Genomic DNA, 56,320 nt, shown 5'->3' with positions numbered 1-56,320 from the left:
TCAACGCCTTCCGGAAGGCGGAGCGCCGTCGTGATCTTTGTAAGCTCGCGCCCGTCGACATGCACCTGCAAGGAAAGTCGCGCGCCCGGATACGCCGGCCCGGTGAAAACGGCCCGGGCCGTGTTGACGCTGGCTTCGAAGAGAGCCGCATCGATTTCCCGTAGCTTCCGGTAGAGGCGATGGCCTACTTGGCGCTGCGCCTCCACGTCCAATCCCTTCCGAGCCTCTTCGATCCAACGCGCCGCACCGTTCAACGCTTCGACAATCCGGGAACGGTCCGGGAAAGCCGCTATGGCGGCATCGACTTGCGTCTGGGCCTCTCGCAAGGCTGTGGCCGCCGAACCGTTCATGCCCGGCATGGCCGCGATGTCGGCCAGCGTTGCGGGCACGTGATCGCGAATGTCATTCTCAGATCCGGTTTCGCCACCGGCTCGCACTTTCAGGTGCAGGCTCCACCGATCGACCGGCTTGTCCCGCCACACGCCCATGCCCTGGGAAGCGTGCGCGGCGCGCGACCACTCGCCGAGTTGCTTGTAGGCGAGGCCCGTGACTTCGTCACCACCGGCTACCTCAAGACTGAGCGTCGCGGGCGGCGGGGGCACCTCGTCATCGTAGGCGTAGCCCGCGCCCGACCAAGCCGGGAGGTAATACTTGGAGACCCGCCAGGGCTGAAGGCTGAACGCGGCATGCTCCGGAAAAGCCGACGGATCGGCCGCGAGGGCAAGCGCGGTCTCGGCCGCGCGAGTCATAGCGCGGTGATGGCCGTGCTGACCCGGCACGTCCAGGAAAGTCGGAATGACAACGTCCGGACGGTAGCGGCGATAGGCGCGCACGAGGCGCTCGACGATCCGCTCCTCGCCCCAGCGATGGAGTGTATCATCGCCGTTCTTCGAGAATCCGAAATCGTGGACCGGATCATCGGGGCCATGGCCGAGCCAAGCCACATCCGCATCCATGCGGCGCGCTGCCTCCTCCATCTCAGCCGTTCGCAGCACGCCGAGAACGCCGCCCCGCTCGGGCCCGAGTGCATTCTGCCCTCCTTCACCCCGGGTGGAGCAGGCCACCACGACCCGCATACCGTAAGCGAAGCGCAGGGCCGCCAACATTCCATTGATCTCGTCATCCGGATGCGCACCGGTGTTCATGACCGTCAGAACGGACTTCAACCGGCTGAGGGCTCGATGCAGGCGGACAAGGGCAGGCTGATGGACGGCGTGAGCCAGACGGCTGTGATCATCCAACAAGTGCAATCTCCTCGTTCATCGGTTCGCGGACGGCTGCCTGGGCAGTGTCGAGCCGAGGTGTCATGGCTTCGAGGATCGGCAGCGCTGCGGCGCCGAGTGCCGCTGTGAACCGCCCTGTGCGGCCATGGATCAGGCGCGCCTCGCTCCGGTTCCTGCGGCGTGCAACGGACAGAGGCAGCGGCTGCATGGCGCTCGTGAGATCCTCCAGTAGACCTGGCGGCAAAGCGCCGCCGAGGACGACAGCCTCCGGATCGAAGAGGTTTTCGAGCATCGCAACCTGAGGCGCGAGGTAGCTGGCCGCCTCCTTGATCCATTCTGCGATCATCGGGTGCCGCTCGCGGTGCAACTGCTCCAGGCGAGTGTAGTCGATCCCCAGAATTCCTGCCGCGGAAAGCTTTTCAGCAAGAGCCTGCACGGAGGCATAAGCTTCAAGACAGCCGTGCTGGCCACACGAGCAAAGGCGTCCGTCCCTTTCGATCAGCACATGCCCGATCTCGCCCGCATTGCCGTTTGCGCCACGGTAAGGGCGCCCGTCGATCAGGATGCCGAGGCCGAGCCCTTGCCCGAAATAGATCAGGCAGAAGTTCTTCAGATCCTTGGCTGCGCCGTGCAGGCGTTCCCCAACAGCTGCGGCAGTGGCGTCGTTCTCGAGCGTGACGGGCGCTCCGAGCATTTGTCCGATGGTTGCCACCGCGTCGAAGTCTGCCCACCCCGACAGCGTTGTGGGTCCGACGGAGGTCATGCCTTCCACGTTGAATGGGCCCGGCATCACCACCCCGACCCCGAGAAGCTGCGACACGGAGGATTTCAGCTGAGCCTGTGCAGCGACGATCTCGGCTTTGATGACAGGCAGCACGCTATCAGGGTCGTTGCGCGGGATTGCAATCGTGCGCTGTGCCCGGACGCGCCCCCCGATGTCGACCAGAAGGGTGGATATGTGATCGGCCGCAATCTCGACTCCGGCCGTCATACCGCCGTCCGGATTGACCGCGAACTGGATCGGCGGCAGTCCGCGCCCTGCCCTGAGCCGCCCGGTCTTAATGAGAAGGCCGTCGGCGACGAGGTCATCGACGATGTTCGAGACGGCCTGCGTGCTCAGATGTGCGTGGCGCGAGATCTCGGTGCGCCCCACAGGACCGAGCTGGCGCACGACGTCGAGCACCACGCGTCGGTTGTGGGAACGGTTGCGCTCCGGATTGCTGCCGATCGTTGAGCGTACCCCGGCCTTGGATTTTCTCGGCATATCCAAACTCCAGGCCGCCACGATGCCCCGGCCCATAAAATAACTCAAGTGGATTATCTTATTGACAGCTCGTTAACTCTAGGTGAGCCTTGAGGATGGATCGGTCGTTAAGGCCGGCATCAGAGATGGAACGGCGCGCAGCGCCAGCAAGAAGGGAGAGGGACATGCGTTTCGGTCATATGCTCGCGAGCGTTGCCTTGGGCTTCGCCACCCTGGCCTCCACCGGCGCCAAGGCTGTCGAGATCGAGTACTGGCAATATGTGTTCGACACACGCGTCAAGGCGATGAACCAGCTCATCACCAAGTTCCAGGAAGCGAACCCGGACATCAAGGTCAAGCAAACCACATTCCCCTACGCGGACTACCAGACCAAGGTTGCCGCCGCGATCTTGGCAGGCCAGGGACCTGACGTCGTGCAGCTGTTCTATGGCTGGACCGACAATTTCATTGCCGGCAAGATGATCCGCCCTCTGCGCGCAGAAGCCTTCCCGGCCGCTGAAATCGAGCGCGATTTCTTCCCGATCGTAAGCGCCATGAAGCGCGGCAATGATTATTATGGTCTACCAACCGCGGTGCGCTCGCTGGCCCTCTTCTACAACAAGAAGGCCTTCAAGGACGCGGGTCTTGACCCTAACAGCCCACCGAGGACGATCGACGAGCTCGTGGCTGCCGCTGAAAAGACGGTGAAGCGCGATGGCAGCGGGAACATCGTCTCCGCCGGTATGACGCTCGACATGGGCGGGCAGGACCATCAGTGGTGGCGCGAGGTGCTGATCCGTCAGTTCGGTGGCGTTCCTTACACGGAGAATGACACAAAGGTCGCCTACAACGATGAGGCCGGCCTGAAAGCGCTCACCTTCTACACAGACCTGCAGAAGAAGCATAAGGTCGGTCAAGCCGGCTTCATGGATGAGGGACAGGCAGCCTTCCGTGCAGGCCTTGCCGCCATGACTATCGACGGCACCTTCCGCCTCGGCTCCTTCGGTACGATCAAGGCCTTCGAATGGGGCGTGACCGAGCTTCCCGCCAACGCTCAAGGCGTGCGCAGCAACTATGCGAGCTACTTCGCCAACGCCGTCACCACGAAAGCGGAAGGCGAGAAGCTGGCAGCGGCCGAGAAGTTCCTGAAATACGTCACTTCACCCGAGGCCATGAAGGTCTGGATGGAAGTCGTGGGCGAATTGCCGGCCCGCCGTGAAGTGGCCCTGACGCCCGAAAATGTTGCGCATCCGGTCTACGGCCCATTCCTCAAAGGCCTCGAATATGCGCATACCACCCTGTTCAAGGACGAGGCGGCCCAGCGTCAGGTGGCCATCGACATGGCCAACCGCGTCCTGATCGGCGGCGAGGATCCTAAGGCCTCCCTGGAAAAGGCCGCGGAGGCCGAACAGGCAATCATCGACCGCGCCAAGCGCTAATCTACGCCCGCGAGGAAGCAGCGCATGTCCACCGTCTCACATCGGGAGGTCGCCTCCGGCGGCCTCTGGTCGAGGATGAGCCTCGGTCAGAAGCAGGTGATCTGGGCGTGGAGCTTTCTCGCGGTTCCGCTCGTCTTCTACGTAGTCATCCGCTTCTGGCCGACCTTCCAAGCCTTCTACCTGTCGGTGACCGATTGGACGATCACCAAGCCTGCCGCTTTCGTCGGGCTAGAGAACTACGGGAGGCTGCTCGGGGATCCGCTGTTCTGGCAGGTGTTCCGCAACACCTTCCTGTACCTGATCCTCGGCACGCCGATCAGTCTGCTGATCTCCTTCGTGGTGGCCTACTACCTCGACCGCGTGCGGTTCATGCACTCATTCATCCGCGCGCTGTACTTCCTTCCCTTCCTTACGACCGCAGCGGCGATGGCCTGGGTCTGGCGCTGGTTCTACCAGCCTGTTCCCATCGGGGTGATCAACGACGTTCTTTCCAGCTTTGGCATCCCGCAGCAGCCGTTCCTGCGCTCCACCTCGCAGGCGCTGCCGGCCGTGCTTGCGCCCGCGGTCTGGGCAGGCCTAGGCTTCCAGATCATCATCTTCCTGGCGGGGCTCAGGGCTATTCCCGTCACCTATTACGAAGCCGCGCGCATTGATGGCCTTCCTGAAGGCGCTATCCTGCGCAAGATCACCCTGCCGCTGCTGAAGCCGACCCTGGTGTTTCTCGTCGTTTTCTCGTCCATCGGCTTCCTTCGCATCTTCGACCAGGTCTACAACATCAACACGAACGATCCCGGCGGGCCGCTGAACTCCACCAAGCCCCTGGTGCTGATGATCTACCAGACTGCCTTCAGCTCCTATGAGATGGGATATGCGGCTGCTCAGACCGTGGTGCTGTTCGTGATCCTTCTCGTGATATCCCTTGTTCAGTTGCGCCTCATGAGAGACCGCTGATGAAAGCCGCCGCATTCCCACCGGGCCTTATGATGCCACATATCCGGCCAGGCCGGATCCTTTGCTGGACGCTGCTGTTTATTGGCGGCGTCATCATGGTGACACCCCTGCTCTTCATGCTCTCGACGTCCCTGAAGGACGCTTCGCAGGTCTATGACCTGCGCGTGATCCCCGAGACGCCGACCCTCGACAACTACATCGAGATCCTCGGTGACGGGCGCTTCACCCGCTGGCTCATGAACTCGACCATCGTGGCGGTGATCGTCACCCTGTCGAACGTGTTCTTCGATAGCCTCGTCGGCTATACGCTGGCGAAGTTTCGCTTCCGAGGCCGCTACATCGTCTTCATAGCGATCCTGTCCACCCTGATGATCCCGACCGAGATGCTGGTCCTGCCCTGGTATCTGATGGCGAGCCAGTTCGGCTGGATCGATAGCTATTGGGGCATCATGTTCCCAGGGATGATGACGGCGTTTGGCACCTTCCTGATGAAGCAGTTTTTCGAAGGTGTGCCGGACGACTTTCTGGAGGCGGCGAGGATCGACGGACTCAACGAGTTCACAATCTGGTGGAAAATCGCCATGCCGCTCGTCACCCCTGCCCTCTCGGCACTCGCCATCTTCACCTTTCTCGGCAATTGGACGGCGTTCTTTTGGCCTCTCATCGTGACCACGAGCGCTGAACTCTACACCCTGCCTGTCGGGCTCTCCAGCTTCGCGGTCGAGCAATCGATCCAATGGGAGAAGATCATGACGGGCGCGAGTATCGCGACCCTACCGACCCTCATCATCTTCCTGTTTCTCCAGCGTTACATCGTCCGAGGCGTGATGCTCACCGGGCTGAAAGGCTGAGCCGATGACTGCAGGCTCCTACAACGACAGCTCCATATTCCCTAATCCGGTCTACAAGGAAGCCGTTCTGCGCCCGCTCTTCGACGGCGCGAAGGATCACCATGTCGAGGCCTTCCGCCGGATCGACAGGGCTCATCTCGTGATGCTACATGAGACTGGTATTCTGACAATCGAGCAGGCCCGTCCGATTGCTCAATCGCTTGAAGCGATCGACCGCGAATTGGACGTTAGCGCCCTCACTTATACTGGAGAGGTCGAGGATTTCTTCTTCCTGATTGAGAAGGAGCTGCGCACACGGCTCGGTCCGGATCTGGCAGGTCGACTTCACACCGCACGCTCGCGTAATGACATCGATCATACCCTGTTCAAGCTCGGTCTTAAATACCGGATCGATTCGCTGCTGGAGCGTCTCGTCCGCCTTGCCGAAACCCTAGCGTCGGTTGCCGAGCGGGAGAACAGTACACTCATCGTCGCCTATACCCACGGTCAGCCGGCCCAACCGACCGTCTTTGGGCATTATCTTGCGGCGGTGCTGGAGACCCTGCTGCGTGACATCACAAGGCTGGAGGCGGCCCGTGATATCGTGGACCGCAGCCCGATGGGAGCCGCGGCCATTACCACAAGCGGCTTTCCCATAAACAGAGACCTGATGGCGCGGCTTCTCGGCTTCAGCCGTCCCCTGCAGAACTCCTATGGCTGCATCGCGGCAATCGACTACGTCACCTCGACCTATTCAGCCATCGAGCTGATCTTCCTGCATCTCGGGCGCTTCATCCAGGACCTGCAGTTCTGGACAAGCTTCGAGGTCAGCCAAGTCTATGTGCCCAACGCCTTCGTGCAGATCAGCTCGATCATGCCGCAGAAGCGCAATCCGGTGCCCATCGAGCACATGCGCCACCTTGCCTCCCAGACGGTCGGTCGGGCGCAGGCCATGCTGACGATCATGCACAACACTCCGTTCACCGACATGAACGACAGCGAGGGCGAAAGTCAGGGCTTCGGATATGGCGCTTTTGAGAGCGGCGGGCGCGTGCTCGACTTGCTCACGGCGCTGGTTCCGGCGCTACGCATCAATGCTGACCGGGTGCGTCAGAACATCCGCCGCAGCTGCATCACAGTGACCGAGCTCGCCGACAGCCTCGTCCGTCGTGAGGGGCTTTCATTCCGGGAGGCCCACGAGATTGCAGCAGCCGTCGCTCGCGCGGTCGTGGCCATAGAAGGTGACATCGGGATCGACGGCTACAAGGTCTTCCGGGAGTCTTTCGAGCACTGCACTGGACGTCCAGCGAACATCAACGAGGATGACTTTGCTAAGATTGTTTCGCCCGAGAACTTCGTCGCTGTACGCGACCGGTTCGGTGGACCGGCGCCTAGGGCGCTCTCCCAGGCCATCGCCGCCTACAATGATGAAACATCTGGCATTCGCAAACGCATGCAGAACGCGGCGCAGCGCGAGCAGACCTCTGCACATGACCTTCAATCCCGTTTCACAGCACTTATGGGAGCCCAGTAGTGGCCACCATTGACCTTAATCGCCTCATCAAACGCTACGGGCATACGACTGTGGTCCACGGCATCGATCTATCAGTCCGCGACGGCGAATTCGTCGTCCTCGTGGGCCCTTCGGGCTGCGGCAAGTCGACGACCCTCAGGATGATTGCCGGGCTTGAGGAAATCAGCGGCGGCGAGATCCGGATCGACGGACGTGTCGTCAACGATCTTCAGCCCAAGGATCGGAACATCGCCATGGTGTTCCAGAACTATGCCATTTATCCGCATATGACAGTCGCGGACAACATTGCCTTCGGCCTCTATCGCTCCAACCTCTCAAAGAGCGAGAAACGTCAGCGCGTCGAGCAGGCTGCCGAAACCCTCGGCCTTTCCCAGCTCCTCGATCGCCGCCCCTCGGCGCTGTCGGGCGGCCAGCGCCAGCGGGTCGCCATAGGCCGGGCGATGGTGCGCGATCCGGCCGCGTTCCTGTTCGACGAGCCCCTTTCCAATCTCGACGCCCAATTGCGCACCCAGATGCGGATCGAGATCAAACGACTCCACCACAGGCTCGGCACCACCTCGGTGTTCGTCACGCATGATCAGGTCGAGGCCATGACGATGGCCGACAGAATCGTGGTAATGCGCGATGGCAGGATCCTGCAGGTGGGTACGCCTCTCGAGCTGTACGAGAACCCGGTCGATATATTCACCGCCCGCTTCATCGGCAGCCCGACGATGAACTTGCTGCCGGCATCCCTACGGGATGGAGGAGCGGATCTGGCGCTTGGTGGATCCGTTCAGGTTCCGTCAGCCGCAGCGACCAGCGCGGACATCCTGGTTGGCGCACGACCGCAGGATCTTGTCCCGAGCAGCCCCGGCGTGCCAGGACTGACCGTGTCGGGCACGGTAGTGGTTGTGGAAACCCTCGGCTCGGAGACCCTCGTGCACATCGAGAGCGCTGGCCAGACCGTCATCGGCTCCGCGCCGGGTCGGCAGATCCCGCAGATTGGCGAGCATCTGACACTCCATGCCCCGGCAGAGCGCCTCTATTATTTCGACGAGGCCACCGAGAAAGCGCTGGCAGCCCGATGACCGGAACGCCTATGGAGCGCAGCAAGGTCCTATGTCTTGGGCGGACCTATTGCGACATCATCTTCACGGGCCTGCACGAGATGCCAGTGCTGGGACGCGAAAGGTTTGCAGATAACGTCACTATCGCGGCCGGCGGTGGGGCCTATATCACGGCGGCGCACCTCGCCTCCCTAGGGCGACCGGCTGCCCTCGTCACCCGCCTTGGTTCGGACCCACTGTCGCAGAGCCTCAACCCGGAACTCGAAGCCAGCGGGATCGATCTGTCGTTCGTCGAGCGGTCACATGACGCCGGCCCTCAGCCGACGGTGGCTCTGGTCAAAAATGGGGAAAGAGCGTTCGTGTCCCGGCGTGCAGGTGGGTCACGCCCGGCGACCCTCGAACAGGCTCTCTCGGCCGATGGTGTCACCCATCTGCACATCGCGGAATTTGCCACCTTGAAGGACACTCCGGAGGTGATCGCCTTGGCTCGCAGTTTTGGCCTGACGATCTCCCTTGACCCGAGTTGGGACGATGAACTGATCCGCCGCGACTCGGACTTCTTCGAGATCTGCGCGGGTATCGACCTGCTGCTTCCGAACGCCGAGGAGGGAGAGGCGCTGACTGGAGAAAGCGCGGACGATGCGATTCTGGAGAGCCTGCGGGAGAGATTTCCATTGGTGGTGCTCAAGCGCGGCGAGGGCGGTGCCATGGCCTCCTGCGGATCGACCTGCGTCTCTGCTGAAGCGCTTCGGGTGAAGGTGGTCGATACAACAGGAGCGGGTGATGCCTTCAATGCTGGCTTTCTGCACTCCTGGCTCAGCACTTCAGACCTAGAGAGAAGTTTGGTGGCTGGAATAGAAGCGGGGGGATTGTCTGTTCAGTCTGCAGGCGGTGTCCCACCACGCATGTCCTGATCGGCCTCACTTAATATCGTCAGGTGGAACGCAGCCAGTTTGGTTACTGGCTGCAAGCCAAATATTGACGTGTAGGTCGGCATCGCCGGAGCTTTAGTGCTGCGCAGGACAGTTCCAGCGAGACGGACCATTGTCTGAGGAATTGCCGCAAGAGCACTGTGGTCCGGTTTGGGTCATTCTACGCCGATCCCTTACGCTCCTGGAACGTCTGCTGTTTCTTGCTGGAGCAGACACTCGTTCTTCTGCCTTGTGCCAATTCCTGACCTTTATTCAGACTGGCGGTCGCGCCGATGGCCAAAGCTCTGAAAGATCCACTTGAGCGTGAAGTCAGGGGCGGTGTAGCCCTCCAGAGCAAGACACGGACAAGATGCAGCAGGAGAGGTGCACCCGGGCCAGGCACATGCCTCGGCGATCAATACTCCGGCACCAATCGCTCCTCGACCAGAGGAATATCCATGTGGCAGGAGAGGCCATCTGGGTCATAGGCGATGCTGATCGTTGCGTGGCATTGATGGGTCAGCACCCGATGCAGCAGCGTCGAGCCAAAACCCTTGCGCCGCGGCGGCTCCACACGAGGACCACCACGCTCGACCCAGTCAATCGCAAGCCGACGCCCTGCTTCAACATCCTGGACCGTCCAAGCCACTGCGATCTGCCCGCCCGGAACTGAAAGTGCCCCGTGCTTGGCTGCGTTCGTGGTCAGCTCATGCACAGCCATCCCAATCGGCACAGCTAGATCCGCTGAGAGTTCAACCGACGGTCCGTCAAGGGAGATCCGTCGCTGCGCGCCATCGTCATAATGAGCCAGCTCATTCCTGAGCATCTCGACCAGCGGTGCCGTCTGCCAGTAGTCCTCGGTCAGGAGATTATGCGTGTTGGCTAGCGAGACGATGCGATCCGCAAAGGACTGGTAGAATTCGTCGACTGAATGTGTCGAGCGGGCGGTGGCTCCGAGCAGCCCTTGGACCGTCGCAAGGGTATTCTTGACCCGGTGATGCAGTTCGCGGATCAACAGCGCTTGGCGCTCGTGCGCCTGCTGCCGCTCCTTGAGATGCGCCTCCACCTCCCGCTGCCGCTGCCGCGCCCGCATGGCGGATCGTACGGCATTCACCAACACAGCCGGATGGAACGGTCGCTCCAGCACGGTAACATTCCCGAGTAGGTCAGTCAGGTGCTCGACGGGTGAGCCGCCGCGCTGGGTCAGCAGGATAAACGGAAAGTCGGACCAGGGCGGCTGCACCTTGATCCACTCGGCAAGCTCCCGCCGGTCGGCGCTGAGAAGCGCCTCCTCTGTGATCACCGCGCAGGCCGACCCATCCAACTCGGCGACAAGTGCCTCAAGGCCGGGACATATCGTGGCTTTGATCCCGAGCTCGCCAAGAATGGCCGCTGCCACCGTGCCATCCCTCCCGTGAGGGGCGAGGATCAGTACGGACACCTCATCGGCCTGCATCATTGTCGCTCTCACGCTCCTCGAGAAGCGAGGCGCGTTGGCCCTCGAACGTCGGTACGCCTGTCAACACACCCCGGAACTGCTCCAGCGGCGGACCAACGCGCAAACCCTGACTGTCGATCCGGAACTCCCGGATCGTGTCCTCGTGCGAGCCCGTGCGCCGCTTCACCACCGACAGCGCCCGCCGGATGCGGCCGTTCGCTTCGAAGAAACGCAGAAGGACGACGGTGTCGCTGAGGTAGGTCAAGTCGATCGGCGAGACCATCTGGCCGATCATGCCGTGCTGAGCCAGGATCAGGATCGTGACCACGCCTTGCTGGTTCAGGTAGGTCAGGAGCTCGTGCATCTGGAGCACGATGAAGGGCTGCTCCGGCATGGCGTTCAGGTACCCGGTCAGGCTGTCGATGACGACGACCTTCGCGCCGCCTTGCTCGACGGCTTCCCGCACACGGCCAGAAAATTCGCCGGGCGAGACGTTGGCCGGGTCGATCTGCTCGATGCGAAGCCGTCCGGCCTCAACGTGAGGCGCCAAGTCGAAGCCGACGCCCTTGGCTCGTTGCAGAAGAATACCGATGGTCTCGTCGAAGCTGATCATGAGGGCAGGCTCGCTGCGCTCCAGGGCGGCCCAGAGATAGCCCAGCGCCAACGTGGACTTGCCCGCCCCCGACGGGCCAACCACAAGGGTGCTCGTGCCGCGGCTCAGGCCACCACCCAGGATGGTGTCGAGTTCCACGATGCCGCTGGGGATCGCGTCAAAGGCAAACTCCCTGTGATGATCAGCCGCCGTAAGGCGCGGAAAGATCCGCAAGCCACCCCGCTCGATGATGAGGTCGTGGTAACCACCCCGAAAGGCCGTGCCCCGCATCTTCGTCACCGTGATCCGGCGCCGTTCTGAGCCGTATGCCGGGACGATCTGCTCAAGACGGATGACCGCATGGCTGATGGAGTGCAGGTTGAGGTCGTCCTGCTCGGACGTGAGGTCGTCGAGCATGAGGACGGTTGCATCATTGAGCAGGAAGTAGCTCTTCAACGCCAGCACCTGTCGACGGTAGCGCAGGGACCCCTGGGACAGAAGCCGGATCTCGGAGAGCGAGTCGAACACCACCCGGCTGGGTTTCACCCGTTCGATCTCGGCCAGCGCCATGCGGACCGTCTCGCCGAGTTCCAGATCGGAGGAATAGACAAGGCTTTGCTGCTGCTTGGGATCGAGGCTCAGCTCCGGCGGGACAAGCTCGAAGATCTCGATGCCCTCAAGCGACCAGCCATGGCGGGAGGCGACGGACAGTAGCTCGCGCTTGCTCTCGGATAGGGTGATGTAGAGGCAGGATTCGCCCAGCTTGGCACCGGCCATGAGGAATTGCATCCCCAGCGTGGTCTTGCCGGAGCCCGGCCGGCCCTCGATCAGGTGGGCGCGATTGGCGGCATACCCACCCGCCAGGAGGTCGTCGAGGCCTGGAATCCCTGTCGGGATCGGAGCGGCATCGGAAGGCGACGAAAGCGTCATGGACAGTCTCAACAGGTAAGCGGGTTCGGTTGGGTTGGCGATCGAACCCGTATGCTGCGCATCAGGTCTGAGCCCGTCGCACAGGCCGGTAGATCGTCGTTTGAAGGGCACTTGGGTGTCCTTGTAGACGGGAGCTTTCGATCTGTCTGTCTACATGTGCACACATGGTCCAGCTTATGTTCACAATTGAACGTAAGTTGCTCTTCGACGTTGGACGTACCGAAGCGGTGGAGAAAAGACGCCTAATGCACCTTCCCATGATCCCGTCACGCCTCAGGGAGAGGATTGCCAGCAACAACCTGCTGAGCGCTCTCAAGCCGGAAGACCTCGCCATCGTGGCCCCGTCGCTTCAGGAATGGGAGGGCGAGGCTGGAGCCAGGCTGTACCAACCGGGGGACGAGGTCAGGTTCGTGTACTTCCCTTGCGGTCCTAGTTTGGTCTCGTTCGTGGTTGAGCTTGAGGATGGCCTCACGGTCGAGACGGCCCTGATCGGACGTGAGGGGGCGGTCGGCGGCATCGTGAGCCAAGGGCGCCTGCCGGCCTTTGCCCGCTCCGAGATCCAGTTCCCGGGTCCCTTCCTGCGCCTGTCCACCGCCGACCTGGAGGAGTTCGAAACCCGGTCGCCGAGCCTAAGGCATCTCTTCGCCCGCTATGCGGACTGCATGCTGGCGCAGGTGTTCCAGTCGGTGGCGTGCAACGCGATCCATACGATTGAGCAGCGAACGGTGAAATGGCTGCTGGCCGCGATCGATCGGACGGGCGATCACGACATCCCTCTAACCCAGGAGCAGTTGGCCAGCATGATGGGTGTTGGCAGAAGCTATGTCAGCCGGGTCATCCAGTCCCTGAAGCGCCGACACCTGCTGGAGACGCGCAGGGGTGGCGTTCGGGTTCGCGATCTGGACGCTCTGGATGCCTTGTCATGCGGCTGCAACACCGCGTTGCGCCGGCATTTCGACCAAGTGCTGACAGGCGTGTATCCAACGGTCGAAGAGAGTTCGGCTCAGAAGGTCGAGGCGGGCGGCAAGCGACCTGGATCCAGGATGAAAGCCTAACAACTGTATCTGGTGCCCCTGCCCGTAATATATAACAGGATATCGTTATTGGATATGAGTTGGATCCAACCCGATGCTGACGATCCTGGAAGGCTACTTAGGGCCGAACTAAGCTTTCAACCGAGGTCGCGTGAAAGCCGCCTTTCAGCTCAACTGCGGAAATAGGGCTAAGGTCAGCCCTGCGCCATGAGGCTAGCTTCCAATTTCCTCTGCCTTGAGGTGCCAAATTCGGGCGCCCGGAGGCGAACGCTGTATCATCGGGCGTTGGCCGGAACCTTAGCGCTTGCTTCACGTTGTAAGCGCGGCCCTAAGGATCCGCCATGCCGCGCTATTTCTTTCACATCTCGGACGGACGGCGCACCTACCCTGACCCCTTGGGTGTTGCCCTCCCCTCGCTGAGGCCGCAAAGGCTCATGCCCGTCAGGATGCTCAAGCCCTGTCGGAGAGTTGGATGGCCCTCAGCCGGGCCGACTGGCGGCTGATGGTCGTTGACGAGAGTGGAGCCCACCTCCTGAGCATGGCCCTTTCTCAGGTTACAAGACCTGAAGATCAGCCAAGGTTCGGCCATTCAGAGATGCTTACAGCAGCCTGAATGGCGGGTATCAGGAACTATGGGCCATCAACTGGCCGAAGGGACTCCGGATGGACATGCTATTGCTACGAAACGGCCAGTCGTGAGTGGCACTACCCCTCCGGCACAGGCACGAGCACAGGGCCCGCAACCGGACGGGCTGTCTCTTCCAGCACTGCGGGCGCTTGCGGCCGCGGCAGTGATCATCCCTCTTCTCTTCTTCGGCTTCGGCGCATGGCAGAGCTATCGGCAGCATCTGCGGGAAGCCGAAGCGACGGTTGGGCGAGCCACAGATGTTTTGGCCGAGCATGCGCTTCGCGTGTTCGAGTTGCAGGAACTGCTCATCAGCCGGGTGGATGATCGTGTCCATGGGATGTCCTGGGACGATATCGCCGCCTCCGAGGAGCTGCATCGCTGGCTGCTGCAACTCGACCAGAACCTCCCAATCGTCGATGTGATCTGGCTGATCGACTCACGGGGTCAAGGCCGCAACAGCAGCCGGTACTTTCCAGCCCCTGACACCTCCCGCGTCGGAGATCGCGACTACTTCCAGGCGCTCAAGGACCGACCATCAGGAACCTACATTGGTGAACCGCGTCCCGGACGCTCCACCCCCGGCTTGTTCTTTAATGTCGCGCGGCGCCGAACGGCTGAGGCGGGTTTCGATGGGCTGATCGTGACCTCCCTGGATCCGGCTTACTTTGCCGGGGCCTTGAAGAGCCTGTCTTTCAGCCCCGAGGACTCGTTCTCGATCATCAGGGACGACGGGACGGCATTGGCCCGAGGACCCCAACCTCTGAGCAAGCCCACGCGGCTGACAGCAGAGAGCGGCCTGATGCAGGCCATCCGGAGGGGAGCGAACACGCCCTACCGGCAGGTAGCCCAGCTCGATGGGGTCGAGCGCCTGTATGCCAACAAGAAGCTGCCAGGCTACCCTGTCTATGTCTCGTATGGGCGCTCCCTCCAGGCCGTGCTCGCCGGCTGGTACAAGGATCTTTTGCTCTACGCGGGTCTCGCGCTCGCTGTTGCCGGTTCACTCTCAGGCATCACGTTCCTGGCCATTCGGCAGACCCGTCAGCAGCTTGCAACACAAGCGCGGTTACGGGAGAGTGAGGCCCGCCTCCATGCCTTGTTCCAGGAGGCGCCCGTCGGCCTCCTGCTGACCCGGGTCAACCCGGATGGCTCGATGGCATTCGAAGAGATGAACCCAGCGCTCGTGGGGATCACGGGTTTGTCGCGCGAGCAGGTGATCGGCAGAAGTCCCCGAGACGCCTTCCCAGGTGCTATGGGAGCCACGATCGAGAAGCATTACCGGGAGTGCCTCACGTCGCGGCAGCCCGTGGAGTATGAGGTTGAGGGCGAAGGGCCTGCCGGACCCTATATCCGACATGCGGTCGTTCGCCCGATCCTCGACGAGGCAGGACGGGTCACGAAGCTGCTCGGCACGTCTATGGACGTCACCCAAGCGCGCGAGATGGAGGAGCAGTTACGGCGCGCTCAGAAAATGGAAGCACTGGCGGCTCTGGTGAGCGGTGTAGCCCATGACTTCAACAACCTGCTGACGATCATGATGGGCAATCTCGATCTGGCCCGCCGAGCGAAGGAGGATCGCAAGCCCCGGTTGATTGAGAACGCCATTCAGGCGATCGATCAGGCCCGGAGATTGACCGGGCAGCTTCTCGCATTCGGCCGACGACAGACGCTCAAGCCCGAGGTCATTGAGATCCCGTCCCTCATGGCAGCCACTCACGACATGCTGGCACAATCCCTGCGCGGGGATATCGCCATCGAGCTGGATCTAGCAGAGGATCTCTGGTCCGTGCAGGCGGACGGCTCTCAACTCCAAGTCGCCCTTATCAATCTGGCCGCCAATGCTCGCGATGCAATGCCGAAGGGTGGCTCGTTCCATGTGTCGGCCCAGAATCTTGTGCTCCGTGACGGCGGTCTGACCGAGGCTGTTGCGATCTCCGTCAGCGACACTGGAGCCGGCATCCCGCGTGAGGTGTTGGCGCGGGTCTTTGAACCATTCTTCACAACCAAGGAAGTTGGGAAAGGATCTGGTCTTGGATTGGCGCAGGTGTATGGCTTCGCCCAGCAATCTGGCGGCTCAGTAGATATCCGCAGTGAGCCCGGCCGAGGAACCACAGTCACACTGTATCTGCCTCGGGCAGCGCGGCCTGCCGACAATCCGCTCCCCAGCGCGCGTGAGCAGCAGCAGGATAGTGTCCAGCGCAAGCTGCGCGTGCTGCTTGTCGAGGACAATCCTCCGGTCGCTGAGGTCGGACGGATGCTGCTGACCGAAGCCGAGCATGACGTACGGGTGTGCGGATCGGTTGCAGAGGCCCTGGCTGTCTTGGAGTCGCAAGGTTTTGACCTGGTCTGTTCCGATCTGGTCATGCCGGGTGGCCAGAACGGACTTGATCTTGCCCGCACAATGCGTGAGCGGTGGCCGCACGTCCCTGTGCTGCTGATGAGCGGCTATAGCGACGCCGCAGGTGCTGCCGTTGAGGAAGGATTCCTCCTTCTGACGAAGCCCTACGAGCCGCAGGCGTTTCTTGCGAAGGTTGACGAGGCCGTATCAGGAAAGCTGCCGTCCGACACGGTCATACAGCTTATCCAACCACGGCGGTAAACGTCCCGTTTGGACTGTACAGGAAAATCACAGAAGTTTTTAAGATCTGCTGCTCCCCAGTGTAACGAACATTCGACCTAATTAGAAGATTTTCCATAATCCGCCATTTGGCCCATCACACCTGCCCCGACCACTCGATTTCGCCCTGCCAAGTACAGGACCTAACGGGCGCTCCGATGCCGGGACACACGACGCAGCATGCGGGACAACTCCTCGGCGGCATACGGCTTCTGCAAAAGCTCGAAGCCGTGACGGCCCTTCTCCGCCAGCACATGGCTGTAGCCCGAGGTCAGGATCACTGGCAGGTCCGGGTAACGCAGCCGGATCTGCTGCCCAAGCTCGATGCCGTTGATGCCCGGCATCACCACGTCGGAGAACACCACATCGAACGCTTGTCCGGCCTCCAGGCACGACAGCGCCTCGGCGGCGTTGGCCGCCCACGTGGTCTCATAGCCGAGATCCTGAAGCAGTTGTGTCGAGAACCGCCCGACCTCGATGTTGTCCTCCACCACCAACACCCGGCGGCCCCGCCCGTCCTTGACGGCAGCCAGAGATCTCCCCTCGTCTGACGCGTCTTCATGCGAGACCTTCTCCGCCCGTGGCAGATAGATCGTGAAGGTGGTGCCGCGGCCGACCTCGCTCTCCACCGCGACATCACCGCCCGACTGCTTGGCAAAGCCGTAGACCTGGGACAGACCCAGCCCCGTTCCCTTGCCAACCTCTTTCGTGGTGAAGAATGGCTCAAAGATTTGAACGAGCTTGTCGGGCGCGATCCCGTCTCCGGTATCGCTGAGCGAGATCGCCACGAACGGGCCTGCTCCGCCCTGGTGCCCGCGGATCGCCGGCATGTGGGAGACCTCTTCCACCCGCACCGTGAGCGTGCCCTCGCCATCCATGGCATCTCGGGCGTTCACCACCATGTTGACCAGAGCGGTCTCGAACTGGCTCACGTCGGCCTCGACCAAACAGCGCTCGCGGGTGATCTCATGCACAATCCGGATGCGCGAACCCACCACCGTGCCGAGCATCTCGGTGATGGCGCGGATGCGCTCGCCGGCATCGAACACCTCAGGCTTCAGCGCCTGCCTGCGGGCAAAGGCCAAGAGCTGTCCCGTCAGCCTCGCAGCGCGCTCAACCGTGTCAGAGATGGCGTTGACGTAGCGTCGGCGCCGCTCCTCCGGAAGATCCGGTCGGCGCAGCAGGTCGGTCGACGACTTGATGATGGTGAGCAGGTTGTTGAAGTCATGCGCCACGCCACCAGTGAGCTGCCCCACCGCCTCCAGCTTCTGCGACTGGCGCAGCGCCTCCTGGGCCTGCGCCAAGCTGGCAGCGGCCTCTTTCTCGGCAGTGATGTCGCGGCCGTAGGCATAAACGAGATCGCCCTCAACGGAGGTGTGCCACGAGATCCAGCGCGGGTTGCCGTCCTTGTGCCGGTACCGGTTCTGGAAGTTGGTGAGATCATGGGCGGAAGCCGCCTCGTCGAGTCCGTCCTGGGTCAGAGCGGCATCGTCGGGCCAGATGAAGTCCAGGAAGCTATGACCTTCCACCTCCTCCGGCATGTGTCCGAGGATGGCTGTCCAAGCGGGGTTAACCGCCCGGAAGATACCGTCGGCGCCGACGATGACGAGAAGATCACGCGAGTTGCGCCACACCCGGTCGCGCTCAGCCGTGCGCTCCTCGACCTGCCGCTCCAGGGATGACGCGAGGGCGTGCAGCTCCCGCTCGGCCTCAAGCCGCGCGACGGCGGTTCGCGTGCGCTCAGCCACCTCACGGATGAGGGCAAGCTCATCGTCCCGCCATTCGCGGGCGGTCGCGTGGTTGAGAAACAGCAAGGCCACGAAATTGCCCCGCTCCGTCACCGGCATGTTGACAAAGGCATGGGCGCTGATGGCTTTCAGCATGTCCGCGGTCGCCGTGGTCCGTGGGTCCTCGTCGGCATCGGCGATCACGGCGGTTTCGCCGCGCTTCAGGTTCTCGATGTAGGTGCCGTAGTCACGAAAGTGCAGCACGCCGGCGATGCTCGTGATCCCAGGCGCGTTCCAGTCGCGCGCAATGGTGATCGTCTCCGCGGCCTTGTCGACCGTACCGTAACCGGCCCGACTGACTTCCAAGGTTTTGCCCAGGATCTCCGCCGCGGCGAAGGACAGGTCATCGGGATCGCTGATGCCGCGGATCCGGTCCCCGAGCTCGACGAGTGCCCGACGGTGGATCTCGGCCCGTACTCGATCCGTGACATCGTAGCCTTCGACGAAGATGCCCGTGACGGCACCGGCCGCATCGATCATCGGCTGGTAAACAAAGTCGACATAGCGTTCGTCGACAGGCTCGCCCGGCGCCACCTGGGCCACGTACTTCGCCGCCATCGCGCTGAATGCCTTGCCGCTGCGGTAGACCTTGTCGAGCAGATCGAGATAACCCTGCGCGACCGCGTCCGGAAGCACATCGGCTATGGTCTTGCCCAGGACCTCGCGGTGCCCGACCAACTGGCTATAGGCAGGGTTGACGAACCCGAACCGATGCTCGGGCCCTTCCAGCAGTGCCACGAAGCTTGGCGCCTGCTCGAACATCAGGACCAAGCGCTCGCGTTCGGCCCCGGCGCGGCGCTCGGCCAGCACCTTGTCGGTGGTCTCCTGCGCTATACAGAAGATGCCGACAATCCGATCCTTGTCATCCAGCAGCGGTGTGTAGGAGAAGCTGAACCAACTCAGGTCCCTTTCACGTCCGGCGAGCGCGAACGGCATGTCCTCGAACCACTGCGCCTCTCCGGCGAGCACGGCCGCATTGATCGGGCCGAGGGTGTCCCAGATCTCGGCCCACAGGAGTGCCGCGGGCTGCCCCAGGCTGGCCGGGTGCTTGGTGCCGAGGATCGGAATGTAGCCGTCGTTGTAGAGCGAGATCTGCTCGGGGCCCCAGGCAATGTAGGCCGGCTGGCGGGCTTGGAGCATCAGGCTCACAGCCGTCCTGAGGGACTGCGGCCATGTCGTGGATGGCCCGAGCGGTGAGGCCGACCAGTCGTGCGCCCGGATCAGCGCCCCCATCTCACCGCCGGCCTGGGAGCCGGAGCCGGTTATGGGCTTCATATTACCGTCCATGGGTCTGACCCGCCGTGGAAGGCGTCTGCCGGCGCTTGTGACGTTGCTCGTGCTGCTGGAGCAGGCGCAGGCTGGCCCGGACCACCTCGCTGGCGTTCTGGTACTGGCCGGAGGCGACCTGGTCGCGGATGAACGCGTTCAACTCTGCCGTCAGGGAGACGTTGCGGGTCTGGTCGGTGGGCATGAGCGGGAGGATCCAGCGAGAGAGGGCATCTAGTTGTCAAGGCTTGCCAATCAAGTGGAGGTGCGGCGTCGGTCAGCACAGGCGATCCGGGCTAGGGCTGACGCAAATGACTTCGCGTCGCTCGGGCAATGGTCCGGAATGGGTCAGGGGGCGATGATCCGTGTCGTGCCATTTTGAGACATTCCGAGCGTGGAGGCCGTGTATGGAACCCGGTGGGCGCGGTCGTGACCTACTCTCTGGCCTTCAATCCACTGAAATCAAACGGATTGTGCGGCGGCCCGCCGTTGTCGGGCCAAACTCCCATTGCGAGGAGTTGTCGTGACAAGGCCAACCGCTCCCGGCTGCAACGCATGCAGTCTTGATGGTCGGAAAGGAGTATACTGGCCCTGCGGCTCGTGGCGGAGCAAGCCTCAAAGCAGGCGGTGAAAGCGGGATCATCCATCGGGCTGCTGTTGCACATCCTCTGCCGGATCGCCATCACCTAGGTTAGGAACCCGCGCTCCAATCACGCAGCCACCCTCGATCAGCCTCACCAAAGGCTTGGTTTGCTCGAGCAGTGCGCGTGACCGCTCCACCGCCTCCAGCGAGGCTTGGATCAGCCGTGCTTCGTGATCGGCATACGTGCGTAGTTTGGGAGTATCGGCCATGATGGCGCTCCTCTGCCTTGCAGGCGGGAGCACAGTCGTGTCTCTCGGCCACCAGCGCCTACGGGTCGGGACCGGCGGGTGATGGCGCCACTATGCGCCCGTTCGGCTCAGAAGTCCAAACAAGGACGCGAATTTTGCGTAATCCCCTTTAGGGAGCAGTAACAAAAGCGGCCGCGGATTGTTGATAAGGCCTATTGCTAGCAAAGGGGCTGACGGTGCGTGTTCCTCAGTTCCACCAAGCTGCCGATTACCGTCGGCGGGCGGAGGAGGCCCGCGCGATGGCTCGCTTGATCTCGCTGATCGATACAAAGACGCACCTGCTTGAAACAGCTCGGCACTTGGAGGTGCTGGCTGAGATCGAGGAGCAGAAGGTCCGACAGGTTGCCCCGATCGAGACGCCGAAGCCGAAGGCGTAATTTCTGTTAACGGGCGTTACCGAGCCGTGGCGGATGCGAACTTGGTTGGGACAGCTAGAGTCAGCTCCGGGTCAATTTAAGTTGAAGCGCGAGAGCGCCTGAATGTCCGCTCCTCTTTGCCATTGCTGAAATCAGGGTAAGGACCGCCCAGTGCCAAGACCGGCCATTCACTTCGCTCGAGTTTCGGCGGCAATTGATGTGCTCAATCATAACAGCAGAGTACCGCTATTCTCATCATAGTACCGTCCTTAGCGACGAAGGCACGGAGGCGCGATACGAGTCAGGGTAAGGTCCGCCCAGTGTCGGTTACCGACTGAGATCAATCTTGGGGAACCGAAGATCCTGGGCTTTGTTGGTTGGTATAGCCTGCATCGGAGGAGCCCAATGATTGGCTGGCAGAAGACTCGTCGGGTCGCAACCTTCATGCTGCTCGCCTCGGCTGCTGGTTCGGGGGGAGCGATTGCTCAGCAGAGCGACGAGACCTCGTGCTCAGGAACGATGACTCAGCAACTGAGACGCTTCAGCGAAAAATGCCTGACTGATCTGGTGACTTTCGTGGCCTCGCAGCCGGATATGACGGCAAAGGTATACAGTGAGAAGGAGAAGTATTTCGTCAGCATTATTCGAACGGAGGATGGGCTGCTCGCAGAGGCCGTCAGTAAGTTTAATTACCCGCTCATGAAGGAAGATACCCCCGAAGCGCTCAAGCGCTTCGGCTGGATGCCGCCGGAGAACGAGTCCGACAATTGGAACAAGAAAATCCCTGGCGATCAGGTCAGGGCCGGTGACGCAGCACAGGAGTTGAGCCGGGCACTTGCCGCCTACGGGCTCAAGCAGGGGGAGGCCATCTCCCTGACCATCGGTCCCAAACTGGCGGATAAGCCGACGAGCGGCTGACCTGAGTCCCGAGACCCGTCAGGGCCTGACGGCTGGCGTCTCGAGAGGCATACCCTTGGCACGCGTCATCAGGAACAGTTCGAGTTCGACATATTCCTGCGAGCCGTAGGGGTACGGTTCCGCCCGTACCCCCACCATGCAGTTTCGCAGCCGCCTTTGAAGGGAGCCCATGCTCTGCCATTCCAAGCGATAAAGCGGATAGCCTGTTGGATGGGATTGAGGGATTACGCTGCTGGCAAGCCTTTTTCCCCAGTTGTCATCATGACAATTAGCGCAGGAGAAGTTCAGCTGGCCCTGCCTCTGTTCATAGAGCTCCTGCCCCCGCGCGCGAAACGGCTCAAGACGCTTGTCTTCACCCGTCGTAATCGGCATGCCGCGTGACTGCTTTCCGATGAAAGCCGAGAGCGCGAGGAGTTCCCGGCTTTCAAGCGGAAAAGGAGCCGCTTTCTGGTTAACCTTCCGACAGACATTGATGCGGCTCTGGAGATCAATCGGCTGTCCGCTCTCAGCGAAATAGACAGGATAGCGCGCGGCAACGCCCTTCATGCTCACGGCCGCATCCCCATGGCACCCGGCGCAGGAGCGCCCGGACGCACCAGCCTGCGCGCTCCAGAGCGCCTCGCCTTCGGCGACCCACAGCATGCCTGGGTTCGAGAAGTCATCCTGCTGGGTCGCCTGCGATTCCGGGCTTATGAACTCGAATCCGGACTTGTGCTCGGACGGCGGCGACTGAGCAAGGGCAAGCGAGATGCAAAGGCCTAGTGCGCCTCCGAACCCGGCGGCCAGCACAACGCCCGTCAGCGCCCTCCTCATTCGACCGCGATCTCGGCTGTTTCCAGGTGCGCCTGTCCCCGGTCGTCGATCCAGCGGAACGCGATGCGTCCGCTTTCCGTTGCGGTGGTGGTGAAGGAGAAGAACGGGTTGGCGGCGATGGCCGGGAACAGGTCCGCGCTGAAGATCTCTACGCCGTTATACGTGCAGATGAAGCGATTGATGATGTCGCGCGGCACGAGCGCACCGTCGGGCCCGGTTCGATACCCCGTCTCCATCGGATGCGAGATGAGGGCCTTGATTTCGATGATCTCGCCCCGCTTGGCCTTGGCGGGAACATTGATGAGCGCGCGTGCCATGGTCAACTCTCCACGCAGGCCGGTAGGGTTACGATGAGCTCGGCCTTGTCGGACCAGAATGTGCCGTCGCTCAGCTGAGCGATTGCGACGATGTTTTGGGAGTCTCCCAGGCGGATCCGGGTGGAGACGAGAGCCTGTCCGGCGCGTGGGTTCAAGTAGAAAAGGGCCACGTTCGGCTGAGGATTGCGTTCGTTGAAGACGGCGATCCTCTTCACGTAATCCTGAGCGGTCATCGGGCTGTCGACCTTTACGGTCAGGGGTACGGAATTGCCGTTTTCCACGAGTGGGGGAATCTCAAGGGTTACCCTCCCCTCGCGGACCTCCGCCTCGCCGACGAAGGCCTTGATGGCGGCAGCCATGCTCTCAGGCGTCGCCCGAGCGGGGCGTGCAAGGATCAGCGCCAGAGCGCCCGCGCCTGCCGCGAGAATCTCACGTCTTGACGTTCCAGCGGATCCTGAGTTCCGGCTCATGGTGTCTCCGTTAGCGTTGTAAGGAACGCGACCACGTCCTCGACCTGCTCTGCGCTCAACACGGGCTTATCCTGCCAGTTCCGTCCGACCCGAGCGAGACCATCCAAGGTGTAATATGGCGGCATGATCGTCGCAGGGTTCAGCCGCCTGCTGTCGACGATCTTGAGTCTCAGTTGGCCATCCGACCAGCGGGTTCCAACCCCTGCCAGGTCGGGAGCGAGGTTTCCTTGAAAGCGCTGCTCCGGAAAGGGACCGGTATGGCACAGCAGGCATAGGCCCTTCTGACGATCCACGACGATGGCGCGACCGCGGGTTGGATCACCTCTGGCCCCGGTCAGCGACTGCGGGATGGCGTCACCCACGATTTCATAAGGGCGCAGGGCCTGCGCCCACACCTGGCCGGGGATGATGGCGAGAAGGGTCAGAGCCGCCGCCATAACAGGGAGTTCCTCAGCCGTAGACTTCACGGGCAATGGTCTGGAACCAAGCTTCGGCATAGACGGCTTCCTGGGCCCTGAAGGAAGGCGGTGCACTCACAGGGCTCGTGCCGCCGGCCCCCTCCACATCGGTCAGAACCCCGTTGCGCGGATTGTACACGCCGGCGACGGAAATCCCGTAGTCGGGCGCCACGAGGCTGTAGCAGGTGTTGATCAGTTTGGGCTCAGCTGGAGCCTCACCTCGGAGGAGGCTCGCGACGGCAGCCGCACAGACCTTACCCTGAGCATTGGCAGAGAAAGCCGATTTTGGCATGCCGCCCGCAATCGAAGCATCGCCGATCACGTGAACATTCGGCTGAAGGCGGGATTCGAAGGTCACAGGATCAATGGGGCACCATCCGGTCCGATCCGCAGCACCGCCCGCTTGCGCAATCTGGCCGGCACGCTGCGGCGGGATGACGTTGACGACGTCGCCGGTATGCCGTCCGAAATCGGTGACCAGCGTCCTGGTCTTCGCGTCGACTTCGATGACCTTACCGCCGGACGACAGGGACACCCACTCGATCATGCCGGGATAGAGTTCCTGCCACGCAGCCTGGAACAGACGCTGTTTGGAGAAGCTGTCCTTCGCATCCAGGATGAGGAGCTTGGAACGCGGCTTATGGGTCTTGAAGTAATGCGCGATCAGGCTTGCCCGCTCGTATGGCCCCGGTGGGCAGCGGAATGGATTGGCAGGCGCTACCATGACGAATGTACCGCCATCATCCATGGCCTCCAGCTGGCGGCGCAGGAGGATCGTCTGCTCTCCGGCCTTCCATGCATGCGGCATGGTCCCGGCTGCCGCCTCGTCGTAGCCGGGCAAGGCATCGAACCTGATGTCAATTCCCGGAGAGAGGACGAGGCGGTCGTAATCCTGTGACGAGCCATCCTCGAGAACGACCCGCCGGGCTTGCGGATCGGCGCGGACTGCCCTTTGTCGGATGATGGCTATCCCTTCCTTCTCGACGGCATCGAGGTTGAACTGTTGCGTCTCGATGGGTCGAAGGCCGGCGAGTACCGCGTTGCTGAAGGGGCAGGCGGTGTAGACGGCGTTCGCCTCGACGAGGGTTACGGCCAGTCCCTTCCGCTTCAGTTCCCGAGCGCACGTGGCCCCTCCAAAGCCGCCTCCGACAACGACCACCCTGCCCGAGGCCTGGGCAGCCGTCCGGCGGGATAATGCAGCAGCGGCAGCTCCCGCCGCTGCCGTTTTCAGAAGCGCCCTTCGGGTAAAGGCTAGAGACATGCCCACCTCTCAAGGTTGCTGACTGAGCCAGGATGCGATGGCGCGGGTTTCCTCGTCCGTGAAGCCTTTGGCAACGCGATCCATGACCGTTGCCGGACGCCGGCCATTTCGGTATTCCTGCATCGCGGCAACGATCTCCTCTGAGGGACGGCCGTGAAGTGGAGGAACGGCCGCATCGGAGACGCCTGGACCATGACAGCCTGAGCAGGATGTGGCGCCGGGAGGTGCCACGCCTTGAGCTGCCGCCGGCATCGTCTTGACCATCACGACGACAGCTACGGACATCATGCCTCCCATCGTGAGAACAGATGCCAGACGCGCCATGCTCAGGACCTCAAGCCTTGCGTAGGTCGGCTTTCGTCAAAGGACCGGAGCGAATCCGCTTTCCAGTTGCGGCGAAGATGGCATTCAGCACCGCCGGTGCCGCCACGAAGATCGTCGGCTCGCCGACTCCGCCCCAGAAGTCTCCCGACGGCATCACGATGGATTCCACTGCAGGCATCTCGTCCATGCGCATCATCTGGTAGGAATCGAAATTCTCCTGCTCCACCTTGCCGTCCTTGAGGGTGATCTCGCCATAGAGCAAGGCAGTGAGGCCATAGGCAAAGGAGCCTTCGATCTGAGCTGCGATCTGCTGGGGGTTGACTGCATGGCCGCAATCCGTCGCCGCCACGATGCGATGGATCTTCAGCACGCCATTGTCTCCGACCGAGACCTCTGCACAGGCCGCAACGTAGCTGCCATAGCCCATATGCTGGGCGAGTCCGCGGTAGACCCCTTGCGGCGCCGGCGTGCCCCAGCCTGCCTTCTCGGCCACCGCATTGAGCACGGCGAGGTGCTTGGGATGGTTGACGAGCAGCTTGCGCCGGAACTCGAGCGGATCCTTGCCGGCAGCCTGCGCCAGTTCGTCCATGAAGCACTCAAGATAGAGGGCGTTCTGATTGTTGTTTACGCCGCGCCAGAAACCCGGAGGGATGGGTGGGTTGCGCATGGCATGGTCGATCAGCAGATTGGGGATCGTATAGCCGAGCACACCCTCGGTCCCGCTCGGGTTCAGACCCTGGAACGTGGCGGGATCCCGTCCGTTCTGGAGGCCCTGAGGATTGACACCCGCCAGGATGGACTGACCCGAGATGCGCATGTGCAGCCCAGTCAGGTTCCCATCCGCATCGAGAGCGCCGACCATCTTGGCCTGTGTGATGGGGTGATAGTGCCCGTGCAGCATATCCTCCTCACGGGACCAGATCAGCTTCACGGGCGTGCCCGGCATCTCCTTGGCGATGAGGACCGCCTGACGGACATAGTCGTGGCTTGTGGCGCGCCGGCCAAAGCCTCCGCCGAGGTTCTGGCGATAGACATCGCATTTCTCGATCGGCAGACCTGAGGCCGCAACTGCCGTGGCGAGAGCAGCCTCGGCATTCTGAGTGGCCGTCCAGACCTCGCATTTCTCATTGGTCCACAGAGCCGTGGCGTTCATCGGCTCCATGGTGGCGTGGTGCTGGTACGGGAAGCCGTACTCGGCTTCCACCTTCTTGGCTGCACCCGCGATGGCTGCCTTGACGTCGCCGGCTTGGTTGCCGACAAAGGCCTGCTCCGCTGTCAGCCCTTCCTTGAGCATCCTATCGATGCCCTCACTGGAGAGAGCGGCATTCGGCCCCTCATCCCACTCGATGGGTAAAGCATCGAGCGCCGTCTTGGCCCGCCACCATGTGTCGGCAACGACTGCGACCGCATTGTCGCCAACGGCGACGACTTTCTTGACGCCGGGCATACCTTGGGCCTGTGCGGCATCGAAGCTCTTGAGCTTCCCGCCGAACACGGGGCAGGCCTTGATGGCAGCGTTGAGCATTCCCGGACGCTTCACGTCGATGCTGTAGATCTGGGAGCCGTTCAGCTTCTCGGCCGTGTCGAGCCGCTTGACGGGTTTCCCGGCAATCGTCCAATCCTTCGGGTCCTTGAGCTGAACGTCCTTCGGAGCCTCAAGCTTCGAGGCTGCCTCGGCGACCTTTCCATAGCTTGTCGTGCGGCCTGATGGAGAATGAGTGATCACGCCTTTTGCGACGGTGCACTCGCCGGCCGGAACTCCCCACTCATTGGCGGCAGCCTGGATCAGCATCTGCCGGGCGGCGGCACCTCCCTTTCGCATGTAATCATGCGAATCGCGTACGCCCCGGCTTCCGGCCGTCTGGAAATTGCCCCAGACGCGGCTGCGGGCAACGTTCTGACCCGGCGTCGGATACTCGGTCGTGACCTTCGCCCAATCGCATTCAAGCTCCTCAGCCACGAGCTGGGCAAGGCCTGTCAAAGTACCCTGCCCCATCTCGACGCGACCAATCCGGACCACCACCGTTTCATCCGGCCTCACCATCACCCACGCATTGATCTCGGGGGCACTTTGCGCAAGCGCTTCCCTGGTGAAGGGAATATTGAAGCCCAGCGCCAGTCCTCCAGCTGCAGCAGCGGAACCAACGAGAAATGAGCGGCGAGATACATCGAGTGCAGCAGTCATAGGTTTCTCCTGATCCCGGTCAGCCGCGGTTTTCTGAGGCAGCGAGCTTGATGGCCGCCTTGATGCGGTTATAGGTTCCGCATCGACAGATATTCGTCATCTCGGCCACGATGTCCCCGTCGGAAGGGCTGGGATTGGCCTGAAGGAGTGCCGCAGCGGCCATGATCTGACCTGTCTGACAATAGCCGCATTGCGGAACATCGAGTTCGAGCCATGCCTTCTGCAACGGATGCGACGCGTCCGGAGACAAACCCTCGATCGTCACGATCTTCTGCTCAGACGTAACCGCCGATATCGGGAGACTGCAGGAACGCGTGGCAACGCCATCCACATGAACGGTGCAGGCGCCGCATTGGGCAACGCCACAGCCATACTTCGTCCCAGTGAGTCCGATCTGCTCGCGTATGACCCACAAGAGAGGCGTGTCTGGTTCAGCATCGACTTGATGAACAGTTCCATTGATCGTCAGGCTGACCATCTCGTTCCTCCCGATTTTGTTTATGGGTGCATCTTCACGCGCAACTAAACTATGAATCCTAGAACGGTCAGATTTCCAGTCAATCATTCGTGACTGAATGGAACAGATATTCAATCATCCTGTATCTCACCTCTGACCGTGATCAATTTCGTCAGATTACCGATGAGATAAGAATTCCTGAACAGCTCAGATGAAAAATCTACAACAGGATCGAGCATGCTGATGCATCGCACACAACAATTGTGCGATGCATCAATCTCAGCAACAGCAAAAAGGTTTTGGTCGTTTGAGTCTAAGCGCCCTCTCCAGTCCCTTTGTTCTCAGTAGAATAGTAAGGCTATGTTCATGGAACCGCTACGCCATTCTCCGGTTGTGCTTTGGCAACCGTGACCACTCATAGGCTCTCCGATGCGCATTTCTCTTCTCGCATTGATAACATTGGCATTCAGCCCCACGATGGTTCAGGCCCAGGACGTGGCGGCCGGCGAGAAAGTGTTTGCGCAATGCCGGGCCTGTCATCAGGTCGGTCCTACGGCCAGGAACACGGTTGGTCCGGTGCTTAGTGGCCTCTTCGGCCGGAAGGCTGGAACGGTGGAAGGCTACAACTATTCCCCCGCTAACAAGAACTCGGGCCTCACTTGGGACGAAGCGACCTTTTCCGAATACATCAAGGATCCCAAGGCGAAGGTGCCGGGAACCAAGATGGTCTATGCAGGCCTCAAGGACGAGCAGCGCATCAGGGACTTGATCGCCTATCTCAAGCAGTTCGATGCCTCCGGCCAGAAGACCGCATCCGCCATAGGCGGGATCACGGTTGCTGGCCGATAGACGGTTCCTGCCGTTGTTCTGCACCAATAGCTCGCTCCAGGACCTCAGCTGCATCGGTGCCGCTGTCGCTGGAAGCCCACGCGACGAACTGATCTGGGCGAATGAGGATCAGCCTTGCATGATACTGCCCGCGACCGTCCTGGCAGGTATCGCTGATGATCTTAAGAGGTACGCCTCTTTGTTTGGCGGCTGCTTCGAAACGTCCCAGAAAACTATCAGCGGCGTCCAAGGCCAGCAGGCAAAAGCCTTGCCCCAGATCCTCGAAGATGTTGCGACCTGACGAGAGAAGCAAAGGCGCAAGGTGATGCCCCGCCCTTGCCTCGAAACTGTGTGAACCGAGAGCACTACAGCCGCCTCCGGAATCACCCCACACGATCGAGGAGCCGCGGTAGTTTGGCTCGAAGGCATTGATCTCGGCCTTTGCGCCGGAGCTCCGGGCCTGCCATTCACGTTCGAACGTGCTCCGGTCGTGATCGGGATGGAACGCGTCCAGGAACTGTCTGTCGGCCGCAATGGCCCGCTCGATGAAATCCCGCGCCGTCGACTGAAAGACCGGCCTTCGTTCTTCATCGTAAGTGTCCAGGAGCCTGACTCCAGCCCAGCCCTGCAATGTGGCGGCAAGCTTCCATCCAAGGTTCACTGCGTCCTCAAGACCAGTGTTGATGCCGTAGCCGCCATAGGGTGGATGGCTGTGTGCCGCATCGCCGGCAATGAACACGCGACCCTTCCGGTAAGCGTCTGCTGTAGCGACCCGCAGATCCCAGAACCCGATGTGCTCGAACTCGACATCAAACTCCGCCCCGACCGCAGCATGAAGATACTGCCTGAAGTCGAAATTGTCCTTGGTCGTCCCGAGGGGGACCGGCGCATGGAAGAACCACGTCGTTCCGAGATCCACACGACCGAAGAACTTCCAGTATCCCTTCAGTTCCGGATCGAGGACATTGTAGTATGACTTGCCGGGATACCACTCCAGGAGCTGATGCAGGCCTTTCGAGCGGAACACCAGAAGGACCATGAGGCGGTCGTGGTCCGAGCGGGTCTGGGTGATGCCGCTCTGCTCCCTCACCAAGGACCGGCTGCCGTCGCAGCCTATGACGTACCGGGCCCGCAGGACCCGGCGCTCATCTGCTTATGCTTCGCGATGACCACATGCGCGCGATCATCGTCCTGGTTTATCGCCTCGGCGCTCCACCCGTAGAATGTGCTCACGTACGGGATCTCGGCGGCGCGCTGCCGGAGCACGGCCTCCGTCGCATATTGCGGCAGCCGTTCATTGTCCGTGAAATAGAACGGCCTGACGAGCTCCCGCTGAAGCCAATCGTAGGTATAGTCCCCCAGCAGGGTCCCATACGCCGTCAATCCACCGATGCCATACTCGCGTGGAATGGTTCGCGCTGCGCGCAGCGCCTGCTCCGCACCCCAGAAATGGAAATGCTCCATCGTCCTCTGGGTGAGATTCTGCCCTTTGGGGATAGGTTGCGGAGACGTGTAGCGCTCGACGACAACACAGCGGATGCTGCGTTGCCCGAGCTCGACCGCCAGCCCCATGCCGACAGGGCCGCCTCCGACGATGACGACCTGCGCGTCGTCCTGTTCTGCGTCGCTCATGGTCAGCTTGAGAAGCGATGTCCGGTGAGCTGTTCCAGGTTCCTGAAGTAGATCTTTTCCTTATCCTCCTGGGACAGATTCAGGCCCTCCAGGATCTGGAGCGTCTCGCGGATGTAGCCGGGTCCCTGCTCGGGATCGAAGGGGCAGTCGGAGGCAAACACGACATTGTCGACGCCGTAGAATTCGAGGCCGCATAGGGTTGCGGCCCTTGAGCCGAACACGGCCGTGTCAGCGTAGAAGTCCTGCTTGAAGTAGTCCAGCGGGCGCTTCTTCAGGCTCTTCAGAAGGGAGAAGTAGTCCTCGTCGGAAGTGCGCTTGCCGAGCTGATCCCACCCTGGTCCGACGCGCCCTTCGAAATAGGGGACCATGGCGCCGAGGTGATGCGCGATGATCTTGAGGTTCGGATATTTGTCGAGGGTCTGCGAGAAGACGAGCCGCGCCATGGCGACGCTGGTCTCGTAGGGCCAACCGAAAGTCCACCAGATCTCATAGAGCGACTTCGTCTCATCGAGATAATCCGGATGATTGGCGCCCCGGGACGGATGCAGCCATATGGGCTTGCATAATTCGTTCATGGCCGCGAAGAAGGCCTCGAATTCCGGCCGGTCGAGCGGCTTGCCGGCCACATTGCTGTAGATCTGAGTGCCGATCGCGCCGAGATCGCGGATGGCGCGCTGGGTTTCCGCAACGCCGGCGTCCGGCGTCGCTAGAGGCGTCTGGGCCACGAAGGCAGGAAAGCGCTCAGGGTATTTGGCGCACAGTTCCGCAAGCCCGTCATTGCAGCGTTTGGCAAGTTCGAGCGCCGTATCCGGGTTGCCGCCCGAGATGATCTCCAGCGGAGGAGCCGGCAGCGACAGGACCTGTGCGTAGTCGGGGAACTTATCCATCACGCGGAAGCGCTCATCGAGATCATGGATCGCCGGGATGGCGCGGGCACGGCGCACCATGTCTCCCATGTGGCCCGCCACTTCTCCCATCAGATCGTAGTAGCCTTTCGGAAAGAAGTGCGTGAACGCATCGATCCGCTTCATCGAAATCTCCTTGTAGAATTTCTGGTAGAAGGGGGCATGACGTCCTGGCCGTGGGCCAGGACACCACTCGCATTCAGGGTTCGCTCGATCGCCTTGCACGCGGAAGCGGTTCGGGCGCCTATTCCTGAGCGATGCCCGCGTCCTTGACCACCTTCGCCCAGCGGGGCAGATCCTTCTCAATGAGAGCCGCCAGTTGCTGCGGCGAGCCGCCGACCGGCACGAGCCCCTGCTTGGCGAACTGGTCGCGCACATCGGGCGAGGCCAGAATCTCGTTCATGACCTTGTTGTAGCGGTCGATGATGTCCTTCGGCGTGCCGGCTGGCGCGCTCAAGGCATACCAGAGGTCAACCTCGAACCCGCTGACCCCCTCTTCCGTCAGGGTCGGCACGTTCGGCGCGAGGGTGGATCGCTTCTCGCTGCCAAGCGCCAACAGGCGAACTTGGTTTTCGGCCGCCATTGGCAGTACGGTGTGCACCGGGACGAACATCGCCCCCACATGCCCGCCCACCAGATCCTTCACGGCGCCGGCGGAACCTGTGTAGGGGACGTGCCGGAGATCCACGCCGGCTGTAAGCTTGAACAGCTCCATCGCAAGATGCTGCGGCGTTCCGCGACCGGGCGATGCGTAGGTGACTTGGCCGGGATTGGCCTTGGCATAGTCGATCAGCTCCTTTGTGCTCTTCACCGGGATAGAGGGATGCACGGCCAGAACGAGCGAGCCCGTGGCGAGTTCAACGATCGGTGCGAAGCTCTTCACGGGATCGTAGGGCAGGCTCTTGGAGAGCGCGGCATTCATCAGGAACGTGTTGACGCTGAGCAGGATGGTATGACCGTCGGGCTCCATGCGAGCCGCAGCGGCCGCACCAATATTGCCGCTGGCCCCGGGCTTGTTGTCGATGATGACGGGTTGGTTCCAGCGTTTGCGCAGTTCCTCGCCAACGATGCGCGCCAGCACATCGGGCCCGCTGCCCGGAGTGAAGGGGACGATGATGAAGATATTCCGATCAGACAGGCCCTGAGCGTGGGTCAGGCCAGGGGCGGCAGCCGACATCGCCAAGGCGGCGAGCAGGCTCCGGCGCGACAATCCCACCATATGTTTCCTCCGAATAGTTCTTGCGAGGCTGCGTTGGCGCGCATTGACCGCTTTGTCCCGGTCTCCTCTTGCTAAGAAGAATGGAGTTCTCGGGCTTGTGGGCAAGGGAGCCGGTTAATGGAATCACAGCCTGCTCTGGTTAAGCCACCCTCCTGTCTGGTCGAGATTACCGACCAGACGCGCCAGGCTGTAGAATGTATCCTGAAGAGCAGGCGCCTTCATAAGGGCGAGCTGCTATTTTTCAGATCGTGTCAATCGGCAGAGGCCCCTGGCCCGGTACTTGGGCTTGATCCATGGCCTAAGATACCCGTTTCCTACAACGTACCACATTCGGTCCAATCTAAGACCCAGATCATTGTAGCTGTGCTGGCGACGAGAACGGCTTGCTGGCATCCACCACAAACAGCGCGAACTCACGCAGGTCATCGGAGCCGCTGTTCGACACCACCATCGGCGTGTCCGTCCCATGGCCCACCATGCTCTGGCCTGCCGTGAGGCGAGCCACCCCGTGTGGCGTTTTCTGGGACAGCTCTCCTTTGAGTACGTAGAACGCCTCCGAGCCCGGGTGCGTGTGCGCAGCCGTGGCACTGCCCTTCGGCCCGCCGGCCTCGTTGACCCGCAGCAGATACTCCTGTGCCGTGATCCTGGGAATCGGCCCAATCTCCGCAACCCTTGTGCCGCCCGCCGTGCCCTCACCTGCCCGACCAAGCCTGAACAGCCAGACCTTGCCGTCGTACTCGGCCACCAGCCCGAGGGGACCGGCCGCCGCCTGCGCCTGGTCCTTGGTCGCGAAGGTGGCGAGATGCCAGAACAGGTCGCCGGGAGGCAACTCCGTCACCTTCTGCTCGACCAAGGGCTTCACGAAGAAGCCCTGCTGCGCCCATGCCGGCGCGGACAGGATCAACAATCCCGGGATCAATGCTGCGAAGAGCTTGCGTTTCATCTCACAACCCTCCTGTGCCGGACGAGCCGTGGTGCGAGCGTGTGGCTCCATCCGGAACCCATCTACCCAATGTATACACAACCGCCGGGTCGCTCGACGGCACAGACCTAGAGTGCGCCTTCCTAATCCGAAGATCCAGCAGAAACCGGAGCTGGCCCCAGGCTCCAGTTCTCATCAGGAACTTGGTGGGTCGGCCACAATTTCACCACTCGAATGACTGCCTTGCGGGGCCTCGATACGCTGACCGCGTTCCCTGTAATTGAAAGAGCTAGAGTCAGCTTCGGGTCAGGGGGCGATGATCCGTGTCTTCACAGGAACGTCCGGTGTTCCTCGCTTGAGGAGACATTCGCCTTACTTCCGCGTGGTGCCACGAGCGGGCGTTTAGCCAATGAGCGTGGCGCTCAGCCGATTGTCGCGCAGGAGCGTATGTCACTCAGGTGCTGCCTCATTCCTCCGCAGCTCTGTCTGATGCACGGGTGGGCCAGTATCCGGCTAGACTGGTCCCATCCCGAGAGCCCCACCCCTGCTGGCTCGCCTCGTCGTAAACCGAGAGAGTACGCTCGGCGACAGGAAGTGAGAGGCCCAGCTCGGCGCCCTCCGCAAGCATGGTTCGAAGATCCTTCCGGAAGGAATCGATGTCGAAAGTCACCGGCTGCGGCCCGTCCCCACGCATGCCCTTTGCGATCATGGCTCCACGCGCTTTAAGAATGTTGGCGCCGCCGGACGTGTCCGAGAAGAGGTCGACAATCCGCTCGGGTTCGATGCCAAGATGACGGCAGAGAGAATAGGCTTCCCCGAGGGCTTGGTAATAGACGACCAGGGGAAGGTTCACGGCAAGCTTCAGGCTCGCCCCTGCGCCAACCGGGCCAGCATGCTCGAAGCGACGGCATAACTGTTCGATGATCGGGCGTGCGCGGGCGACATCCTCGGGGGTCCCACCGACGAGGCCGATCAACCGCCCTTCACGAGCCGGACCCGTTGATCCGCTCACCGGGCATTCCACATAGTCCGCACCCTTTGCTTTGACCCGTTCGTCTAAGGCTCGCTGGGTTCTGGGCTGAACCGTGCTCATCTCGATGAAGAGCTTCGCGGTCAGGTCAGCGGACAGAATGCCTCGATCGCCATTGAATACCTCATCCAAGGCGTTTTCGTCCAAAAGGCACGTGATGATCGCCTCGGCCTGTTCGACAACCGCAGCCGGAGATTCCCCAAGAGCCGCGCCAGCCTCAACAAGGCTCTCAGCTTTTTCAGGCGTGCGGTTCCAGATCACGAGTTCGTGGCCGCAACTCTGAAGTCGGAACGCAAGAGCAGCGCCCATGCGTCCAAGTCCTATGACACCAATCCTCATCAACGTCTCCTGATCTTCGCCCTCGGTGATAAACCCATGCCGGAGAGGCAACATGACAACGCGATGCCGTCTCTCGATCCTGCCGCGGGGGAAAAGCTAGACTTGGCCGTTCCAGCTCCTGACCAGCTGCTCCTGCTCGCCAAGGCCTTCGATGCCCAGTCGAACGCAATTGCCGGAACGCAGGTAGACTGGCGGCTTCATGCCCATGCCGACGCCCGGCGGCGTCCCGGTCGCGATCACATCTCCAGCTTGGAGGCTCATGAACTGGCTCAGGTAGCTCACCAGGAACGCAGCCCCGTAGACCATCGTCTCCGTGCTGCCGTTCTGGTAGCGGTTGCCATCCACCTCGAGCCACATGCCCAGGTTCTGCGGGTTGGGGATTTCGTCTCGTGTGACGAGCCAGGGGCCGATCGGGCCGAAGGTGTCCGCGCTCTTGCCCTTGGTCCATTGTCCTGAGCGTTCGATCTGGAAGGAGCGTTCCGAGACGTCGTTGACGACGCAGTAGCCTGCGACATGCTCAAGTGCCTGTGCCTCGTCCACGTACTTGGCGGTGTTGCCGATCACGATGCCGAGTTCGACCTCCCAATCAGTCTTCTCGGAACCACGCGGCATCTCGATGCCGTCGTTCGGCCCGCAGATCGCGCTGGTCGCCTTCATGAAGATGATGGGTTCGGGCGGGACGGCCATGCCGGACTCGGCTGCATGGTCGGAATAGTTGAGGCCGATGCAGATGAACTTGCCGACCTGCCCGACGCAGGGGCCGATGCGCGGATCGCCATCGACGCGCGGGAGCGTGGCAGGATCGATGCTGCGCAGCCGCGCGAGGCCGCCGGACGACAGAATATCTCCGGCAATATCAGGAACGATACTGGAGAGGTCGCGGATATTGCCATCGCGGTCGAGAATGCCGGGTTTTTCCTGGCCGGGTGGGCCGTAGCGCAGCAGCTTCATGGGGGCTTCCTTGCTCTGTTGAACTTTTGAAGGTGAACGTGGTCAGTTGTGGCTCAAGACGCGGTCTGTTTAGCCGCGTCCCAATCCTATTAGCTGGGCATGGACGGATCGAACCGAACCTTCGGCGGTGGTTGGATCTGATCCTCGATGTGCCTGAGCGTTGTCTGGTAGTGCTCGACGAGCCGCTCGACGGCCAAGTCAGTCTTGCGATCGAGCACGGCCTCCATGAGCCCCCGGTGCTCCTCAAGAGTGTTCCGGTAGCGTTTTGAGGAAGCCACGGAGATGAAACGGTATCTCTGCGCCTGATCCATCAGGTCCTTGCAGATCCCGATCAGGATTGAAGAGCCGCAGGCGGCGATGAGGGCAAGATGAAAAGCCCGATGCCGCTCCTCCCAAGCCGGGTTGGTGCTGGTATCCTCCTCGGACAGCTTCCATGGTGTGCGGGAGAGGTGATGGAAGCATACGACAATCCGCTCCTCCCAGGCTTGATCACCATTCCTGATGGATTCTTCGAGCGCCTTGCCTTCGAGCCAGCAGCGGGTTTTCACCAGCTCGCGCCAGCCCTCAATACTCACTGGAGGCACGAAGAAGCCACGTTGATCCTTTCGCTCGACCAAGCCTTCCGAAGAGAGGCGGTTGAGGGCCTCCCGGACCGGGTTAAGGCCGGCGCCATACCGGTCGGAAACGAAGTCGATCAGAAGCTTTTGCCCTGGCCGCAATTCGCCGTTCAGAATGTCCTGGCGAAGCCTCTCATATACCGAGGTTGCCGCAGTTATCTTTTCAATCTTGTTCATGACGCAACCCGCGCAAGCTATTGGCTGGGAGCCGAATGTCCTAGCCGCGGACGAAGGTCAACAGCCAGGGCATTGTGTTGTCCCTTATTGCGCAAGAGTCTCCTCTGTGACGCTCTCCTTGTGCCAGAAAACGAACCGGCGCTGGGCCCAAGCCACGATCCAGAAGGTCGCCAGCCCAAGCAAGCTCAAGTAGATGATCAGCGAGAACACGCGCGGCGTGTTGAGCTGCGCGGCCGCAACGCGGATCAGTTCGCCAAAACCTTTGCCGCCGCCCAGGAACTCACCGACGACCGCACCGACGACGACGAGCACCGCAGCGTTCTTCAGGCCTGAGAAGAAATGAGGCATTCCGATGGGGAGCTTCAGCTGCACAAGGGTCTGCCAGCGACTTGCTCCCATCGTCTTGAACAGCATGCGGGCGTTCTGGTCGGCAGCATGCAGGCCTGCCGCCGTCCCGACGATGACCGGAAAGAAGGCGATGAAGGCTGCAAGCGCCACCTTGGATGCGATGCCAAAGCCCAGCCATGACACGAAGAGAGGTGCGAATGCCACCTTCGGCATGGTGTTGATAGCCACGAGGTAGGGCATGACAGCCTTCTCTCCGAAGGCGGTCTCACCCACAAGAACGCCCAGTCCGAAGCCGAGCACAACCGCAATCACGAAGCCTAGGAGAACCTCTTGCGTCGTGATCCAGAGAGCCATGAGCATGTAATCGCCCGTCAGCAGATTTCTGCCCACGACAAACAGGTCCTCGATCGTTTCGAGGGGAGATGGCAGGATGATCGGCGAGACAAGCTCAATCAGGTAGACGATCTGCCAGACGATCAGGAAACCGATCAGCAGAGCCAGCATCGACAGCCAGCGCGGAACCCGATCGATCCAGGACACGCGCTCCGCCCAAACGGTCTGTTCGGGAATGGCCGAAGCCAGAACTTGTGCCTGCGTCATTGGAACGCTCCCTTGTCGAGGTGACTGCGGATGCGGTGAACAAGCCCGCCAAAACGGGGGTCTGTCATCATGTCCAGGGTTCTCGGCCTGGGCAGGTCGACCGTGATAGCCTCGATGAAGCGTCCTGGCCGGGGCGACATCACGTACACCACATCGGAGAGGATCACAGCCTCGGGAATCGAATGGGTCACGAGGAAGGTCGTGGCATTGCGCTCGAGGCAGATCCTCTGCAACTCCATGTTCATGAAGTCACGGCTTAATTCGTCGAGGGCACTGAACGGCTCGTCGAGCAGAAGGACGGCAGGCTCCGTGATCAGCATCCGGCAGATTGCCGCGCGCTGCGCCATGCCACCGGAAAGCTCGCTTGGATAGACATTCTCGAAGCCCTGCAAGCCGACCAGATCGAGGAGCTGACGCGCTTGATCATGCTTGGCACGGGCTGCAGCCTTGCCGTCGCGGATCTCGATCGGGAGCACGATGTTCTCGAGCGTCGTCCGCCACGGAAAAAGGGTTGCCTGCTGGAACATCATGCCGATGTCCCGTCGCGGACCCATCACCGGTTTGCCTTCGAGAACGACGCTGCCCGACGACGGCGGCTGCAGGCCGGCCATGATCTTGAGGAGAGTGGACTTCCCGCACCCGCTCGGACCGATGATCGATGAGAAGGTGCCCTCCCTCAGCGCCAGATCCACCTTGTCAAGGGCCCGCACATTGCGTTTGGCGAAGGTCTTGCTCACGCCTCGCAGTTCGTACACCGGTCGGCCCATAAGGCCGACCGGAGCAACAGCTTCTCCAGCCATTGATAGCACTGCCATCACTTCGAACCCTTGTTCCAGGCATCGACGAACTGATTGGTGTAGGCAGCCTTCAGATCCGGAAGCGGAGCCTTCAGAACACCCGAGGCCACAGCGCTCTTGTGCCAAAGCTCCCAGTGCTCCGGCGGCTGGTAGCCCCAGCCCTTCGACTTGTCGAGCGGCGTGATCCGCTCCTTGACCTGCTCGAACAAGGCTGTCGACAGTTTGGTATCCTCGCCTTCCTGCGGGTTTCCGGCCTTAGTATGCTGCAGAACCTTCGCCTTGTTCTCAGGCTTGAGCCCGAATTCCGTCGCCTGAACGAGGACACGGCCGAACTTCTCGACGGCCTGCGGGTTCTGGTCGATGAAGGACTTCATGGCCGCATAGCCATTGCCGAAATAGCTCAGATATTGCTCGGGCGTGATTTCCCGCAGATCGATCCCCCTCGTTTCCATGATGGCTGCGTCGCTGACAGCCGCCGCATAGGCCTTGATGTCGCCGCGCAGGAAGGCCGCCGCGGCAAGACCACCATCACCGACCGGCAGGAACGTGAAGTCCTTGCCTTCGCTCATCTTGAGATCCGTGAGAATCGCACGGGTGAACCCGACCTCCGCGCCGTCGGCCGTGCCAACGCCGATGACGGCTCCCTTGAGATCGGCCGGAGCTTTGATCGCGGACTTCTCAGGAACGACCACCCCGAAAACCGACTTCGCAAAATGATTGTAGATGAAGACCACATCGACGCCGCGCGCCCGTGCAGCGAGAACCGGTGCCGGCCCGGGCTGTCCGATCTGCGCCTGACCGGCGGACATTGCCTGAAGAACCTGCGAAGAGCCGTCTACGGCCTCGACCTTCACATCAAGTCCCTCTTTCTCAAACATCTTCTCGCCGATCGCGACGTAAAGCGGGAAGTTGTTCACGGCCGAGGGATTCGGAAGGACCACGGTTATCTTCGTGGGCGCGTTCTGCGCGTGAGCGACGCTCATCGCCCAAGGGGCAAGAGCAAGCGTTACAACTAATCCAAGAGCTTTGCTCATCTTCATCGGCGTTTCCTCTCCTGCACTCTGCTGCTCATTGGCAGCGCCGGCGTTTGATGCGGCGATTGATGATGTATGCAGTTCATTAGAATGTCAAAAAATGTATGATCATATTTCTCGATAAAAGGATTTATCTGCTTGGATCATTGCTGCAAAGCACAAATGATACTTAAAAATATAATGATTACTGATGTGCACTGCAGTAAATTACGTTTCAAATATAAGTTATAGTACAACATAATTATACTAAATATTAACTCGCAAAAGAATCGTAAAATACATTTTATGCCTGGTCGGTCCGAAATATCGCAGCGCAGACAGACACCTCGGAGACAGGTGCAGTTTTGGAGAAAGACAATGATGGACGCAGGTTCCAGCGTGATAACACCGCCGGCTCAAGCTGTTCTGCCCGTTGTGGGCACAAGCCAGACGTTCCCGGTTCGAAGGATCTACTGCGTCGGCAGAAACTATGTGGCCCATGTTCGCGAGATGGGAGGCGACGAGTCGCGGGACCCGCCGATCTTCTTCCAAAAGCCAACCGATAGCATTGTTCAGGATGGGAGCTCGATCCCCTATCCTCCGATGACGAGCAATTACCACTACGAGCTTGAGTTGGTCGTCGCGATCAAGAAAGGCGGACGAGACATTTCGGTAGCGGATGCACTTGACCATATCTACGGCTACGGCATCGGCCTCGACATGACTCGCCGCGATCTTCAGATGGACCTCGGGAAAAGCGGCCTCCCCTGGGAGGCTGGGAAAGCCTTCGATGAATCATGTCCGTGCAGCCCCCTTCACCCTGTCGAGCAGGTCGGACACATCTCAGAAGGCTCCATCCGTCTCACCGTGGATGGCGAGACGAAGCAGGATTCGGACCTCAGGCTGATGATCTGGAAAGTGCCGGAAATCATCGCGAACCTGTCCAAGTATTTCACGCTGCAGCCAGGTGACATCATCCTGACAGGAACCCCTGCTGGCGTTGGCCCGGTGGTGCCTGGCAGTGAACTCGTGGGCACCATCGACAGGCTGGGAAAGCTGACAGTGCGGATCAGTGGTTAACCCAGCCTCCTTGGTGCAATGAGTATCCAAGCACGGGCGAACAGCGGCCGGCGCTTGGATACAAGAACAATGCCCCGCATCTCGTACGTTAACGGCATTCCCCAAAGAAGAACAAGGGGACCGTAAATGTCCTGCGCTGAATGTCCGCAGAGGGTCACAACTCAGCCCTTAAGCCTAGCCGTGTGAAGGTCCGCACACTGCGCCTTTTCGGAAGTCCGGCTCATCTTCGAAGCCTGCCCGAAGGCGGCATTTGGGCTTAGCTGCCATTCGCGACTATCCAATCTGAGAGGGAGCTGCACTCCAAGGCTGCTCACGAACTTGCCCAGATACAAGCCGCTCATGCAGGTCGGATTCGATGACCAAAGCCTCACTCACATATCGAGTTCAATCAGCACAGGTTGGTGGTCGGAGGCCCGCGTCTTCTGATCGTAGATGATCCTGCTGATTCTGGGTGCCAGATCTTCCGTCACAAATATGAAATCACAGCAATGTGGAGGACCATTCGACTGCTCGAAGAGACAGAATGAGGGGGGATGAGGTGTTGGTACATGAGTGACTTGCCATGCATCCAAGAGAGCGGGCGCTCCATTGTCGAAAGGCTCTGAAATCCGCTGCTTAACCGGATCGTCCGGCCGCATGTTAAAATCCCCCGTCAGCACGGCCGCCGGCGAGGTTGGAAACAGGGCATAGGTCCCAGGGCCATTCTCGCGCAGCGTGACAGTGCGCTCATACGCTGTGCGATGAGCCTCGCGGATCCCCCGGACCTGTGCTTGGCGCAGTGCATCCGACGAGTATTCCAAATGTGTGGTCATGACCCGAAGTGGACCGGTGGGGATCTCGACAACGGCTTCGAGCAGCAGGCGCGGCATGTTGCGAGTTGCCGCGGCCTCCCATGGCAAGGTGTAACGCAGCACCTGCGCGACTGGGAAACGTGAGAGAATCATGTTGCCGAACCGGCTTCGCCCCCCTGACCTGCCCGGAATGTCGAGCGCCGCGCCCTCGATAGCGGTGTAGTCCGGCAGCAGTGCCGCGATTTCGGCAAACTGGTTTCCGCCGTTGTTGCCCTTCAGCTCGGGAAAGTTGTCTGAAATCTCCTGCAGGCAGAGCACATCGAAATCCGCAATCGCGCGTGCCTCGTCGACGAGGCGCTTGAGATCGACCTGTTCGTCGACGCCCAAGCCCCATTGGGTATTCCAGGTGATGATTCTGATCATGAAGTCCGTGATATTATTACTGGCCTACCTTGCTCAGCACGTCGGCTTTCAGGAAGCGCTCGATGACGATCATGAACAGGACGGAAGGCACGAGAAGTATGAGAGCGGTGATGGAAGCGATCTGGTAATTGCCGCCCATGCTCGCGTTGTATAGCAGAAGCGGCAGGGTCGTCACCTGGGGCACGCCGACGAAGAAGGTGCCAGTGAATTCGTCGAGCGATTCCAGGAAGACGAAAATCGCGCTTGCCATTATGCCGGGCGCAGCAAGCGGCAAGGTGACGGTGAAGAACGTGCGCAACGGCGAGGCCCCGATGTTGCGCGCGGCCAGTTCGAGATCTCGGTCGATCGCTGCGAAAGCAGCGGCAGCGATCCAGACTGAATAGACTAGGCCGTGAGCCGCATGGACGAGAACGACGCCCGTGATCGTTCCGGTCAGCCCGAGACTGTAGAAGACGCGCGCCACGTTGATGTAGATGGCCACCGAAGGGAAAGCCTGAGGCAGCAGGAACAGGATCATGAGAGCCGTCCGCCAGGGCAGCCTGAGCCGCGCCAAGGCATAGCCGGCCGGGACGGAAACGGTGAGCGCCACAAGAACCGTCAGGCAGGCGATGCTGATGCTCGTCGCAAGCGACGCCATGGCGTCACCCGTGGGGCGAAAAACCACCTCCCAGTAGCGCATGCCATAAGAGACAGGAAGCTTGAACGGTGTATACCAACGCTCGGCAACCGACCACAGAGCCAGATTGGCCAAAGGTCCGAAGAGCAGGAAGGCAAAGATCGCAAGACCAACGATCTTGAGACCCGTGGAGCCCAGACTCCAAAACCTTGCCCTAGTGCCGGAGGAAGCCGAACGCCGAGGAACGTCCGATGCTGGATCTACCAGGGTCAGCGGCTCGGCACGGGCAGGCAATAGAGGGGCCTCTCCACTCATGCCTGCACCTCGCGCTTGATGTTATGCCGCAGATAGATCCAAGCAACCGTTCCGGCGATCACATACGAGATGACGCCAAGTGCATTGGCTGTCGCGTAATCGCCATAGGAGTTGATGCGGAAGGCCATATCCACCGTCAGCATGGTGGGCTGCGAACCTGCAACCATCATCGGAACCGACAGGACCGAGAGCATGGTCACGAAGGAAAGGACGAGACCCACGAGCAGCGTCTGCGCGACCTGCGGCAGCACCAGCTCGATCAGCACCCGCAACCTGGAAGCGCCGAGATTGCGCCCAGCCTCGATTGTAGCGCGATCAACGGATGCCATAGCTCCGGCCAGCATCAGCGTCACGAAAGGCACCTGCTTCCATACGAACGTGATGATGATGCCGCGCCAGTCGAGCAGGCTCGTGGTCTGTAGCGGCTCCATCAACCCGAGCGCCACGAAGGAATTGTTCATGAGGCCATTTTTGGCCAAGAAGGTTCGCATGCACTGGGCCGCAACGATGAACGGGATGAAGAGCGGCCAGCGGTAGAGATTGCGCAGAGCGGTAACAAGCCAGGGGGTTTCACTGAGCGTGAGGATTCCAGCAATCACAATGGCGAACAAGCCCGTCAGCAGCGTCGAGACAATGACTATGAAGATGGTGAACAGGATGTCTGTGGAATAAAGCTCGTAGGCCTTCTGGAAGTGCATGAGCGACAGGCCGCCGCCCGGCTCGGTGAAGGCAGCGATCAGCGAGAAACCGAGCGGATACAAGAACAATCCACCGATCATCGCCCATGCCGGCGCAATGAGAAGAAGGCCGAAGAAGGAAGGTCTTGCCATGATCTGGAACGGTCCGGGTTCACCGCAAAGAGCGGGAAAGGGATGCGGGCGGCCTGTCAGCAGACCGCCCGCACGAGCAAGCGCTAGGCTAGTTCGCGACCTTCCTCTCATAGGTCTCGAGAATATCATTGAAGTAGGGGCCGATCGGGAATGGCTTGCCGTTGGCCGCAAGTGCGTCCGGCGGGATATCTGCAAAGAGCTGGTTCCAGACAGCCTGATCGAGCTTGCCTTCGAGGTTCTTGGCATCGATACCCGGATACCAGTTGAAGCGCTTCACGATGCCTTCCGCCTGCACGTCGGGGCTCGTCGCAAGTGCGATGAACTCAGCAGCGAGCTTCTCCTGCGCCGTCTTGGACGGGATGGCATAGTACATCGGCTGACCGGGCATGCCGGGCGAAACCAGCTTCAGGCGCATGTTCGGCGGCAGCTTGCCCTCGGCCTTCCAGGTATAGAACATATCCACCCAGACCGGTCCCATGGCGATCTCGCCACGGTTCAGCATGTCGAGCGTGCCGGCATTGCCGGGGGTGATGACGACGTTCTGGTTGAACTCCTTCAAGTCAGCCATGGCCTTGTCCCAAGTGGCCTTGGTGGCTGCATCATACGGCCCCTTTTCCAGCTTCGCCGCCTCGCCGGCGAAAGCCGTGACCCACCCGGTCACGAAGGCGACCCCGGACATACCGCCCTTGATGCCGTTGTAGCCGAACTGCTTGGGGTTCTTCTTCACCCAGTCGCGCAGCTCGACATAGCTGTTGGGAGGAGTCTTGATCAGATCCGGATTATAGGCGATGGCTGTCTGAGAATGGAACATAGGCATGACGTATCCCGACACGTCGGTGCCGAGCGCGTTCGTTGCCGTATCGCGCGTCACGAGCTTCCCGGTCGGAAGAGCGTCCCGGTACTTCTTGATCAAGCCGTCTTGCACCATGGTGCCGGCGGCTTTCTGATGAATGACCACCACATCAAAATCGGCATTGGCGCCGGCCTTCGTCTGGGCGTCGAGCTTCTCGAAGATCTTCTGCGAGCCGCCGTCGCCCGGTCCAGTGCCGACGGCCACCACCTTCACGCCCGGATGGCTCTTCTCGAACATCGGGCCGAGATAGTCCTTGATGTAGTCGACCATGTTCTGGTCGCCTGCGGTCGCGACATTGAGCGTTTGCGCGCTCGCCGTGCTGGTCATCAGAAGTGCTGCGAAGCCCGCAGCCAATAGGCTCTTATGCATGGTTTCCTCCCGTGGTTTGGGTGTTGGAGAACAGGTGCAACGATGCCAGCGGCAGGCGCAGGCCGACCGGGCGATCGAGTTCGTGATAGCGGTCGTCCGTCACGGTGAAATGACGGTCGCCGATTGCGACCACGTACCTGTAATGACCTCCCGGATACGTTCTCTGCGTAATGTTGCCGGGAAGGACAATCGAGCCGTCGATCCGTGCATCCGGATCGACAAGCGACGCGACATCGTCGCGGAAATAGGCGGTGACCGGTCCGATCGGCACCTCTCCGTTATAAGAGACCGCACTGCCCTCCCCAACCCGGACCTCCACACCTGATCCGGAAGGCCGGATATCGAGGCTGACCGTGTTCTCGGCCCCCATAAAGCTCGCGACGAAGGGCGAATTGGGACTATCGTAAACCTCTTTAGGTGCCCCGATCTGCGCGATCTGGCCAGCATCCATGACCACGATCCGATCGGCCATGGTCATGGCTTCCTCCCGGTCATGCGTGACATGGATGGCTGTGAACTTGAGGCGGTTCTGGAGAGCCTTGATCTCGGATCGAAGCTGAATGCGCACCTTGGCGTCGAGATTGGACAAGGGCTCATCGAGCAGCAGGATTTCCGGCTCAATGGCCAGCGCTCGCCCCAGGGCCACACGCTGGCGCTGCCCGCCCGAAAGGTTCGTCACCTTGCGATCTTCGAGGCCAGAAAGATTCAGCATCGTCAGAATCGTGGCGACACGCCCCCGGATCTCGGTCTTCGGCACACCACGCAGACGAAGGCCGTAGCCAACATTGCCGAGCACAGTCATATGCGGCCAGAGGGCGTAGGACTGGAACATCATCGCCATGCCGCGCTTCTCGGGAGGCGTGCGAACCACATCCCGGCCAAACAACCGGATGGCTCCGCCGGACGCTTTCTGGAATCCGGCAATAGTCCTCAGCAACGTCGTTTTCCCGCAGCCGGAGGAACCCAGAATGGCGATGAACTCGCCGGGCGCGACCGAAAGGCTGACCCCATGCAGGACTTGCTGGCTGCCATAGCTGACCTGAAGATGATCGACATCAATCGCGGTCAAGACAGAACTATCCACGGTCCCGTATACTCCCTAAATGCGCTTTTTGCGTCTCTTATCGGGACAGAAGATCACATTTGAATGTCAGTGGAAAGAGTAGCTTACGGCGATCGTAACGGCATATGCCCGACGCTATCGACAGGTATTTCGAGCCGAGTGCAAAAGCTCAGCATTAGGTCGAAGAGGGGCCTTCGAGTGGGTAGGTAAACGTCCGCTCACCGCGCTAGTGCGGATCTTCGACCAACTTCAGAGAAGTGCCAGAGTGAGACATTCCCCCAGGGCACAATAATTCGATGCCGCGTTATTAGAGGCGACGCCTCTATTCTGCAGCGGGCTTCCCGGAGCTGATACGTTCAGGCTCATAAACAAGCCGTCGATGTTTTGGATGGACCCCGCTCCGCATCAACCATCATGGGGGTACAAGGTCCTTGAGCACCGGCATCGTCGCGACTGTAATCGTCCTGATCATCGGCTACGTCATCGTGTCGAGGATCGTCGGCCTGGCGTTCCGCGTCGTGGTTCCCTTGGCCGTGCTCGTGCTCCTGGGCGGAGCCGGCGTGGTCTCCGGCCTGATGCCGGAGCGCTCCGTCGCCGAGCCTTATGCGCCCTACGGAGAGGCCCAGCATCGCCCTTCCGCCGACATCGGCGACCTGCGCCTGCACGACATCGCCGACATGGCGGTCGACGCGGTCCGCTCCGTGCTCCGGGGCAGCCTCGCCCTCCTGAATGGCATCTCCGAACCGGAGCCGGAGCGGGAGCCGCGCTGGCCGGAGGAGCCGCAGCACACCCGGCGCGGCGAGCCCTATGGGCCGCAGTCCGACTTCACCGGCGACCCGCGCCGGGACGAGCCGCGGCCCCGGTGGTGACCGGGCCGGCAAAGAATCCCGATCAGATCTTCCGACTGACGAAGCGCGATCCCGCGAGCGCAAAGCGCCACGGTAAGTCGGCGGCGCGCGTGATCCCGATCCTCGGCCCTGCGGTCAACTCGACCGGCTCCTCCCGGGCGAAGACCTGGAAGGGCGCCTGGTCCAATGGCAGCCCGTTATGGGTGATCGTCACGCCTAAGGCCTGACAGAGCCGGCCGGGACCCGAGCAGAGAAGGCGAGGATCGTCGAGCCCACGCCGCGCCATCATCGCCGCGTGCCCGATGATGGGCTCAAGGGCCCGGATCAGCACAGCGCTCCCCGGCAGGCAGACGACGTTCAGGCACCAGTGGATCCCGTAGGACCGGTACACGTAGGCATGCCCTGCCGGGCCGAACATGGCTGCATTTCGGGCGGTTGGGCCGCCGAAGCTGTGCGAGGCCGGATCGTCGCCCGTGTAGGCCTCGGTCTCGACAATCACACCGCCGACTCCATCGACGAGCAGGGTTGCCCCGACAAGATCCTGGGCGCCGGCGACGGCATCCCGGGCGAAGAACGCCGCCGACAGGATCTCGGACTTCGGCAGTGACTTCGGCATGCGCACGGGCTCACAGGCCTTCCTGGGCCCGGATCCGGTCATAGGCCCCGCGCACCGTCCCCTTGCCGTAGATCCGCTCCAGCCGCCGCACGGTGAAGTGCCCGCGGGCCAGCATCTGGAAATGATCGACGAAGGCGGCGTTGACGGCCGCGCCGCCGATCGCACCGAGCACCGGCACCGCTTGGGCGGCGACCTTCTGCGATACGACCACGCCGAAGCGGGCTCCGATCTGGGCCAGCAGGCGCACGATGGCCGAGGTGCTCTCGTCGACGACGCCGCGCCCGGCCATCTGCTGCAGGGCGCGGGTGACGGACTTGGCCATGGCGGCCCGCACGGCGAAGTAGCCGGCCTCGTGCAGGTTGTCGGAACCGGAATGCCCGCCCAAGGCGAAGACCTGGACACAGGCCAGCGCCGTCTCGGAGTCCTCGAGGTTCTCGCCCTCGCTCTGGGCGATGCGGGCGATCGAGCGCAGCATGATCGTCGTCGAGACCGGAAGCTCCACCAAAACCGCCGAGATGCCGAGCGCCCCGCCCATGGCGCCGGACAGAGCCGCGAGCGCCTTGTGGATGCGGGTTTCGGGATGCCTGCCCTCCTTCGGGATTGTCTTCAGTGCGTAGCGCAACGCGCGGGTTAGCGCCGCCTGCGTGGCCTTTGAGATCAGGCTGGAGACCGGCACCGGAAGTGTCTGCCCGAGCAGCTCGATCGGCCGGCCCGCCAAAGCCGACAGCCGCGCGACGTAGCTCGGTCCCTCGAGCGCGAGCACGGCCTGCCGCAAGGCCTCGCGGTCCTCGTCCGAAAGGGCAACCTCCGGTGCCGCGGCATGGCCTGTGGTTGCTGGAAGCGGTTCCTGACGGCGAAGGTCTTGGCTCATGCACCCTATGTGGGGATCCGAGGCCCGGCCGGACAGCCCGCAACCCTTCAGCTTAGCTTGGCGTTACTCGGTGGGGCCTGGAGGAGCCAATGCTGATCAGATCCGTCGCGGTCATCGTTCCCGTGATGCTGGCTCAAGTCGCCTGGGCACAGCCTGTGCCACCTCTTCCGCCTCCACGGCCCATCGAGACCCCTTCTCCCGCAACGCCCGCTGCCCCACAGCCTGAGGCTCCGCCGGCGCCGACGGCAGAAGCGCCGCCAGCCGTCCCGGCAGCCGAGGATTGCCTAGCCGGCCTGAAGGCGGCCGGGTTCGAGATCGAGCCTGCGGAGCCACCCCAGGTCTCGAACGAGTTCTGCCGAATCGTGACACCGGTGCGGCTCAAGGCCGTGCCGGTTCCAACCAAACCCGAGACGTCTGTCCGGCTGGTCAATCAGCCCATCTTGGCCTGCCGGTTCGCCGGACCGTTCGGCCGCTGGATCGGTGATCTCGTGGCTCCGCTCGTCGCCGGTATCAAGCGGAGCGACCTGAAAGCCGTGCAGACCGGCCCCGGCTTCGAATGCCGCAACCGGAACCCGGCGGCGACGGGCAAGCTCTCGGCCCATGCGCAAGGGCTCGCAATCGATATCGCTGGCTTCGACCTCGCCAACGGAACTATCCTGCGGATCAAGCCTGAACCCGATGCCGCACCGGATCCGGCGCTCACGGCCCTGCGGACAGCAGCCTGCGGCTGGTTCACGACGATCCTCGGTCCCGGTTCGGACGAGGCGCATCACGATCACCTCCACGTCGACATCGAGCAACACGGATCGAGCGACCGTTACCGCATCTGCCAGTAGGCGACGCCCCTCCCGGTTGCTAATCCCGCGCGGCCACCTTGTCCTGGGTCATGGTGTCGAAGTCGCTGGCGTCATGGCGTTCGTGCAGTTGCTCGGAGGGCTCGCCCGAGGTGCGGTTCACGATCCGCCCCCGCTTGACGGCGGGGCGTTCTCCGATCGCATCGGCCCAGCGCCGGACGTGCCGGTAGTCCTGCACGGACAAAAACTCGCCCGCCTCGTACAGCCGCCCCTGAGCCAAGCCGCCGTACCACGGCCAGATGGCCATGTCGGCGATCGTGTACTCGGGCCCGGCTACGTATTCGTTGTCCGCAAGCCGCCGGTCGAGCACGTCGAGCAGACGCTTGGTCTCCATCGCGAACCGATCGATCGCATACTCGATCTTCACTGGGGCGTAGGCGTAGAAGTGCCCGAAGCCTCCGCCGAGATAGGGCGCGCTCCCCATCTGCCAGAACAGCCAGGACAGGCATTCGGCACGCGGGCCGGCCTCGCTCGGCAGGAAGGCTCCGAACTTCTCCGCGAGGTAGAGCAGGATCGCACCGGACTCGAAAACCCGGATCGGGTTAGGGCCAGAGCGGTCGACCAGGGCAGGAATCTTGGAGTTCGGGTTCACCGCCACGAACCCACTGCCGAATTGGTCGCCCTCGCCGATCCTGATCAACCAGGCATCGTACTCGGCGCCGGAATGGCCCAGCGCCAGCAGCTCCTCCAGCAGGACGGTGACCTTCTGGCCGTTGGGCGTTCCCAACGAGTAGAGCTGCAAGGGGTGGCGGCCGACGGGCAGCTCCTTCTCGTGGGTGGCCCCCGCGGTCGGGCGGTTGAGGCTTGTAACCGGACTCCCGCCGCTGCCCCTGTTCCAGGTCCAGACCTTCGGCGGCACGTAGTCGGATGAATCGGTCATTCCTGCTGCTCCTGAAACTGGGGGCATTCGTCTGAATCGACGAACCCCGTGGCCGGACGGTTGTAACGCACGATGAGGCCTTGCGCCTTCATCGGTGAAGTTGTGAAGCCTCGGTCTCGCATCTGGTGGCGCGAACCCGCCGTAGAAATCTCTTGAAAGTGAACGAGCGCCTTGAAGGTTCATCTCTGGACGTCTCGACACTATGGTAACTCAGCGATCCCGCGACCTTAAGCTTTGCAAGAACAACCACGAGCCGCGCCATGACCCAGCACCTGAAGATCGACTTTGTTTCCGACGTGGCCTGCCCGTGGTGCGTCATCGGCCTGCGGGGACTTGAGCAGGCACTGGCCAATGCTGCCGATGCGGTGGAGGCCGACATCACCTTCCAACCGTTCGAGCTCAATCCCGGAATGCCTGCAGAGGGACAGAACCTCGGGGAGCATATCTCCGAGAAGTACGGCTCCACGGCAGAGCAGTCGGCTGCGAGCCGCGCGATGATCCGAGCGCGCGGGGGCGAGGTTGGCTTCACGTTCAACATGTCGGAGGAGAGCCGGATCTACAACACGTTCGATGCCCACCGCCTGCTGCACTGGGCCGGGACCGTCGGGCGTCAGCAGGAGCTCAAGCACTCCCTGTTCAAGGCCAACTTCACGGATGGCGCTAACGTGTCGGACCATGGGGTGCTGGTGGATGCGGCCGCCGCAGCGGGTCTCGATGGGGATGAGGCGCGCGAGGTTTTAGCGTCGGGGCGTTTTGCCCAGGAGGTCCGCGATGCCGAGGGGCAATGGATCTCCCGCGGCATTCGATCGGTCCCGGCCATCGTCATCAACGGGACATGGCTGATCTCCGGCGGCCAGCCGGCCGGAGCCTTCGAGCAGGCTCTGCGCGGCATCGCCGCCGAGCTTGGGCAATCCTCGGCCGGCACCTGACCCGAGCACCCGTCAGGCCGCCCGGAACAGTTCCGTCTGACGCCATGAGGCGGACGACCGCCGCTCTCGAGGCCTTGCCAGCGCAATCCGCTCCTCGAAACGTGCCTGCGCCTCCTGAAGCAGGCGCCGTTTCCGCGCGTACGGCTGGGTTGCCGCCGTTGCGTCCTGTACGATGGCAGCCGCGGCGGCGTAAAGATCGGCTGTTGCGGCATCCAGACCCGGGTCGCGTTCAAACAAGGCAAGCAGGCTCGCCAAGTTCTTTCTCAGGAGTGTCTGCAGGTCGCCAAGGTAAGCCTGCTCTCCGCCGCTTTGGATGGCTTTCAGTGTCGGAGCAATCAGGTTGAGCTTCTCGTGGATGGCTTCATCGAGGGTCTTCTCCGTCATGGGCATTCATCTCCGAAAGAGGGGCCCACCCAGTCCCTGATTCACATGAAGTGAGAGTGCCCTTGCTGGGTTAACCGACCGTTTCGGTGGCGAGCCGCCCAGGGCCGATATCTCAGGTCTGCTCCCTGGAGCAGACGACCCTCGGGTGCAGCTACATGACGATCTGGTCACTGCTGCATTCCTGACCTGCGAGCCACCACCATTCGTCCAGCATTGCAATCCTGTCGTTAACCTAACAGCGACGGATCCTGCCCTAACGTTCGCGGCTTCCATCACAGCCGCCCGAGACTGCCGCAGGAGTGGGAATGAATGCAGGGACAGGCCGATCTGTTTCTTGGACTGGACGAGACTGCCCCGCCCATCCAGAGGCCCCTCACCTCCACCATCCAGGTCAGGCCGCGGGAGCAGAAGCGGACCTTCCAGCTGAGGTCTGCCGACTTTGAGGCTGCAGCCGACATCTTGGAAGCCGGTGGGCAGTACCGCGTCCTGCGTCGCCTGCAGCCCCGTCCCGTTGCCACAGCCCGCATGGCGGTTCCAGGCGAAAGGGTCGCCGTCATCGTGGATACCGAAACCACCGGTCTCGACCACACCCGGGATGAGGTCATCGAGCTCGGGATGGTGGCATTCTCGTATAACGAGGACGGCCGCATCGGCGATGTCATCGGCACCTACAATGCCTTGCGGGAGCCAACAGTCCCGATCACCACTGACATCACGCGCCTGACCGGGATCACGCCCGAGATGGTGAAGGGGCATACGATTGACCTAGCTGCCGTCGAGGCGTTCATCCAGCCGGCGCACCTGGTGATCGCCCACAACGCCCGCTTCGACCGGCCCTTCTGTGAACGTCTGGTTCATGGCTTTTCGCTAAAGGCCTGGGCCTGCTCTCATGCGGAGGTCTCCTGGTCGGATTTCGGCTTCGAAGGCTCAAAGCTCGGATACCTGTTGTCTCAGTGCGGGTGGTTCCACCAGGGTCATCGTGCCGTCGAGGACTGCCATGCCCTGCTGGAAGTCCTGGCGGCTCCGCTCCAAGGAGAGACAGCTTGTGCCATGACCCATCTGCTGGCCTCAGCCCGCAAGGCCCTGCTGCGGATCTGGGCGGAAGGCTCGCCCTTCGACATGAAGGACAACCTCAAGAAGCGAGGGTACCGTTGGAACGATGGCACGAACGGCCAGCCGAAATCATGGTTCATCGAGATTGCCGAGGATACGTACGAGGCGGAGATGAAGTTCCTGCGGCAGGAGATCTACCGGCGGGACGTGGAGCCGTTTACTCAGCGGATCACCGCTTTCGAGAGATTCAGGGCGGCCTCATGACTCTTCGGGATATCACGAAGCGCACCTGACATTCATTCCTAACCCTCGTCACCGGTTCGTGCGCATGCGATGCGGTCTTGTTAAAGCTGTTCCTCCGGAGTGAAGCTTCGGATTAACGCGGTGCTTACTCCCCTGCCCGATAGTGCCGGTCTACATACGGCAAAGGAGAAGCCATGAGTGACGTCGTTGGAATTCCCGGCAACCGGATCCGCTCGTTCGTGGAGCGCATCGAGCAGATCGAGAATGAGATCAAGGACCTGAACGAAGCCAAGAAGGAAGTCTTCTCCGAGGCCAAGGGAGAGGGCTTCGACGTGAAGATCCTCAAGGAGATCATCAAGCTGCGCAAGCAGGACCAGGACGAGCGGGATGAGCACGACAGCCTGCTCGACGTCTACATGCGCGCCATGGATGAAGCAGATCCAGCCCCTGTCGCCGAGGCGGCCTGAGCTCGCCTTAGTGTTTCACTTACCGAAAAGGCCGCCCACAGAGGGCGGCCTTTTACATTCCAGGTGATGCGGACCTGTCCGATCCGCATAAGGTCAGCGTTATGCGGCAGGAAAACCCTCAGGCTGCGTCTTCCGATGCGCTGACGTCGTTCCCCTGCAACTCCGTGATCAGAAGACCGGCATTCTGGCGGATCTTGCCTTCGATCTCGGCCGCGACCTCCGGATTGTCCTTCAGGAACGTCTTGGCGTTCTCGCGACCCTGGCCGAGGCGCTGGCTGTCGTAGGAGAACCAAGCGCCGGACTTCTCCACCACGTTGGCCTTAACCCCGAGATCGATGAGCTCGCCCATCTTCGAGATGCCCTCACCGAACATGATGTCGAACTCCACCTGCTTGAAGGGCGGAGCAACCTTGTTCTTGACGACCTTCACGCGCACTTGGTTACCGATCGGCTCATCGCGTTCCTTCAGAGTCGAAGTGCGACGGATGTCGAGGCGCACGGAGGCATAGAACTTCAACGCATTGCCACCCGTCGTGGTCTCCGGGCTTCCGTACATGACACCGATCTTCATGCGGATCTGGTTGATGAAGATCACCATCGTCTTGGTGCGGCTGATCGAACCGGTGAGCTTGCGCAGCGCCTGGCTCATCAGGCGGGCCTGCAAACCAGGACGGCTCTCGCCCATCTCGCCCTCGATCTCGGCCTTTGGGGTCAGGGCGGCCACCGAGTCGATGACGAGAATATCCACAGAGCTTGAGCGCACGAGCGTGTCAGCGATCTCAAGCGCCTGTTCGCCGTTGTCCGGCTGAGACACGAGGAGATCGTCCAGGTTCACCCCGAGCTTGCGGGCATAGACCGGATCCAGGGCATGTTCGGCATCGATGAAGCCGCAGACGCCCCCCTTTTTCTGAGCCTCGGCGATGGTCTGGAGCGCGAGCGTTGTCTTGCCTGAGGATTCCGGCCCGTAGACCTCGATAATCCGACCGCGCGGCAAACCGCCAACACCGAGCGCGATGTCGAGGCCGAGTGAACCGGTGGAGATGGTCTCCACTTCTACGACATGATCGCCGCCCAGGCGCATGATGGCCCCTTTGCCAAAGGCCCGCTCAATCTGACTGACGGCAGTCTCGATTGCTTTTGTCTTGTCCGTGGTCATCCCGAATCCAGTGCTAAACAGAAGAGCCGGACCCTAAGGATTTGTGTGGCGAAAGAAAGAACAAAGAGCGAACATATTGTCGCGACCTGATCCTGCGGCGACAAGCTGAGTCATTGCGAACAAAACAGGAATGAGGATCTATACCAGTCCAGAGAGGGATGATTCGATTGTGTCTGCGAACCCTGCCTACCTTGACCAACTCAACCCGCGGCAGCGTCAGGCGGTCGAACACGGTATCCTGGCCGAAGGCTCACGTTCGGCTCCGCCGTTGCTGGTTATTGCAGGGGCAGGATCAGGCAAGACCAACACCCTGGCCCATCGCGTAGCCCATCTGATCGTCAAGGGCGCCGATCCGCGCCGCATCCTCCTGCTGACCTTCTCCCGTCGGGCCGCGGCCGAGATGGCGCGCCGGGTCGAGCGGATCGCGGGCCAAGTTCTGGGCTTGAGCGCAGGCGCGATGACCGATGCCCTCAGCTGGGCCGGGACGTTCCATGGCATCGGCGCCAGGCTCCTGCGCGACTATGCGCCCGAGATCGGTCTCGACCCGGCCTTCTCGATCCATGACCGCGAGGACTCGGCCGACCTGATGAACCTCGTCCGGCACGAACTTGGGTTCTCCACCACCCAGAGCCGTTTCCCAGCCAAGGCAACCTGCCTGGCGATCTACTCCCGCTGCGTGAATGCCGAGACGGCCCTTGAGGAGGTGCTCCGCACTTCGTACCCATGGTGCGCCGGCTGGGCCGCCGAGTTGCGGCAGTTGTTCGCCGCCTATGTCGAAGCCAAGCAGCGCCAGAACGTCCTCGATTACGACGATCTCCTGCTCTACTGGGCCCAGATGGTGGCTGAGCCATCCATCGCCGCCGAACTCGGCGGGCGTTTCGACCATGTCCTTGTCGACGAGTACCAGGACACCAATCGGATTCAGTCCTCGATCTTGCTGGCCCTCAAGCCAAGCGGCCAGGGTCTGACCGTGGTCGGGGACGATGCCCAATCGATCTATTCCTTCCGCGCCGCGACTGTGCGCAACATCCTGGATTTCCCCTCTCAGTTCAGCCCGCTGGCCGAGATCGTCACGCTCGACCGCAACTACCGCTCATCCCAGCCGATCCTGGCCGCCGCCAATGCGGTAATCGAGCTCGCCTCGGAACGCTTCACCAAAAATCTTTGGACAGTTCGCGCCTCCAGTGAGCGGCCGCAGCTGGTGGCCGTCCGCGACGAGACCGATCAGGCCCGATATGTGGTCGAGCAGGTGCTGGCGAACCGCGAGAATGGCATCAGCCTCAAGCAGCAGGCGGTGCTGTTTCGGACCTCGCATCACAGCGGGCCGCTGGAGGTGGAGCTGACCCGCCGCAACATACCCTTCGTGAAGTTCGGAGGCCTGAAGTTCCTCGATGCCGCTCACGTCAAGGACCTGCTCGCCTTGCTGCGGTTTGTCCAGAACCCACGCGATCGGTTGGCCGGCTTCCGGCTGATGCAGCTTCTGCCCGGCGTCGGCCCAACCTCGGCCCAGCGCGTGCTCGATCGCATGCATGACGTCGCCGATCCGATCGGTGCTTTGATAGAAGCTCCTGCCCCGCCCCGGGCAGGAGATGACTGGCGCTCCTTCGTCGATATGATCACGCAGCTTCGCGCTGGTGCTTCCGGATGGCCGGCAGAGCTCGAACTCGCGCGGACCTGGTACGAGCCCCACCTCGAGCGTATGCACGATGATGCCGCGCCCCGCAAAGCCGACCTCATCCAGTTGGAGCAGATTGCGGGAGGCTATCCCTCGCGCGAGCGCTTCCTGACCGAGCTTACACTCGATCCACCGGATGCCACGAGCGATCAGGCCGGCGTGCCTCTGCGCGATGAGGACTACCTGATCCTGTCGACAATCCATTCCGCCAAGGGCCAGGAGTGGAAGTCGGTGTTCCTGCTGAACGTGGTCGATGGCTGCATCCCGTCCGATCTCGGCACCGGCACCACGGCGGAGATCGAGGAGGAAAGGCGGCTGCTGTACGTGGCCATGACCCGGGCCAAGGACCACCTGCATCTGATCGTGCCGCAGCGGTTCTTCACCCATCAACAATCCGCCACGGGCGACCGTCATGTTTACGCTGCCCGCACCCGCTTCATCCCGAGTAGTCTCCTGAAGCTGTTCGAACGGGTGTCATGGCCTGTGGCCGTGCCGGACCCGGCAACGTCCCCTGCTGCGACAAAAAGCATTCGCGTGGATGTCGGCGCAAAGATGCGTGGCATGTGGCGATAGCCAGGGCTGCCAAGATGGATGCTCACGTTGCCACCTCGGGCACCAACGAGCCGAAGCGGAGGTCATATCAAATGGTAAGGCCGGTCCCCGACCCGGAAGAATCTCAGAGGCAAGCCTCTCACGTGTTTGGCGAG

General features: G+C 61.6%; 56 protein-coding genes (2 of these 56 only partly in view). 20 read left to right on the top strand and 36 right to left on the bottom strand.

Features of this window, described 5'->3' with window-relative positions:
• Window positions 1-1,244, bottom strand: partial view of a PIG-L family deacetylase gene (locus FHR70_RS19550; protein ID WP_425487885.1) — the 5' portion only. The gene continues 1,153 nt to the left of window position 1, outside the view; the window shows 1,244 of its 2,397 coding nt (coding positions 1-1,244); its start codon is at window positions 1,242-1,244; its stop codon lies beyond the left edge, outside the window.
• Window positions 1,234-2,487, bottom strand: coding sequence for an ROK family transcriptional regulator (locus FHR70_RS19545; protein ID WP_183453308.1), 1,254 nt, complete (start codon window positions 2,485-2,487; stop codon window positions 1,234-1,236). Before FHR70_RS19545 ends, FHR70_RS19550 begins: the two co-directional genes overlap by 11 nt.
• Before the next feature lie 164 nt (window positions 2,488-2,651).
• Between FHR70_RS19545 and FHR70_RS19540 the strand changes: the two genes are divergently transcribed.
• The 6 genes from FHR70_RS19540 to FHR70_RS19515 all read left to right on the top strand — a co-directional run bounded on the left by FHR70_RS19540 (window position 2,652) and on the right by FHR70_RS19515 (window position 9,183).
• On the top strand, window positions 2,652-3,905 hold the full coding sequence (locus FHR70_RS19540; protein WP_183453306.1) for a sugar ABC transporter substrate-binding protein: 1,254 nt from the start codon (window positions 2,652-2,654) through the stop codon (window positions 3,903-3,905).
• 75 nt (window positions 3,906-3,980) lie between these two features.
• A complete protein-coding gene (locus FHR70_RS19535; RefSeq protein ID WP_425487887.1) occupies window positions 3,981-4,856 on the top strand; it encodes a carbohydrate ABC transporter permease in 876 nt (291 codons plus the stop codon).
• Between the two features lie 29 nt (window positions 4,857-4,885).
• A complete protein-coding gene (locus tag FHR70_RS19530) occupies window positions 4,886-5,707 on the top strand; it encodes a carbohydrate ABC transporter permease (protein ID WP_210277712.1) in 822 nt (273 codons plus the stop codon).
• A gap of 4 nt (window positions 5,708-5,711) precedes the next feature.
• The gene (gene argH / locus FHR70_RS19525) at window positions 5,712-7,220 is read left to right on the top strand and encodes an argininosuccinate lyase (protein WP_183453300.1); all 1,509 of its coding nucleotides are present in this window, start codon (window positions 5,712-5,714) and stop codon (window positions 7,218-7,220) included.
• Window positions 7,220-8,290, top strand: a complete 1,071-nt coding sequence (locus FHR70_RS19520) for a sn-glycerol-3-phosphate ABC transporter ATP-binding protein UgpC (protein WP_183453298.1) — start codon at window positions 7,220-7,222, stop codon at window positions 8,288-8,290. Before argH ends, FHR70_RS19520 begins: the two co-directional genes overlap by 1 nt.
• Window positions 8,287-9,183: a carbohydrate kinase family protein gene (locus tag FHR70_RS19515; protein WP_183453296.1), complete on the top strand. Its 897-nt coding sequence runs from the start codon at window positions 8,287-8,289 to the stop codon at window positions 9,181-9,183. Before FHR70_RS19520 ends, FHR70_RS19515 begins: the two co-directional genes overlap by 4 nt.
• Before the next feature lie 412 nt (window positions 9,184-9,595).
• Here the strand turns inward: FHR70_RS19515 and FHR70_RS19510 are convergent, their stop codons facing one another.
• Complete coding sequence (locus FHR70_RS19510; RefSeq protein ID WP_425487886.1) at window positions 9,596-10,636, bottom strand: sensor histidine kinase; 1,041 nt, start codon at window positions 10,634-10,636, stop codon at window positions 9,596-9,598.
• On the bottom strand, window positions 10,623-12,140 hold the full coding sequence (locus FHR70_RS19505) for an ATPase domain-containing protein (protein ID WP_183453292.1): 1,518 nt from the start codon (window positions 12,138-12,140) through the stop codon (window positions 10,623-10,625). The genes FHR70_RS19510 and FHR70_RS19505 overlap by 14 nt, the downstream gene beginning before the upstream one ends.
• A 245-nt stretch (window positions 12,141-12,385) precedes the next feature.
• On the opposite strand from FHR70_RS19505, the gene FHR70_RS19500 reads away from it, so the two are divergent.
• From FHR70_RS19500 to FHR70_RS19495, 3 genes are all read left to right on the top strand, one after another.
• Window positions 12,386-13,195 (top strand): Crp/Fnr family transcriptional regulator, encoded by an 810-nt coding sequence (locus tag FHR70_RS19500; protein WP_246408310.1) that lies wholly within the window; start codon window positions 12,386-12,388, stop codon window positions 13,193-13,195.
• 320 nt (window positions 13,196-13,515) lie between these two features.
• Complete coding sequence (locus FHR70_RS24610; RefSeq protein ID WP_425487884.1) at window positions 13,516-13,677, top strand: DUF6894 family protein; 162 nt, start codon at window positions 13,516-13,518, stop codon at window positions 13,675-13,677.
• Between the two features lie 192 nt (window positions 13,678-13,869).
• Complete coding sequence (locus tag FHR70_RS19495) at window positions 13,870-16,398, top strand: ATP-binding protein (protein ID WP_183453290.1); 2,529 nt, start codon at window positions 13,870-13,872, stop codon at window positions 16,396-16,398.
• Between the two features lie 161 nt (window positions 16,399-16,559).
• On the opposite strand, the gene FHR70_RS19490 is transcribed toward FHR70_RS19495, so the two are convergent.
• The 3 genes from FHR70_RS19490 to FHR70_RS19480 all read right to left on the bottom strand — a co-directional run bounded on the left by FHR70_RS19490 (window position 16,560) and on the right by FHR70_RS19480 (window position 20,321).
• Window positions 16,560-19,478: a PAS domain-containing protein gene (locus tag FHR70_RS19490; RefSeq protein WP_183453288.1), complete on the bottom strand. Its 2,919-nt coding sequence runs from the start codon at window positions 19,476-19,478 to the stop codon at window positions 16,560-16,562.
• A 1-nt stretch (window position 19,479) separates the two neighbouring features.
• The gene (locus FHR70_RS19485; RefSeq protein ID WP_183453286.1) at window positions 19,480-19,674 is read right to left on the bottom strand and encodes a type II toxin-antitoxin system ParD family antitoxin; all 195 of its coding nucleotides are present in this window, start codon (window positions 19,672-19,674) and stop codon (window positions 19,480-19,482) included.
• 434 nt (window positions 19,675-20,108) lie between these two features.
• Window positions 20,109-20,321: a hypothetical protein gene (locus tag FHR70_RS19480; RefSeq protein ID WP_183453284.1), complete on the bottom strand. Its 213-nt coding sequence runs from the start codon at window positions 20,319-20,321 to the stop codon at window positions 20,109-20,111.
• A 278-nt stretch (window positions 20,322-20,599) separates the two neighbouring features.
• Here FHR70_RS19480 and FHR70_RS19475 point away from each other — a divergent pair, with 278 nt between their 5' ends.
• Together FHR70_RS19475 and FHR70_RS19470 are read left to right on the top strand one after the other, a co-directional pair.
• On the top strand, window positions 20,600-20,737 hold the full coding sequence (locus tag FHR70_RS19475) for a hypothetical protein (RefSeq protein ID WP_183453282.1): 138 nt from the start codon (window positions 20,600-20,602) through the stop codon (window positions 20,735-20,737).
• A gap of 384 nt (window positions 20,738-21,121) precedes the next feature.
• Entirely contained in the window at window positions 21,122-21,634 is a 513-nt protein-coding gene (locus FHR70_RS19470; protein ID WP_183453280.1) for a TY-Chap domain-containing protein, read from the top strand.
• Window positions 21,635-21,652: 18 nt separating this feature from the next.
• On the opposite strand, the gene soxA is transcribed toward FHR70_RS19470, so the two are convergent.
• The 8 genes from soxA to FHR70_RS19430 are packed head-to-tail and all read right to left on the bottom strand — an operon-like array spanning window position 21,653 to window position 27,940.
• Window positions 21,653-22,447 carry a sulfur oxidation c-type cytochrome SoxA gene (gene soxA / locus FHR70_RS19465; protein ID WP_183453278.1) on the bottom strand — a complete coding sequence of 265 codons (795 nt, stop codon included), beginning with the start codon at window positions 22,445-22,447 and terminating at the stop codon, window positions 21,653-21,655.
• A complete protein-coding gene (gene soxZ / locus FHR70_RS19460; protein ID WP_183453276.1) occupies window positions 22,444-22,764 on the bottom strand; it encodes a thiosulfate oxidation carrier complex protein SoxZ in 321 nt (106 codons plus the stop codon). The genes soxA and soxZ overlap by 4 nt, the downstream gene beginning before the upstream one ends.
• 2 nt (window positions 22,765-22,766) lie before the next feature.
• Window positions 22,767-23,234: a SoxY-related AACIE arm protein gene (locus FHR70_RS19455; protein WP_183453274.1), complete on the bottom strand. Its 468-nt coding sequence runs from the start codon at window positions 23,232-23,234 to the stop codon at window positions 22,767-22,769.
• On the bottom strand, window positions 23,231-23,671 hold the full coding sequence (soxX, locus tag FHR70_RS19450) for a sulfur oxidation c-type cytochrome SoxX (RefSeq protein ID WP_183453272.1): 441 nt from the start codon (window positions 23,669-23,671) through the stop codon (window positions 23,231-23,233). The genes FHR70_RS19455 and soxX overlap by 4 nt, the downstream gene beginning before the upstream one ends.
• A 13-nt stretch (window positions 23,672-23,684) precedes the next feature.
• Complete coding sequence (locus FHR70_RS19445) at window positions 23,685-24,953, bottom strand: NAD(P)/FAD-dependent oxidoreductase (protein WP_183453270.1); 1,269 nt, start codon at window positions 24,951-24,953, stop codon at window positions 23,685-23,687.
• Between the two features lie 9 nt (window positions 24,954-24,962).
• Complete coding sequence (locus FHR70_RS19440) at window positions 24,963-25,241, bottom strand: c-type cytochrome (RefSeq protein ID WP_246408308.1); 279 nt, start codon at window positions 25,239-25,241, stop codon at window positions 24,963-24,965.
• Between the two features lie 46 nt (window positions 25,242-25,287).
• Window positions 25,288-27,462: a xanthine dehydrogenase family protein molybdopterin-binding subunit gene (locus FHR70_RS19435; protein ID WP_183453266.1), complete on the bottom strand. Its 2,175-nt coding sequence runs from the start codon at window positions 27,460-27,462 to the stop codon at window positions 25,288-25,290.
• Window positions 27,463-27,481: 19 nt separating this feature from the next.
• Complete coding sequence (locus FHR70_RS19430; RefSeq protein ID WP_183453440.1) at window positions 27,482-27,940, bottom strand: (2Fe-2S)-binding protein; 459 nt, start codon at window positions 27,938-27,940, stop codon at window positions 27,482-27,484.
• A gap of 408 nt (window positions 27,941-28,348) precedes the next feature.
• Here FHR70_RS19430 and FHR70_RS19425 point away from each other — a divergent pair, with 408 nt between their 5' ends.
• Window positions 28,349-28,768 (top strand): c-type cytochrome, encoded by a 420-nt coding sequence (locus FHR70_RS19425; protein ID WP_183453264.1) that lies wholly within the window; start codon window positions 28,349-28,351, stop codon window positions 28,766-28,768.
• Here the strand turns inward: FHR70_RS19425 and FHR70_RS19420 are convergent.
• From FHR70_RS19420 to FHR70_RS19375, 11 genes are all read right to left on the bottom strand, one after another.
• Window positions 28,749-29,837: an FAD-dependent monooxygenase gene (locus FHR70_RS19420; RefSeq protein WP_343058853.1), complete on the bottom strand. Its 1,089-nt coding sequence runs from the start codon at window positions 29,835-29,837 to the stop codon at window positions 28,749-28,751. The genes FHR70_RS19425 and FHR70_RS19420 overlap by 20 nt on opposite strands.
• A gap of 23 nt (window positions 29,838-29,860) precedes the next feature.
• Window positions 29,861-30,379: an FAD-dependent monooxygenase gene (locus FHR70_RS24405; protein ID WP_281381388.1), complete on the bottom strand. Its 519-nt coding sequence runs from the start codon at window positions 30,377-30,379 to the stop codon at window positions 29,861-29,863.
• A 2-nt stretch (window positions 30,380-30,381) separates the two neighbouring features.
• Window positions 30,382-31,410 (bottom strand): amidohydrolase family protein, encoded by a 1,029-nt coding sequence (locus tag FHR70_RS19415; protein ID WP_183453262.1) that lies wholly within the window; start codon window positions 31,408-31,410, stop codon window positions 30,382-30,384.
• 118 nt (window positions 31,411-31,528) lie between these two features.
• Window positions 31,529-32,503, bottom strand: a complete 975-nt coding sequence (locus tag FHR70_RS19410; protein ID WP_183453260.1) for a Bug family tripartite tricarboxylate transporter substrate binding protein — start codon at window positions 32,501-32,503, stop codon at window positions 31,529-31,531.
• Window positions 32,504-32,855: 352 nt separating this feature from the next.
• Window positions 32,856-33,446, bottom strand: coding sequence for a cupin domain-containing protein (locus tag FHR70_RS19405; protein ID WP_183453258.1), 591 nt, complete (start codon window positions 33,444-33,446; stop codon window positions 32,856-32,858).
• A 445-nt stretch (window positions 33,447-33,891) separates the two neighbouring features.
• The gene (locus FHR70_RS19400) at window positions 33,892-34,794 is read right to left on the bottom strand and encodes an NAD(P)-dependent oxidoreductase (protein WP_183453256.1); all 903 of its coding nucleotides are present in this window, start codon (window positions 34,792-34,794) and stop codon (window positions 33,892-33,894) included.
• A gap of 96 nt (window positions 34,795-34,890) precedes the next feature.
• Window positions 34,891-35,745 carry an ureidoglycolate lyase gene (locus FHR70_RS19395; protein WP_183453253.1) on the bottom strand — a complete coding sequence of 285 codons (855 nt, stop codon included), beginning with the start codon at window positions 35,743-35,745 and terminating at the stop codon, window positions 34,891-34,893.
• 89 nt (window positions 35,746-35,834) lie between these two features.
• Window positions 35,835-36,539, bottom strand: coding sequence for a GntR family transcriptional regulator (locus FHR70_RS19390; protein WP_183453251.1), 705 nt, complete (start codon window positions 36,537-36,539; stop codon window positions 35,835-35,837).
• An 84-nt stretch (window positions 36,540-36,623) separates the two neighbouring features.
• Window positions 36,624-37,487: an ABC transporter permease gene (locus tag FHR70_RS19385; RefSeq protein ID WP_183453249.1), complete on the bottom strand. Its 864-nt coding sequence runs from the start codon at window positions 37,485-37,487 to the stop codon at window positions 36,624-36,626.
• Complete coding sequence (locus FHR70_RS19380; RefSeq protein WP_343058850.1) at window positions 37,484-38,224, bottom strand: ABC transporter ATP-binding protein; 741 nt, start codon at window positions 38,222-38,224, stop codon at window positions 37,484-37,486. Before FHR70_RS19380 ends, FHR70_RS19385 begins: the two co-directional genes overlap by 4 nt.
• A 77-nt stretch (window positions 38,225-38,301) precedes the next feature.
• Window positions 38,302-39,324 (bottom strand): ABC transporter substrate-binding protein, encoded by a 1,023-nt coding sequence (locus FHR70_RS19375; protein WP_183453247.1) that lies wholly within the window; start codon window positions 39,322-39,324, stop codon window positions 38,302-38,304.
• Between the two features lie 351 nt (window positions 39,325-39,675).
• Between FHR70_RS19375 and FHR70_RS19370 the strand changes: the two genes are divergently transcribed.
• Entirely contained in the window at window positions 39,676-40,377 is a 702-nt protein-coding gene (locus FHR70_RS19370) for a fumarylacetoacetate hydrolase family protein (protein ID WP_246408306.1), read from the top strand.
• Window positions 40,378-40,748: 371 nt separating this feature from the next.
• Here the strand turns inward: FHR70_RS19370 and FHR70_RS19365 are convergent, their stop codons facing one another.
• The 5 genes from FHR70_RS19365 to FHR70_RS19345 all read right to left on the bottom strand — a co-directional run bounded on the left by FHR70_RS19365 (window position 40,749) and on the right by FHR70_RS19345 (window position 45,643).
• Window positions 40,749-41,591: an endonuclease/exonuclease/phosphatase family protein gene (locus tag FHR70_RS19365; RefSeq protein WP_183453245.1), complete on the bottom strand. Its 843-nt coding sequence runs from the start codon at window positions 41,589-41,591 to the stop codon at window positions 40,749-40,751.
• Between the two features lie 16 nt (window positions 41,592-41,607).
• On the bottom strand, window positions 41,608-42,522 hold the full coding sequence (locus FHR70_RS19360; protein ID WP_183453243.1) for an ABC transporter permease: 915 nt from the start codon (window positions 42,520-42,522) through the stop codon (window positions 41,608-41,610).
• Window positions 42,519-43,352, bottom strand: coding sequence for an ABC transporter permease (locus FHR70_RS19355; RefSeq protein WP_183453241.1), 834 nt, complete (start codon window positions 43,350-43,352; stop codon window positions 42,519-42,521). The genes FHR70_RS19360 and FHR70_RS19355 overlap by 4 nt, the downstream gene beginning before the upstream one ends.
• A gap of 88 nt (window positions 43,353-43,440) precedes the next feature.
• Window positions 43,441-44,574: an ABC transporter substrate-binding protein gene (locus FHR70_RS19350; protein ID WP_183453239.1), complete on the bottom strand. Its 1,134-nt coding sequence runs from the start codon at window positions 44,572-44,574 to the stop codon at window positions 43,441-43,443.
• Window positions 44,567-45,643, bottom strand: coding sequence for an ABC transporter ATP-binding protein (locus FHR70_RS19345; protein ID WP_210277709.1), 1,077 nt, complete (start codon window positions 45,641-45,643; stop codon window positions 44,567-44,569). Before FHR70_RS19345 ends, FHR70_RS19350 begins: the two co-directional genes overlap by 8 nt.
• 425 nt (window positions 45,644-46,068) lie before the next feature.
• Here FHR70_RS19345 and FHR70_RS19340 point away from each other — a divergent pair, with 425 nt between their 5' ends.
• Window positions 46,069-46,506 carry a hypothetical protein gene (locus FHR70_RS19340; RefSeq protein ID WP_183453235.1) on the top strand — a complete coding sequence of 146 codons (438 nt, stop codon included), beginning with the start codon at window positions 46,069-46,071 and terminating at the stop codon, window positions 46,504-46,506.
• Window positions 46,507-46,528: 22 nt separating this feature from the next.
• Here the strand turns inward: FHR70_RS19340 and FHR70_RS19335 are convergent, their stop codons facing one another.
• Window positions 46,529-47,101, bottom strand: coding sequence for a DNA-3-methyladenine glycosylase (locus FHR70_RS19335; protein WP_183453234.1), 573 nt, complete (start codon window positions 47,099-47,101; stop codon window positions 46,529-46,531).
• Window positions 47,102-47,111: 10 nt separating this feature from the next.
• A complete protein-coding gene (locus FHR70_RS19330; protein ID WP_183453232.1) occupies window positions 47,112-47,972 on the bottom strand; it encodes an EcsC family protein in 861 nt (286 codons plus the stop codon).
• Between the two features lie 89 nt (window positions 47,973-48,061).
• On the opposite strand from FHR70_RS19330, the gene FHR70_RS19325 reads away from it, so the two are divergent.
• The gene (locus FHR70_RS19325; protein WP_183453230.1) at window positions 48,062-48,808 is read left to right on the top strand and encodes an extensin-like domain-containing protein; all 747 of its coding nucleotides are present in this window, start codon (window positions 48,062-48,064) and stop codon (window positions 48,806-48,808) included.
• Between the two features lie 19 nt (window positions 48,809-48,827).
• On the opposite strand, the gene yghU is transcribed toward FHR70_RS19325, so the two are convergent.
• Complete coding sequence (yghU, locus tag FHR70_RS19320; RefSeq protein ID WP_183453228.1) at window positions 48,828-49,706, bottom strand: glutathione-dependent disulfide-bond oxidoreductase; 879 nt, start codon at window positions 49,704-49,706, stop codon at window positions 48,828-48,830.
• Window positions 49,707-49,966: 260 nt separating this feature from the next.
• On the opposite strand from yghU, the gene FHR70_RS19315 reads away from it, so the two are divergent.
• On the top strand, window positions 49,967-50,635 hold the full coding sequence (locus tag FHR70_RS19315) for a DsbA family oxidoreductase (protein WP_183453226.1): 669 nt from the start codon (window positions 49,967-49,969) through the stop codon (window positions 50,633-50,635).
• A 12-nt stretch (window positions 50,636-50,647) separates the two neighbouring features.
• Here the strand turns inward: FHR70_RS19315 and FHR70_RS19310 are convergent, their stop codons facing one another.
• The gene (locus FHR70_RS19310) at window positions 50,648-51,019 is read right to left on the bottom strand and encodes a hypothetical protein (protein ID WP_183453224.1); all 372 of its coding nucleotides are present in this window, start codon (window positions 51,017-51,019) and stop codon (window positions 50,648-50,650) included.
• Window positions 51,020-51,328: 309 nt separating this feature from the next.
• On the opposite strand from FHR70_RS19310, the gene FHR70_RS19305 reads away from it, so the two are divergent.
• A complete protein-coding gene (locus tag FHR70_RS19305) occupies window positions 51,329-52,336 on the top strand; it encodes a 3'-5' exonuclease (RefSeq protein ID WP_183453223.1) in 1,008 nt (335 codons plus the stop codon).
• A gap of 173 nt (window positions 52,337-52,509) precedes the next feature.
• Entirely contained in the window at window positions 52,510-52,782 is a 273-nt protein-coding gene (locus FHR70_RS19300; RefSeq protein ID WP_183453221.1) for a DUF2312 domain-containing protein, read from the top strand.
• A gap of 118 nt (window positions 52,783-52,900) precedes the next feature.
• Here FHR70_RS19300 and recA read toward each other — a convergent pair whose 3' ends face one another.
• Entirely contained in the window at window positions 52,901-53,938 is a 1,038-nt protein-coding gene (gene recA / locus FHR70_RS19295; protein ID WP_183453219.1) for a recombinase RecA, read from the bottom strand.
• A gap of 169 nt (window positions 53,939-54,107) precedes the next feature.
• Between recA and FHR70_RS19290 the strand changes: the two genes are divergently transcribed.
• Both FHR70_RS19290 and dinB read left to right on the top strand, forming a co-directional pair.
• Window positions 54,108-56,186 carry an ATP-dependent helicase gene (locus FHR70_RS19290; RefSeq protein WP_343058849.1) on the top strand — a complete coding sequence of 693 codons (2,079 nt, stop codon included), beginning with the start codon at window positions 54,108-54,110 and terminating at the stop codon, window positions 56,184-56,186.
• Window positions 56,187-56,257: 71 nt separating this feature from the next.
• On the top strand, window positions 56,258-56,320 hold the 5' end (the start) of the coding sequence (gene dinB / locus FHR70_RS19285; RefSeq protein WP_183453214.1) for a DNA polymerase IV. The gene runs 1,086 nt beyond the window's last position; only the first 63 of its 1,149 coding nucleotides appear in the window; the start codon lies at window positions 56,258-56,260; the stop codon falls past the right edge of the window.

It is taken from the genome of Microvirga lupini, from assembly GCF_014191055.1.
GTDB lineage: Bacteria > Pseudomonadota > Alphaproteobacteria > Rhizobiales > Beijerinckiaceae > Microvirga > Microvirga lupini_A.
This window is presented reverse-complemented; position numbering and strand designations above follow the sequence as displayed.

Coding starts and splice junctions, on each gene's coding strand:
- FHR70_RS19315 (WP_183453226.1), top strand. CDS start 49,967: ATGACCCAGCACCTGAAGATCGACTTTGTTTCCGACGTGGCCTGCCCG.
- FHR70_RS19485 (WP_183453286.1), bottom strand. CDS start 19,674: ATGCCCACCGACCAGACCCGCAACGTCTCCCTGACGGCAGAGTTGAAC.
- FHR70_RS19455 (WP_183453274.1), bottom strand. CDS start 23,234: ATGAGCCGGAACTCAGGATCCGCTGGAACGTCAAGACGTGAGATTCTC.
- recA (WP_183453219.1), bottom strand. CDS start 53,938: ATGACCACGGACAAGACAAAAGCAATCGAGACTGCCGTCAGTCAGATT.
- FHR70_RS19385 (WP_183453249.1), bottom strand. CDS start 37,487: ATGACGCAGGCACAAGTTCTGGCTTCGGCCATTCCCGAACAGACCGTT.
- FHR70_RS24610 (WP_425487884.1), top strand. CDS start 13,516: ATGCCGCGCTATTTCTTTCACATCTCGGACGGACGGCGCACCTACCCT.
- FHR70_RS19330 (WP_183453232.1), bottom strand. CDS start 47,972: ATGAGCCAAGACCTTCGCCGTCAGGAACCGCTTCCAGCAACCACAGGC.
- FHR70_RS19545 (WP_183453308.1), bottom strand. CDS start 2,487: ATGCCGAGAAAATCCAAGGCCGGGGTACGCTCAACGATCGGCAGCAAT.
- FHR70_RS19440 (WP_246408308.1), bottom strand. CDS start 25,241: ATGATGTCCGTAGCTGTCGTCGTGATGGTCAAGACGATGCCGGCGGCA.
- FHR70_RS19370 (WP_246408306.1), top strand. CDS start 39,676: ATGATGGACGCAGGTTCCAGCGTGATAACACCGCCGGCTCAAGCTGTT.
- FHR70_RS19470 (WP_183453280.1), top strand. CDS start 21,122: ATGATTGGCTGGCAGAAGACTCGTCGGGTCGCAACCTTCATGCTGCTC.
- FHR70_RS19410 (WP_183453260.1), bottom strand. CDS start 32,503: ATGGTGGGATTGTCGCGCCGGAGCCTGCTCGCCGCCTTGGCGATGTCG.
- FHR70_RS19400 (WP_183453256.1), bottom strand. CDS start 34,794: ATGAGGATTGGTGTCATAGGACTTGGACGCATGGGCGCTGCTCTTGCG.
- FHR70_RS19405 (WP_183453258.1), bottom strand. CDS start 33,446: ATGAAACGCAAGCTCTTCGCAGCATTGATCCCGGGATTGTTGATCCTG.
- soxA (WP_183453278.1), bottom strand. CDS start 22,447: ATGAGGAGGGCGCTGACGGGCGTTGTGCTGGCCGCCGGGTTCGGAGGC.
- FHR70_RS24405 (WP_281381388.1), bottom strand. CDS start 30,379: ATGAGCGACGCAGAACAGGACGACGCGCAGGTCGTCATCGTCGGAGGC.
- yghU (WP_183453228.1), bottom strand. CDS start 49,706: ATGACCGATTCATCCGACTACGTGCCGCCGAAGGTCTGGACCTGGAAC.
- FHR70_RS19510 (WP_425487886.1), bottom strand. CDS start 10,636: ATGCAGGCCGATGAGGTGTCCGTACTGATCCTCGCCCCTCACGGGAGG.
- FHR70_RS19490 (WP_183453288.1), bottom strand. CDS start 19,478: ATGAAGCCCATAACCGGCTCCGGCTCCCAGGCCGGCGGTGAGATGGGG.
- FHR70_RS19540 (WP_183453306.1), top strand. CDS start 2,652: ATGCGTTTCGGTCATATGCTCGCGAGCGTTGCCTTGGGCTTCGCCACC.
- FHR70_RS19475 (WP_183453282.1), top strand. CDS start 20,600: ATGGCTCGCTTGATCTCGCTGATCGATACAAAGACGCACCTGCTTGAA.
- argH (WP_183453300.1), top strand. CDS start 5,712: ATGACTGCAGGCTCCTACAACGACAGCTCCATATTCCCTAATCCGGTC.
- FHR70_RS19425 (WP_183453264.1), top strand. CDS start 28,349: ATGCGCATTTCTCTTCTCGCATTGATAACATTGGCATTCAGCCCCACG.
- FHR70_RS19535 (WP_425487887.1), top strand. CDS start 3,981: ATGAGCCTCGGTCAGAAGCAGGTGATCTGGGCGTGGAGCTTTCTCGCG.
- FHR70_RS19515 (WP_183453296.1), top strand. CDS start 8,287: ATGACCGGAACGCCTATGGAGCGCAGCAAGGTCCTATGTCTTGGGCGG.
- FHR70_RS19305 (WP_183453223.1), top strand. CDS start 51,329: ATGCAGGGACAGGCCGATCTGTTTCTTGGACTGGACGAGACTGCCCCG.
- FHR70_RS19360 (WP_183453243.1), bottom strand. CDS start 42,522: ATGAGTGGAGAGGCCCCTCTATTGCCTGCCCGTGCCGAGCCGCTGACC.
- FHR70_RS19530 (WP_210277712.1), top strand. CDS start 4,886: ATGATGCCACATATCCGGCCAGGCCGGATCCTTTGCTGGACGCTGCTG.
- FHR70_RS19365 (WP_183453245.1), bottom strand. CDS start 41,591: ATGATCAGAATCATCACCTGGAATACCCAATGGGGCTTGGGCGTCGAC.
- FHR70_RS19435 (WP_183453266.1), bottom strand. CDS start 27,462: ATGACTGCTGCACTCGATGTATCTCGCCGCTCATTTCTCGTTGGTTCC.
- FHR70_RS19395 (WP_183453253.1), bottom strand. CDS start 35,745: ATGAAGCTGCTGCGCTACGGCCCACCCGGCCAGGAAAAACCCGGCATT.
- FHR70_RS19390 (WP_183453251.1), bottom strand. CDS start 36,539: ATGAACAAGATTGAAAAGATAACTGCGGCAACCTCGGTATATGAGAGG.
- FHR70_RS19355 (WP_183453241.1), bottom strand. CDS start 43,352: ATGGCAAGACCTTCCTTCTTCGGCCTTCTTCTCATTGCGCCGGCATGG.
- FHR70_RS19310 (WP_183453224.1), bottom strand. CDS start 51,019: ATGACGGAGAAGACCCTCGATGAAGCCATCCACGAGAAGCTCAACCTG.
- FHR70_RS19505 (WP_183453292.1), bottom strand. CDS start 12,140: ATGACGCTTTCGTCGCCTTCCGATGCCGCTCCGATCCCGACAGGGATT.
- FHR70_RS19335 (WP_183453234.1), bottom strand. CDS start 47,101: ATGCCGAAGTCACTGCCGAAGTCCGAGATCCTGTCGGCGGCGTTCTTC.
- FHR70_RS19500 (WP_246408310.1), top strand. CDS start 12,386: ATGCACCTTCCCATGATCCCGTCACGCCTCAGGGAGAGGATTGCCAGC.
- soxZ (WP_183453276.1), bottom strand. CDS start 22,764: ATGGCACGCGCGCTCATCAATGTTCCCGCCAAGGCCAAGCGGGGCGAG.
- soxX (WP_183453272.1), bottom strand. CDS start 23,671: ATGGCGGCGGCTCTGACCCTTCTCGCCATCATCCCCGGCCAGGTGTGG.
- FHR70_RS19325 (WP_183453230.1), top strand. CDS start 48,062: ATGCTGATCAGATCCGTCGCGGTCATCGTTCCCGTGATGCTGGCTCAA.
- FHR70_RS19350 (WP_183453239.1), bottom strand. CDS start 44,574: ATGCATAAGAGCCTATTGGCTGCGGGCTTCGCAGCACTTCTGATGACC.
- FHR70_RS19415 (WP_183453262.1), bottom strand. CDS start 31,410: ATGAAGCGGATCGATGCGTTCACGCACTTCTTTCCGAAAGGCTACTAC.
- FHR70_RS19430 (WP_183453440.1), bottom strand. CDS start 27,940: ATGGTCAGCCTGACGATCAATGGAACTGTTCATCAAGTCGATGCTGAA.
- FHR70_RS19480 (WP_183453284.1), bottom strand. CDS start 20,321: ATGGCCGATACTCCCAAACTACGCACGTATGCCGATCACGAAGCACGG.
- FHR70_RS19375 (WP_183453247.1), bottom strand. CDS start 39,324: ATGAAGATGAGCAAAGCTCTTGGATTAGTTGTAACGCTTGCTCTTGCC.
- FHR70_RS19300 (WP_183453221.1), top strand. CDS start 52,510: ATGAGTGACGTCGTTGGAATTCCCGGCAACCGGATCCGCTCGTTCGTG.
- FHR70_RS19445 (WP_183453270.1), bottom strand. CDS start 24,953: ATGTCTCTAGCCTTTACCCGAAGGGCGCTTCTGAAAACGGCAGCGGCG.